General features: G+C 54.4%; 42 protein-coding genes, 12 tRNA genes and 1 riboswitch. Of the genes, 48 read left to right on the top strand and 6 right to left on the bottom strand.

Annotated elements, in window-relative coordinates:
* The first annotated feature begins 49 nt into the window (after window positions 1-49).
* The 20 genes from PUT07_RS34750 to PUT07_RS34655 all read left to right on the top strand — a co-directional run bounded on the left by PUT07_RS34750 (window position 50) and on the right by PUT07_RS34655 (window position 7396).
* A tRNA-Asn gene (locus tag PUT07_RS34750) sits at window positions 50-125 on the top strand.
* 27 nt (window positions 126-152) lie between these two features.
* Window positions 153-244, top strand: a tRNA-Ser gene (locus PUT07_RS34745).
* A 39-nt stretch (window positions 245-283) separates the two neighbouring features.
* Window positions 284-358, top strand: a tRNA-Glu gene (locus PUT07_RS34740).
* A 28-nt stretch (window positions 359-386) separates the two neighbouring features.
* A tRNA-Val gene (locus tag PUT07_RS34735) sits at window positions 387-459 on the top strand.
* 16 nt (window positions 460-475) lie between these two features.
* Window positions 476-552: transfer RNA gene (locus PUT07_RS34730), tRNA-Met, on the top strand.
* 29 nt (window positions 553-581) lie between these two features.
* A tRNA-Asp gene (locus PUT07_RS34725) sits at window positions 582-658 on the top strand.
* Between the two features lie 15 nt (window positions 659-673).
* Window positions 674-746 (top strand) — tRNA-Lys (locus PUT07_RS34720).
* Between the two features lie 12 nt (window positions 747-758).
* Window positions 759-843, top strand: a tRNA-Leu gene (locus PUT07_RS34715).
* A gap of 146 nt (window positions 844-989) precedes the next feature.
* Window positions 990-1241, top strand: coding sequence for a DUF1450 domain-containing protein (locus PUT07_RS34710; RefSeq protein WP_274473429.1), 252 nt, complete (start codon window positions 990-992; stop codon window positions 1239-1241).
* 118 nt (window positions 1242-1359) lie between these two features.
* Window positions 1360-1869, top strand: coding sequence for a ferritin (locus PUT07_RS34705; protein ID WP_274473427.1), 510 nt, complete (start codon window positions 1360-1362; stop codon window positions 1867-1869).
* Window positions 1870-2006: 137 nt separating this feature from the next.
* Window positions 2007-2636 carry a GyrI-like domain-containing protein gene (locus PUT07_RS34700; protein ID WP_274473426.1) on the top strand — a complete coding sequence of 210 codons (630 nt, stop codon included), beginning with the start codon at window positions 2007-2009 and terminating at the stop codon, window positions 2634-2636.
* A gap of 35 nt (window positions 2637-2671) precedes the next feature.
* Complete coding sequence (locus PUT07_RS34695) at window positions 2672-3124, top strand: hypothetical protein (RefSeq protein WP_274473425.1); 453 nt, start codon at window positions 2672-2674, stop codon at window positions 3122-3124.
* An 11-nt stretch (window positions 3125-3135) separates the two neighbouring features.
* Complete coding sequence (locus tag PUT07_RS34690; RefSeq protein WP_274473424.1) at window positions 3136-3834, top strand: AIM24 family protein; 699 nt, start codon at window positions 3136-3138, stop codon at window positions 3832-3834.
* Between the two features lie 103 nt (window positions 3835-3937).
* Window positions 3938-4012: transfer RNA gene (locus PUT07_RS34685), tRNA-Gly, on the top strand.
* A gap of 6 nt (window positions 4013-4018) precedes the next feature.
* Window positions 4019-4095 (top strand) — tRNA-Arg (locus PUT07_RS34680).
* Window positions 4096-4119: 24 nt separating this feature from the next.
* Window positions 4120-4193: transfer RNA gene (locus tag PUT07_RS34675), tRNA-Pro, on the top strand.
* A gap of 9 nt (window positions 4194-4202) precedes the next feature.
* Window positions 4203-4273: transfer RNA gene (locus PUT07_RS34670), tRNA-Gly, on the top strand.
* A 200-nt stretch (window positions 4274-4473) separates the two neighbouring features.
* Entirely contained in the window at window positions 4474-5406 is a 933-nt protein-coding gene (locus PUT07_RS34665) for an aldo/keto reductase (RefSeq protein WP_274473423.1), read from the top strand.
* Between the two features lie 121 nt (window positions 5407-5527).
* Window positions 5528-5675: riboswitch (cyclic di-AMP (ydaO/yuaA leader) on the top strand.
* 1 nt (window position 5676) lies between these two features.
* On the top strand, window positions 5677-6567 hold the full coding sequence (locus PUT07_RS34660; protein ID WP_274473421.1) for a C40 family peptidase: 891 nt from the start codon (window positions 5677-5679) through the stop codon (window positions 6565-6567).
* A 169-nt stretch (window positions 6568-6736) separates the two neighbouring features.
* Window positions 6737-7396, top strand: coding sequence for a hypothetical protein (locus PUT07_RS34655; protein ID WP_274473419.1), 660 nt, complete (start codon window positions 6737-6739; stop codon window positions 7394-7396).
* Between the two features lie 64 nt (window positions 7397-7460).
* On the opposite strand, the gene PUT07_RS34650 is transcribed toward PUT07_RS34655, so the two are convergent.
* The gene (locus tag PUT07_RS34650) at window positions 7461-8645 is read right to left on the bottom strand and encodes a glycosyltransferase (protein ID WP_274473418.1); all 1185 of its coding nucleotides are present in this window, start codon (window positions 8643-8645) and stop codon (window positions 7461-7463) included.
* 144 nt (window positions 8646-8789) lie between these two features.
* On the opposite strand from PUT07_RS34650, the gene yyaC reads away from it, so the two are divergent.
* The 14 genes from yyaC (at window position 8790) to PUT07_RS34580 (ending at window position 27831) form a co-directional block, all read left to right on the top strand.
* Complete coding sequence (gene yyaC, locus PUT07_RS34645) at window positions 8790-9281, top strand: spore protease YyaC (RefSeq protein WP_379241345.1); 492 nt, start codon at window positions 8790-8792, stop codon at window positions 9279-9281.
* A gap of 12 nt (window positions 9282-9293) precedes the next feature.
* Window positions 9294-11102 carry an ABC transporter ATP-binding protein gene (locus PUT07_RS34640; RefSeq protein WP_379241340.1) on the top strand — a complete coding sequence of 603 codons (1809 nt, stop codon included), beginning with the start codon at window positions 9294-9296 and terminating at the stop codon, window positions 11100-11102.
* Between the two features lie 669 nt (window positions 11103-11771).
* On the top strand, window positions 11772-12749 hold the full coding sequence (locus PUT07_RS34635) for a phosphotransferase enzyme family protein (protein WP_274473413.1): 978 nt from the start codon (window positions 11772-11774) through the stop codon (window positions 12747-12749).
* Between the two features lie 411 nt (window positions 12750-13160).
* Window positions 13161-14048 (top strand): LysR family transcriptional regulator, encoded by an 888-nt coding sequence (locus tag PUT07_RS34630; RefSeq protein WP_274473412.1) that lies wholly within the window; start codon window positions 13161-13163, stop codon window positions 14046-14048.
* Between the two features lie 107 nt (window positions 14049-14155).
* Window positions 14156-14593 carry a rhodanese-like domain-containing protein gene (locus PUT07_RS34625; RefSeq protein ID WP_274473411.1) on the top strand — a complete coding sequence of 146 codons (438 nt, stop codon included), beginning with the start codon at window positions 14156-14158 and terminating at the stop codon, window positions 14591-14593.
* Between the two features lie 428 nt (window positions 14594-15021).
* Window positions 15022-16974, top strand: a complete 1953-nt coding sequence (locus PUT07_RS34620; protein ID WP_274473409.1) for an AraC family transcriptional regulator — start codon at window positions 15022-15024, stop codon at window positions 16972-16974.
* A 33-nt stretch (window positions 16975-17007) separates the two neighbouring features.
* Entirely contained in the window at window positions 17008-17484 is a 477-nt protein-coding gene (locus PUT07_RS34615) for a helix-turn-helix transcriptional regulator (protein ID WP_274473408.1), read from the top strand.
* Window positions 17485-17625: 141 nt separating this feature from the next.
* Window positions 17626-18993 carry an aspartate aminotransferase family protein gene (locus tag PUT07_RS34610; RefSeq protein ID WP_274473407.1) on the top strand — a complete coding sequence of 456 codons (1368 nt, stop codon included), beginning with the start codon at window positions 17626-17628 and terminating at the stop codon, window positions 18991-18993.
* A 20-nt stretch (window positions 18994-19013) separates the two neighbouring features.
* Window positions 19014-20777, top strand: coding sequence for an IucA/IucC family protein (locus PUT07_RS34605; protein ID WP_274473406.1), 1764 nt, complete (start codon window positions 19014-19016; stop codon window positions 20775-20777).
* Between the two features lie 10 nt (window positions 20778-20787).
* On the top strand, window positions 20788-22026 hold the full coding sequence (locus tag PUT07_RS34600; protein ID WP_274473404.1) for an MFS transporter: 1239 nt from the start codon (window positions 20788-20790) through the stop codon (window positions 22024-22026).
* A 10-nt stretch (window positions 22027-22036) separates the two neighbouring features.
* A complete protein-coding gene (locus tag PUT07_RS34595; RefSeq protein WP_274473401.1) occupies window positions 22037-23860 on the top strand; it encodes an IucA/IucC family protein in 1824 nt (607 codons plus the stop codon).
* On the top strand, window positions 23857-25806 hold the full coding sequence (locus tag PUT07_RS34590; RefSeq protein WP_274473400.1) for an IucA/IucC family protein: 1950 nt from the start codon (window positions 23857-23859) through the stop codon (window positions 25804-25806). Before PUT07_RS34595 ends, PUT07_RS34590 begins: the two co-directional genes overlap by 4 nt.
* Before the next feature lie 45 nt (window positions 25807-25851).
* Complete coding sequence (locus tag PUT07_RS34585) at window positions 25852-26466, top strand: RraA family protein (protein ID WP_274473399.1); 615 nt, start codon at window positions 25852-25854, stop codon at window positions 26464-26466.
* Window positions 26467-26493: 27 nt separating this feature from the next.
* Entirely contained in the window at window positions 26494-27831 is a 1338-nt protein-coding gene (locus PUT07_RS34580; protein ID WP_379241334.1) for an LLM class flavin-dependent oxidoreductase, read from the top strand.
* 122 nt (window positions 27832-27953) lie between these two features.
* Here PUT07_RS34580 and PUT07_RS34575 read toward each other — a convergent pair whose 3' ends face one another.
* Together PUT07_RS34575 and PUT07_RS34570 are read right to left on the bottom strand one after the other, a co-directional pair.
* Window positions 27954-28226 (bottom strand): hypothetical protein, encoded by a 273-nt coding sequence (locus PUT07_RS34575; protein WP_274473397.1) that lies wholly within the window; start codon window positions 28224-28226, stop codon window positions 27954-27956.
* A 161-nt stretch (window positions 28227-28387) separates the two neighbouring features.
* Complete coding sequence (locus tag PUT07_RS34570; RefSeq protein WP_274473396.1) at window positions 28388-28945, bottom strand: hypothetical protein; 558 nt, start codon at window positions 28943-28945, stop codon at window positions 28388-28390.
* Window positions 28946-29107: 162 nt separating this feature from the next.
* Between PUT07_RS34570 and PUT07_RS34565 the strand changes: the two genes are divergently transcribed.
* The 4 genes from PUT07_RS34565 to PUT07_RS34550 all read left to right on the top strand — a co-directional run bounded on the left by PUT07_RS34565 (window position 29108) and on the right by PUT07_RS34550 (window position 31126).
* Window positions 29108-29404 (top strand): hypothetical protein, encoded by a 297-nt coding sequence (locus tag PUT07_RS34565; RefSeq protein ID WP_274473395.1) that lies wholly within the window; start codon window positions 29108-29110, stop codon window positions 29402-29404.
* Window positions 29398-30030, top strand: a complete 633-nt coding sequence (locus PUT07_RS34560; RefSeq protein WP_274473393.1) for an HAD hydrolase-like protein — start codon at window positions 29398-29400, stop codon at window positions 30028-30030. The genes PUT07_RS34565 and PUT07_RS34560 overlap by 7 nt, the downstream gene beginning before the upstream one ends.
* Window positions 30031-30191: 161 nt before the next feature.
* A complete protein-coding gene (lspA, locus tag PUT07_RS34555) occupies window positions 30192-30662 on the top strand; it encodes a signal peptidase II (RefSeq protein WP_274473391.1) in 471 nt (156 codons plus the stop codon).
* Window positions 30663-30766: 104 nt separating this feature from the next.
* Window positions 30767-31126, top strand: coding sequence for a hypothetical protein (locus PUT07_RS34550; RefSeq protein WP_274473390.1), 360 nt, complete (start codon window positions 30767-30769; stop codon window positions 31124-31126).
* A 684-nt stretch (window positions 31127-31810) separates the two neighbouring features.
* Here the strand turns inward: PUT07_RS34550 and PUT07_RS34545 are convergent.
* On the bottom strand, window positions 31811-33961 hold the full coding sequence (locus tag PUT07_RS34545; protein ID WP_274473389.1) for a DNA topoisomerase III: 2151 nt from the start codon (window positions 33959-33961) through the stop codon (window positions 31811-31813).
* Between the two features lie 187 nt (window positions 33962-34148).
* Here PUT07_RS34545 and PUT07_RS34540 point away from each other — a divergent pair, with 187 nt between their 5' ends.
* From PUT07_RS34540 to PUT07_RS34515, 6 genes are all read left to right on the top strand, one after another.
* Window positions 34149-35753, top strand: a complete 1605-nt coding sequence (locus tag PUT07_RS34540; protein WP_274473388.1) for a sensor domain-containing diguanylate cyclase — start codon at window positions 34149-34151, stop codon at window positions 35751-35753.
* Between the two features lie 112 nt (window positions 35754-35865).
* A complete protein-coding gene (locus PUT07_RS34535; RefSeq protein ID WP_274473386.1) occupies window positions 35866-36900 on the top strand; it encodes a hypothetical protein in 1035 nt (344 codons plus the stop codon).
* On the top strand, window positions 36893-37549 hold the full coding sequence (locus PUT07_RS34530; protein ID WP_274473385.1) for a DUF4129 domain-containing protein: 657 nt from the start codon (window positions 36893-36895) through the stop codon (window positions 37547-37549). The genes PUT07_RS34535 and PUT07_RS34530 overlap by 8 nt, the downstream gene beginning before the upstream one ends.
* Complete coding sequence (locus PUT07_RS34525) at window positions 37530-38705, top strand: DUF4350 domain-containing protein (protein ID WP_274473384.1); 1176 nt, start codon at window positions 37530-37532, stop codon at window positions 38703-38705. The genes PUT07_RS34530 and PUT07_RS34525 overlap by 20 nt, the downstream gene beginning before the upstream one ends.
* A gap of 6 nt (window positions 38706-38711) precedes the next feature.
* Window positions 38712-39635: an AAA family ATPase gene (locus tag PUT07_RS34520; RefSeq protein ID WP_274473382.1), complete on the top strand. Its 924-nt coding sequence runs from the start codon at window positions 38712-38714 to the stop codon at window positions 39633-39635.
* Window positions 39586-40965 (top strand): DUF58 domain-containing protein, encoded by a 1380-nt coding sequence (locus tag PUT07_RS34515; RefSeq protein ID WP_274473381.1) that lies wholly within the window; start codon window positions 39586-39588, stop codon window positions 40963-40965. Before PUT07_RS34520 ends, PUT07_RS34515 begins: the two co-directional genes overlap by 50 nt.
* Here the strand turns inward: PUT07_RS34515 and PUT07_RS34510 are convergent.
* Window positions 40925-41944, bottom strand: a complete 1020-nt coding sequence (locus PUT07_RS34510; protein ID WP_274473380.1) for a stage II sporulation protein M — start codon at window positions 41942-41944, stop codon at window positions 40925-40927. The genes PUT07_RS34515 and PUT07_RS34510 overlap by 41 nt on opposite strands.
* A 98-nt stretch (window positions 41945-42042) precedes the next feature.
* On the opposite strand from PUT07_RS34510, the gene PUT07_RS34505 reads away from it, so the two are divergent.
* The 3 genes from PUT07_RS34505 (at window position 42043) to PUT07_RS34495 (ending at window position 44008) form a co-directional block, all read left to right on the top strand.
* On the top strand, window positions 42043-42837 hold the full coding sequence (locus PUT07_RS34505; protein WP_274473379.1) for an RDD family protein: 795 nt from the start codon (window positions 42043-42045) through the stop codon (window positions 42835-42837).
* Window positions 42838-42857: 20 nt separating this feature from the next.
* Entirely contained in the window at window positions 42858-43538 is a 681-nt protein-coding gene (locus PUT07_RS34500) for an NAD(P)H-binding protein (protein WP_274473378.1), read from the top strand.
* A 170-nt stretch (window positions 43539-43708) separates the two neighbouring features.
* Entirely contained in the window at window positions 43709-44008 is a 300-nt protein-coding gene (locus tag PUT07_RS34495; RefSeq protein ID WP_274473377.1) for a Dabb family protein, read from the top strand.
* A gap of 92 nt (window positions 44009-44100) precedes the next feature.
* Here PUT07_RS34495 and PUT07_RS34490 read toward each other — a convergent pair whose 3' ends face one another.
* Window positions 44101-44952, bottom strand: coding sequence for an AraC family transcriptional regulator (locus tag PUT07_RS34490; protein WP_274473375.1), 852 nt, complete (start codon window positions 44950-44952; stop codon window positions 44101-44103).
* Window positions 44953-45097: 145 nt separating this feature from the next.
* Here PUT07_RS34490 and PUT07_RS34485 point away from each other — a divergent pair, with 145 nt between their 5' ends.
* The gene (locus tag PUT07_RS34485; protein ID WP_274473374.1) at window positions 45098-46396 is read left to right on the top strand and encodes an alpha-glucosidase/alpha-galactosidase; all 1299 of its coding nucleotides are present in this window, start codon (window positions 45098-45100) and stop codon (window positions 46394-46396) included.
* The last annotated feature ends 1308 nt before the right edge of the window (window positions 46397-47704 follow it).

Below are 47704 nucleotides of genomic sequence, written 5' to 3'. Positions count from 1 at the left end.
GTACTTGAACCGCAGGGTTCTGGGAGAGTAGAACGTTGCCAAGCCGTATTCCCTGATAGCTCAGTTGGTAGAGCACTCGACTGTTAATCGAGTTGTCACAGGTTCGAGTCCTGTTCGGGGAGCCATTTTTTATCCTATACCAGGCTTTTCATGGAGAGGTGTCCGAGCTGGCCGAAGGAGCACGATTGGAAATCGTGTAGGCGTCACAAGCGTCTCGAGGGTTCGAATCCCTCTCTCTCCGCCACTTAAAGTCACGTATACATAAGAAAAGCCTGTTTTTCGGGGCCCGTTGGTCAAGTGGTTAAGACACCTCCCTTTCACGGAGGTAACAGGGGTTCGAGTCCCCTACGGGTCACCATGATTACCATAGAAGTTTTTGTTCCCATGGAGGCTTAGCTCAGCTGGGAGAGCATCTGCCTTACAAGCAGAGGGTCGGCGGTTCGATCCCGTCAGCCTCCATTTTCTATTATAACGACGCGGGGTGGAGCAGCCCGGTAGCTCGTCGGGCTCATAACCCGAAGGCCGCAGGTTCAAATCCTGCCCCCGCAACCAACCTCCTTCGTTGAGGTCATACCTAGTGTGGAGCCGTGGTGTAGAGGCCTAACATGCCTGCCTGTCACGCAGGAGACCGCGGGTTCGAATCCCGTCGGCTCCGCCATTTTTTAAGCAGTGAGAGCCATTAGCTCAGTTGGTAGAGCACCTGACTTTTAATCAGGGTGTCGTAGGTTCGAGTCCTACATGGCTCACTTTTGTAATTCGCGGTCATGGCGGAATTGGCAGACGCGCACGGTTCAGGTCCGTGTGGGCTAACCCCCCGTGGAGGTTCGAGTCCTCTTGACCGCATCGCGAAGAACCTTCTCTTTTCCTTAAAGGAAGAGGGAAGGTTCTTCTTTTTTGTACATTTCTCACCATTTAACTGTTGACATTGATTATTATTATCACTAATATCAGGTGTAGCGGTAGAATTCAGCTGTGGGGGTAGAGCGAACATGAAAACGATTAAATACTGCTGTCGGAATGAGAAGTTCGGCTCCAAGCAAATATATAAATCCTTGAAGAATGAATATCCGGATTTGAAACAGAAGAAGAAGGACTGCTTAGGCAACTGCAAGCATTGCAAGAAGGAATGCATTGCCATGATCGGTAAGAAAGAGTTATTATGCGCGGCTTCGCCCGACTTACTATATGCACAGCTTAAGCAAATTATTGCTGAATCCAAGGCCGAGACGGTTATGGCCTGAACCCTTCATCCGTGAAAATTGTTGCTTTCTGTTTGTATTTGTACATGGAGTTCTGGTAATCTTGTATGTATGGGGATTGCGCAAATGATAACCATACAGAAAGGATGTGCCGATTACCATGTTGAAAGATGAACTGACAGCAGCTCTGAACGAGCAGATGAACTACGAATTTTACTCCGCGCACGTCTATTTGGCGATTGCTGGTTATTGTGCCGCAGAGAGCTTGGATGGATTCTCGAACTTTTTCATCGTGCAAGCGGAAGAAGAGAAGTTCCATGCCATGAAGATTTTCAAATTCATTAATGATCGCGGGAAGAAGGTAACTTTCGCCGGCATGGATACGCCAGTGAACGAGTACAAGTCGATCCTCGATGCCTTCGAGCATGCATATAAGCATGAGCAAGAAGTAACCAGACGGATTTACCATCTGTCAGACTTGGCTCTTAATGATCGTGAGCATGCTACGATGCAATTTCTCAAATGGTTCATCGACGAACAGGTTGAGGAAGAAGCGATGTTCGACAGCATTATCAATAAGCTGAAGCGCATTGACAAAGACAGCAACGCCTTCTTCATGTTGGATGCTGAATTTGCACAGCGCACCTTCACTCCGCCAGCAGGGGAATAATTACATACGATATTCATGAGGCAAAAGCTTACCTTTTTCGCGAAAATTAGCGATGGGTAAGTTTTTTCTATTATGCTGACGGATAGCTGTCAGGGTTTATCCGGTATACTGACAGAAAAACAAGAAGGATGTGTCTTATGGATAAATTGGATTTGGCCAAAGCGGACATAGCTTACTACGGGGCTCTAAGGAAGCCTCAGGTTATCGATTGTGAGCCTTTATGGTATGTTTCGATTACGGGCAAAGGCGATCCGGACGGAGAAACCTTCGCACGGGCCACAGAGGCGCTTTACACGGTTTCCTATGGCGTTAAGGGGATTTATAAGGCCGAGCTGAAAGACTTCACCGTAGCGAAGCTGGAAGGCTTGTGGTGGGTCCTTGGAGATATCACGCAAGCATTAAAGGCCCCAAGGGAGGAGTGGCACTGGAAGCTGCTCATCCGGATGCCCGCATTCGTGACGGAGCAGAAGGTCGCAGAGGCCCGCGCAGCGGCACTGAGGAAGAAGAAAGAGCTGAAGATCATCGCATCCGTTGAGTTCGAAAGATTGCATGAAGGCAGATGTGTACAGATGCTGCATGTCGGACCTTATGCGACGGAACCGGAGACGCTCGATGAAATGGACCGATTCATGGAAGCCAATCATCTGAAGAAGAGCGGGCTCCATCATGAAATCTATTTGTCCGATCCGAGAAAGGTAGACACGTCGAAGTTACGGACGATTTTGCGATATCCGGTAGAGGTGGTGGAAGTGGGACTTTTGCGGTAAAATAAAAGAATATTGTCGAATTGGAGGGGAAGTCTATGCGAATGCGCAGTACGATGGCGACCGGTCGAGTGCTCGTAACTCTGTTCATATGCATAGGGCTAATGAACCCTTCTTCGGCGGAAGCTTCTTGGCTGGATCGCGTGAAAGACATTTACCAGATGCCAGAGAATATCGAGCAGATTCAGAAAGAATATGAGACTACCAAACAGCAGTTAGAAGAACAGAAAGATCAGCTGGCTGAAACGATTCGCCGGTCTGAAGAAACGGAAGCCAAGCTGTTGGAGCAAAATGAGCAGCTCGTTAATGAAAATAAACAGCTGCAAGAACGATTACGAGTCATGGAGCAAGCAGCGCTCGATAAAGAGCGGCGGAATCGTAAAATCACGAACATGGCCGTTGCTGCCGCGGCGCTGGTAGTGCTTTATTTCGTGCTGGGGCGCGTGTTTCGATACATGGTATGGCGGAGGCAGAAGCGTCAGATGAAATAGGAGGCTGGGGCATGGAAGTGGCTATGGAACATGCAAACTCGCAGGCCAGAATGGCCACCTTGCGCTTGGATCAGGGGGAAGTTGTTCATGTGCTGCATCCGAATCAGATCGCAGCGTTCCAAGGGAGGTCCGAGCAGCGCGAGGATTCCTTGATGAAGCTGCCTGGCATGTACCGGAAGAAACGGTTGATTCAATCGCGGCTGCAGGGTCCCGCTCAGCTTCTGCTGGGGCTGCCTGACGGCTACAGCATGTCTGTCGTGCCGATCGGGGCGGAAGACGATTTGTTATACGAATTCCGGCATGTGTTGTTCTATACCGAAGGCGTCAGCTTCTCCTCTCACCTGCAAAATGTGAAACATACGCTCATCACGCAGGATCTGGTGAAAATGCAGTTCAAAGGTCCGGGATCATTGGGACTGTTGACGGCGGGGCCGCTGTACCAGATGGCTTTAGATCCGGAGCAGCCTTTATATGTGGACACCACCTGTCTTGTCGCATATCCGCGAAATGCGCAGCTTCGTCTGTGCGTATACGGCAACACGCTGGCGAGTCAACATATGAACTACCACTGGGAAATGACCGGGAACGGACGGGTTTTGCTGCAGCCATGCAAGCCGGACCGCAAGTTGGACGAGCATATGTGGAGCGATAGTTTGCTGCGGCGTATTGCCAAAGAGGTGATACCTTTTGGCGGTATTTTTATTAAATAAGCGTTGGGAATAAAAAACATTTGCATTTGTCTTCGATTCCTGATATATTATTCCTTGTCGCCTCTGAGATAAAGTTGCTCGGGCGAGAAGCAAGACATACCGTGCGGAAGTGGCTCAGCGGTAGAGCATCGCCTTGCCAAGGCGAGGGTCGCGGGTTCGATCCCCGTCTTCCGCTCCATTATTTGCGCCCTTAGCTCAGCTGGATAGAGTATTTGACTACGAATCAAAAGGTCGGGAGTTCGAATCTCTCAGGGCGCGCCATTTCTATCAAGCTTCACACATTATCGGGACGTAGCTCAGCTTGGTAGAGCACCTGCTTTGGGAGCAGGGGGTCGCATGTTCAAATCGTGTCGTCCCGATAAATATTCGCGGGTGTAGTTCAATGGTAGAACTTCAGCCTTCCAAGCTGGTAGCGTGGGTTCGATTCCCATCACCCGCTTCACAAGAGAAAGATCACCTTCGGGTGGTCTTTTTTCGTTTCCAGCGGAGAACGAAGTGAATGCCGCCGGGGTTCAACCACCCATGATGAGGTTTCTTGGCAAATGGTGGCCATAAGCGTTATACTAAATATGTTAACGTGTGCAAAGGCAGACATATTTTCATACCGCAAATTTATTTCAAAGAAATGAGGTCGGCAACGTGAAAGCGAAAAAGCTAGGAAATGCCGGATTTGACATCTCAACCATCACCTTCGGATGCTGGGAATTGGGCGGCGGCCCATGGGAGTTCACGAACGATCAGAACAACATAGCACTCATCCGCCAAGCGTTCGAGCTGGGAGTTACGACGTTCGATACCGCTGAAGGCTACGGGAACGGACACTCGGAAGAAATCGTCGGAGCCGCATTGGCCGATATACGCAAGGATTGTATCATCACGACTAAGGTGAGCAGAAGCAACTTGAGTCCTCAAGATGTGCGCAAATCCGCTGAGAACAGTCTCTCGCGCTTGAAAACAGACTACATAGATATTTATTACATTCACTGGCCATCTTTTGAAATCCCGGTACAGGACACGCTCTCAGAATTCGTTAAGCTGAAAGAAGAAGGCTTGATTCGCGCGATCGGAGTGTCCAATTTCTCCTTGGAGCAGCTGAAGGAAGCGGTAAGCTATGCGCAGATCGATGTGATCCAGCCGGAATACAGCTTGCTGCACAGAGCCATCGAACCGGAAATTGTACCGTTCTGCGAGGAACACAGCATCGGCATTATGAGCTACAGCTCGATCGCGAAGGGGATTCTAACCGGTGCCTTCCATCTTCAAGGCAAAACGCTCAAGGCGGATGATTTCCGTAGTACAAGACGGTTATTCTTGCCCGAGCACATGGAGGCGGAGAAGGAGCTTCTGTCCCTGATGAAAGAGCTGGCCGATGCGAAGCAGGCAACCGTATCGCAAATCGCTATCGCATGGCTGCTTCATCAAGAGGCGCTGACTTCCGCCATTATCGGCACGCAGGATGAGCATCATCTCCGTAACAATGTTGCCGCGGCAGCGCTCGAGCTATCCGCATCCGAGCTGGAGCAGCTGAGCGCAGTCAGCAACCGCGCATTATCGGTGATCGGCTATAACTAATGGCAAGGGGTTAAGCGATTCTGCTTAACTCCTTTTTGCTGTTCTGGGTGTGCTTTCCATTGGTAAAACTTACCTCGCCATAAAAGTTGTACCTCTCTAGGAAACTATGCTAGTCTAACATAGACAAAAAATGCCGAATCCTGGAGCAGCAAAAGCTCCGGTACGGGGGACTTCTTTACTTGGGGTGAATGAGCGCTGCCCATGGCGCACTAGGGAAAACCTCTTCCCGAACCCGTCAACTAACCTCGGAGGCTTCAAGGAGGCAAAGCTTTGAAATCTTTTTCATCACGTCTTATTTGTTCATGCGCTCTGCTCTGCGCCGCTGTTCCTCTGTTTGCAGCTCCAGCCGCCGAGGCTTCGCAAGCCGCTCCGTCCGACCGTACTGTCAAGGTACAGGTCAATGACGAGCTGCTGAAGTTCCCGGAAGTGCAGCCTTACATCGATGCCCAAGGCATCATGCAAGTGCCGCTCCGGGTGTTGTCCGAGAAGCTGGGCTATCAGGTAAGCTGGGAGAAGCTGGCCAATGAGATCGAAGTCACGCTGGTCAATAAGCAGCAGTCGATCATGCTGGTTACCGATCAGCAGCAGGCGATCGTGAACAGTAAGAAGATCAGCATGGAAAGCGCTCCAACCGTTTACGAAGGCAACACCTACGTTCCGCTGCGTTTCATCACCGAAACGTTCGGTTCGCCGATTGAGTGGAATGAACCTAACCAGATTGCGATTGTAGAAACGGACGGACAATCGCACAAGCCGGCCTGGATAGCGCCGCCGCCGGCTCCGAAAGCCGCGCCTGCCGCCGTACCCGTAAATGAGCAAATCATCCAAACGGCTAACGCTTATATGGGTGTGCCTTATGTATGGGGAGGAACGACGCCGAACGGATTCGATTGCTCCGGTTTCGTAAGGTTTGTATATCAAGCCAAAGGCATTGAGCTTCCGCGTACATCCGCGGAGATGCACAGTGAAGCAGGCACCCAGGTGACCGATTTGAAGGTCGGAGATTTGGTGTTTTTCGCTTCCAAAACCGTGAATCACGTAGGCATTTACTTGGGCAATGGCCGCTTCATCTCAGCGACTAGCTCCAGAGGCGTGGCCGTGGACAGCTTATCCAGTTCGTACTGGAAAGCAAGGTACGTCGGAGCGAAAAGAGTTCTATAAGGTAAGAATGACACGAACACCTGTTTTCCATGCGTCTTTCGCAAGAAAGCCATCGGGAGCAGGTGTTTCTTTTTATGCAAAAAAATGCGATTTTTATCGAAATTTTATGATTTTTAGCCTATAATGAAGAAATGTTTGGAAGTCAGAGAGAGCGGGTGAACACGCACGCATGCAACTAAGTGTCTGGAAAAGCTGGTTTCACAAAATAAGACATTCGAATAAGACCGACAGCATGTATACCGTGGATAAGGGGCCTGCCATTCCAGAGGAGATCCGGGGGGTCATTCAACAGTTTTTCCGCACGTATAACCATTTCAAGGGAGCCAGAAGCCTGCAAACGGATACGTTTATTAGAGAAGTATTTTATGCGACGAGACAGGATCCCCGGGATCAAAGAACGATCGAAGAGATGGAAGCCTATATTCAACACAAAAATGTGCAGCGGCTGCGTCTGAAATCCTACGTGATCGATGAATATTTGCGCTTGGGCGAGAAGGTTTGCATGATTGGGGTTACGCGGGAATTCAGCAACAGCTTCAAGAATCGCGTGCTTTATTTTCTAACGAAAGAAGAAGGTTCCTGGAAATTTCACCATATCGCCAGATCCCATCACGGGACGGTGCTGGATAAGTTTCAGATCAAAGAACAAACAGGCTTTGTAATAGGCAATGAGAAGGCTGCTCTCCTCTTTATGACACACACCAGTTCCGCCGATGCCTCGACCTACATGACGGGCGATTATGTCCATGTAGAAGGATATCTGGAAGTGGAGCACGAGATAGGCAGCCCTCTGTACTATCGGGTCGTTCGGATGAATCGCGTTCATTAGAAGCCGTCAAAACCGTCTAAGCCGGGTAAGCACTGATTCGTAAGCTTTGCTCATAGAGTAACGCTTATTTGGCGTTTCGTTTCAATTCGCGTAAGGCGTAGAAGGTTCCTCGCCAGTAGATGCCGCCTTGCCGCCAAGTCAGCCATACGGAGCGAACGATGGTGTACAGCAGCAGCGACGCACTGACCGGAAGCAGATAAGCTTCCTCCCCGTTACTGCTCATCAGACGGCTCATTAACTTACGGTACATCCATATCTGCAAAATGACGGTGGCCGCATAAACCGCTCCGCGCCAGTCCCACAAGAAGAGCAGGCCCAGCCACGGCCAGATGAAGAAGACGAGCTGTCCGAGGCAGGCCAGCAGGGCGATGAAGTAGCTGTAGCGAAAGCCGGAGAACAGGTTTTTCTCCAAGCCGATAACCGCCTCTCTCAAGGAGCGATACCATTCCACCTGAAGATGGTGTCTGGCGGACAGCACTCTTTGCCGGAAACCGGCTTTCTTCAGCGAAATGCCTAATTGCAGGTCGTCATCGGGTCTAAGCGCGATAGCTTGATGGGTGCCAACCGCTTCATAGGCGCTGCGGCTTACCATATTGAAGGCGCCGATGCCGATGCCCGGTTCCCGCGGGTTATCGAGATTAGCCCGCCAAGGCCGGACGAATAAGGAGAAAGAGAACAGAAAGAAATGGACGAAGCCCTTCAGCAGCCGGCCCCTGGCTATCATATGCGGGGTCAGTGTGAGATGGTGGACATCGTGTTCTTTCATATAAGCGACAGCGTCGGTAATCGTGCCGGGCGCAAACAAAATATCCGCATCGGTAAACAGCAAATACTGGCCTCTGGCCTGCAGGTAGCCTTGGTACAGGGCATGGTTCTTGCCTAACCAGCCTTCGGGCAGATGCGTGATATGGATAATTTGGAGCTTAGTGCGAATCTCGTTCTTGCCCTCCGACCACTTGCGCAGCTCTTCCAGCCGGACGCCGGTAGCATCCTGGGAGCGGTCGTTCACCGCAATGATCTCAAGACGCGGATAATGCTGCGAAAGGAGGTGCTGAACGGTTTCCTTGATCGTGCGTTCCTCCTCCTTGGCGGCAATAATGACGGAAACAAGCGGAGGCTTGTCCGGGATACTGACCGCCCGCGGCAGCGTGCGCAGGAGTTCAAGACCCCTATGCACGTCCAAAGTAACATAGAGCCAATAGAATAAGGTTAAAATGCCCATAATTCCGATAACACCGACAGTGGACACGATAGACCTCCTTGTGAAAGAATAGAAGTTGACCGCATTATATCATTCATCCTTGATGTAGAGGAAATTTTACGAAATGCTTGTAGAGGAGGTAATGATGAAGTGGAACAAAGGCAGCAAATCCAAGAGCAGTTTTGGAAAAAGATGAATGGCGACCAGCTCGCCTTATTCCTTAAAGCCGTAGGGACGGCGTCGAAGCTTGAAACAAGCAGTCTCTCCTTCGTCTGCATAGGAACGGACCGGTCGACGGGCGATGCCCTGGGACCGCTGGTAGGCAGCAAGCTGACGGAGCTTGGGTACCCGCATGTTATAGGGACGCTCGAGCTGCCCTGCGATGCCAGCAACATCATCACGCGGCTGCGGGAAATTCCGCCGGACAGCGTAGTCATTGCGATCGATGCTTGCTTAGGTCAAAAGCTTTCCGTCGGCATGTACCAGGTCTCGAACCAACCGCTGGCTCCCGGGAAGTCGGTTGGCAAAGAGCTGCCGCACGTCGGCGACTTCACGATTGCCGCTATTGTCAATGCGGACGGACCGAGACAATATAGTGTATTGCAAACGACATCGCTTTACAGGGTGATGAACATGGCGGATGAGGTCGTCAGGGCGATCCGTTATGCTTTTCCCCTCAAATAGACAGCAGGGGTGATGATAATGGGACCAGGTGGTCTAGGGCGACTCTCCGATCGGGACCGGCCCAAAGCGAAGCTGAAGGACGTATCCGTCCGCAGAATTCTGACGCTGTTCCGGGGCTATTGGAGCCAACTGCTCGGTATTATCGGGTTGGCTCTGCTTGGGGCTGTGGTCGGATTAGTCCCGCCGCTTGTCATGAAGGAAATCATTGATGTCGCGATTCCGCAAGGGAGCATGCGGCTGCTGGCCTGGATGGCGCTGCTCATGCTGCTGCTTCCCGTCATTAGCGGTGTGCTCGGCGTCTGGCAGAACCATTTGAATACGAAAGTAACCCAAGGCGTAATCCGGGATTTAGGGCTGTCGCTGTTCCAAAATTTGCAGAGACAATCGATGGCGTTCTTCACGGACGCCAGGTCGGGCGAAATCGTGCAGCGAATTACGGGCGACGTACAGGCGGTGCAGGGTGTCGTTACCTCCCTGGTCGTGTCGACGATTACCCAGCTGGTTATTGTCGTAACGACGATTGGCATTTTGTTCGCGCTGGATTGGAAGCTGGCGGTGATTTCCGTGTTAATTTTGCCGCTATTCATGGCACCGGTGAAGAAAGTATCCAAGCTGCGCAAAGCGCTGCGTATCGAAACGCAGAAGGTACGCTCGGACATTACCTCTCAGCTTAATGAGAATTTCGGCATCTCCGGTGCCCTTTTGACGCGGATATTCGGCAGAGAGAAGCAGCAGGAGGCCGATTTCAAGGCCATGAACCAGAAGGTCATGGACTTGGAGCTGCGGCTGAATTTGGTCGGGCGCTGGTTCGGCATGGCGACGAGCACGCTCGGACCGCTCGGTACGGCCATTATTTATATGTATGGCGGTTATTCGGTCATCTCCGGGACGATGTCGCTGGGGGCGATCGTGGCATTCGCCGCTTATCTCGGCCGTCTGTACATGCCGGTAGGCACGCTGCTGAACCTGCAGGTGGAGCTGGGGACGGCGCTTGGCGTGTTTCAGCGCATCTTTGAATACCAGGACATGGTGCCCGATGTCAAGGATGCACCCGATGCGCGGCCGATGGGCCAGGTCGCGGGGAAAGTGGCGTATAAGCATGTTTCGTTCGCCTATAAGCCAGGGCAATACGCGCTGCGCGACGTCAGCTTCGAGGCGCAGCCCGGCGAAATGATCGCGCTTGTCGGACCCAGCGGCGCCGGAAAATCGACGCTGATCGGCATGATCGCGCGGCTGTACGACCCGACGGAGGGCGTCGTCGAGGTCGACGATGTGAACGTCCGCGGCGTAGGGCTTGCCTCGCTGCGCGCGCAAATCGCGTACGTGACGCAGGAATCGTTCCTGTTCCACGCGACGATTGAGGACAACCTGCGCTTCGCGCGGGAGGACGCTACGCGTGAAGAGCTGGAGGCCGCTTGCCGGCAGGCTTACATCCACGACTTCATCGTGTCGCTTCCCGAAGGGTACGGCACGATGGTCGGCGAGCGCGGGCACCGGCTCTCCGGCGGCGAGCGCCAGCGGATCGCGATCGCTCGCGCGATCCTGAAGCGCCCGCGCATCCTCATCCTCGATGAGGCGACCTCGCACTTGGACTCGGAATCCGAGTCCTATGTGCAGGCGGCGCTCGAGGAGCTGATGCAGGGGCGCACGACGCTCGTGATCGCGCACCGGCTCTCCACGGTGCTCGCCGCCGATCACATTCTGGTGATCGAGGCGGGCAGCGTCGTGGAGCGGGGCTCGCACCGCGAGCTGCTGGCCCTCGACGGGCTGTACGCGCGGCTGTACAGCACGCAGTTCGCCAAGGCGGAAGGCGAAGCGTAGATGAAGGCGGTCCCCGTATTGTGCGGGGGCCGTTGTTTTGTTGGCCGGAGCCGGGCGCGGCGGTGGCGCAGGCTGCGTGCACGGTTGCGTGCCAGAGGCTGCGTACAGGTTGCGTGTATGGGCTGCGTGCCCGTAGGCTGTGCACAGGTTGCGTGCACGGATTTCGTGCCCATAGGCTGCGTGCACAAGTTACTCCCATAGGCTACATGCTCAGGTTGAGTGGCGCAGGTGCATGCATATGCCTGAGTGATACAGGCTGCTTGAATAAGCTGCGTGCATAGGCTGAGTAAATGGGATGGAATGCGTGCATTGGCTAGTGAACAGGCTGCGGAAGCTGATGGAGTGGCGGGCACAGGGATCGTCCAAGGCGGCCGGAAATATGATGCGCTATTTATGCCAAAATCACGATTTTGGCAGATGAAAGGGAAATTGAAGCCTTTATTTCGACGAATAGCCTAGTTTCAGTGGAGGACTCGTTGAGATAGCGGCCTGTATTTCCGCTTCATGGGCGAAAGTGCGCGATTTTGCACAAATAGCGGATTGTATTTCCTCCTGCGCGGGCGCTCGTATAGAAAGCGTATGCGTTCGCGCAATCAACGGGGTTATCGCGGTGTGATTTTGCCGGGCATGCCCGGTTTTGAGATGATTAGAGGGAGATGAGCCGGTAGGATGACAGCCAATCATCAAGTGCTTGAGGAAATCGCAAGCCATCTTCATGCGAATTTCGGTTTGAACGTTTATGACGCCGTAGAGCTGCATAAGGGCTGGCTGAATGTCAAATGGCAGCTGAAGACGGAGCGCGGTTTATTTTTCGTGAAATATTATCATCCGAACCGGTACAGGCTCCACCTGCCAGAGAAAAGGAAAAAAATCGAGCAAACGCTGCAGCTGCAGACACAGCTGTTTAAGGCGGGGCTGCCTTGTCCGCAGGTGTTTGGCCGGGAAGGCCGCTTCATTCAGGAGACTGCCGCAGGCCAGCAGTACGCCCTCATGGAATGGCTGGATGGATGCACAGCGGAGGTGGGAGACATCAGCGAGTTCCATATGTATGAGCTGGGACGAACGACAGGCCGGATGCACCGGCTGCTTCGGGCTGTTCGACCGGGGAAGGCTGCATGGAAGCCGGATCAAGCGGCCAGCCTGACAGGACTGCAGGCGAATCTGGAGCAGGCGCAACAGGCGGGGAACGGGCCGCTTGCGGAGCTGTTGGAGCGGGCCATCGGCAATGTCCGGGCACTTGATTGTGAACGGCTGGCCGTGAGTCCGGCAGGTTGGCTGCATTGGGACCTATGGGTGGATAATTTGCTGCTAAATGAGAAGGGTGTAGCGGGTATCGTTGACTTTGACCGCATGGATGTCGCGTATCCGGAGATCGATGCCGCTCGCGCCGTATTGTCGGGTGCTTGGACAAATAAACGGGTCCGGATCGAGGCGGTACGCGCCTTTCTTGAAGGCTACCGGCAGCATGCTGCCGCGCCTAAGGGCATGCTTCTTCGAGCATTGCGCATGTTGTACTTGATCGAATCCGTCTGGTGGTTGCGTGCGGAGATCCTGGAGGATGCCGGTGTGCCGGCGCGCTTTTACCAAGAGCTCGTGTGGCTGACGGAAGAGTGGGACCGATTGGCTGATTTGCTAGAGGGGCTGTAGCGTGAGAATCGGCTTATCGCGGCCAAACGGTTTACGCTTTCTACGGGGCGTACGGATCCTCCCGCACTCGGTTAGCCTGCAGTGGCTTGCCTCCATCGCTGAGCCCGTAGGCTCATGCAGATTGGGCCGCGAAGCGGGATAGGCATGAAGATCGAGCTTGCTCCATCGGTCATAATTAAGCATGCCTGGATATCGGGAACCGCTACTCAGTTGTTTTATTCATCAGTCCCCTAACGACGTACAGCACGAAGCCTCTGATTCCAATTGGTCACCAAGACGCTGCATTATGATATAAATCTGTCTCTACCTGCTCCTAGCTGAACATGTAAAGCCACGGATAAGCAGTAGCTATAAGGACATGCGTAGTATGCTATGATGGAGAAAAGCAAGTTGATGAAAGGAGGGATCGCGTTGGAGCTCACATATTTGAAAACCTTTCGCGAAGTCGCCAAATGGGGAAGCTATACACGCGCAGCGGAGGTGCTTGGCTATGCGCAATCGAGCATAACGACGCAGATCCAAAAGCTCGAGGAAGCTTACGGGGCGGTGCTGATCGAGCGGTTCGGCCGCAGCATGAAGCTGACGCTGGCCGGTGAGGCGCTGCTGACGTACGCCAATGACATCTATAGGCTCCATGAGGAATCCAAAGAAGTTGTCTCGCGGCAGTCCAAAGGCATCCTTTCGATTGGTACGATTGAGACGCTAGCCGCCTTCTTTCTTCCGCCCCATCTGCAGACGTACCGGCAGCGCTTCCCGGAGATCAGTGTGATGATTCAGCCGGGCAACGAGCCGCACATTATCGAAGCGGTGAAAGAGGGAGCGGTCGATGTAGGGATCATTTTAGATCCGCCTTTCACGGATCCTGAGCTGCACTGCACCATTTTGCGTGAAGAGGAGCTGGTCGTGATTGCGAGTCCCGAACACAGATATGCCGGAATGAGTGTTGTGCAAATCACCGATCTGGAGAAGGAATCTCTGATATTGACCGAGGAGGGCTGCACGTACCGGGCGATGCTGCTTGGGACGCTGAAGAGAGAGCAAGTCAGCTTCACGCTATCCTATGAATTCGGTAATCTGGAAGCGATCAAGCAATGCGTGATGTACGGGTTAGGCGTCGCTCTGCTGCCGCGAATTGTCGTTGCGGAAGAGGTTCGGAAGGGGAGGCTGGCCGCCGTGACGCTTGCTCATCCGGAGTTCAAATTCTACACGCAGCTTATTTATGCCAAGAAGAAATGGCAGTCCCACGCGTTCAAAGGCTTCCTGGACACCATCGACGCATCCAATTATCAAAAAGAATGAAGTATACTATCGATTATTATCGATAACTCCAAAGTTGGGGACTGTGTTATAGTCATCTCAAGTCATTCAGTGCTTGTAAAAAACCAACTTGATGGAGGTTATCGAATATGAATCAACAACCTGTATTTTCGCTCGTATTGGAAACACCCGCTGCATCCCCGGAAGCTGTGCATCGTCATTATATGAATAAATTGTCAGTCGAAACGGATGTCGCCGATGTGCGATACGACCTGCAGCATGGGCTGAACGATTTCGTGTTGATCGACGTTCGCAGCAGCAAAGCCTACGAGGAATGCCACATTCCGGGTGCGATCAATTTGCCGTCCAACCAGATCAATGAAGCGGCTACGGCCCACTTGTCCAAAGAGCAAGTGATTGTCGTCTACTGCTGGGGACCGGCATGTAACGGTGCTACGAAAGGTGCCGCCCGGCTGTCCGGACTTGGCTTCCGCGTGAAAGAAATGCTCGGAGGTATCGAGTATTGGCGCAAGGAAGGCAACGAAGTGGAGGGCACGTTGGGGCAGGCGGCTCCACTCGTCGGATAACGGCAAGTAACGTTTTAGAAAGATGTCTTCAAGCCATGCTTGGAATGATGACCCATAGGATAGACACTTTGGTAAAAGTGCCCCTACGTGTCGTCGTTCAGTATGGTTTGGGGCATCTTTTTTTTTGCCCTGTGCAGGAATATCGCCAGTTAAAATAACGATTGACGGCCGAGGGTGCCTTATACATGGAATTTAGCAGGAGACTCTCCAGTTATCACGTCAGAAAGAGGTTCATTCCACTGTACTAACAGGGGAAATTCCAGTTAGGCTTGATGCCCCGGATAACAGGCCGTTCCTATCGATTGGAAAAGGGTTGGAAGTTTTAATTGATATTGATTATCAGTATCAATATAATAAGGCTATTGAATTGCTTCTCATCCAACTTATGCCAGGGGGTGTACGGGAAGTTGTCTTTTCAGGAGCAAATCATGTTGTGGAATCATGCAGCGCTTAAAGTGCTGGATGTGCGCCGCACCATTCTTCAGCCTGGCGAACACGTGCATGGCTACCAGCTTCCGGCCAGCGTATTCGTATATGCATCGCGGGGGCGTGCCCAAATTCTGCTCGACAATATCGTATATGCAGCCGATAAATGCCATATTTGTCATGCAGGCAAGGGCACTTTTCTGGATATTGTGAATGTCTCGGAGACCTTCGAATACTTTATGGTGTTCTATAAAGCAGTGCTGACGCTGCCGTCCCGCAAGGAGCTGCTGCGCCTGCAGGAGAGAAGCAATCCGTTTAACCAGCAATTCGGGTTCGTACCCCGGCAGCCGCTTGCTTTGTTCTCAAGAATGGAAGACATGCACCGTCTGTGGATGCAGATGGATATGCTGGGTAAGTTCCATGTCAAAGCGATTTTCCATCAGATGATCTATGAATGGCTGGAGCAAGTGCAGGAGCAGGGCGGCGAGATGACCGGCCCGGAGCCGGTCGGCCAAGCCATCCGCTATATGCAGGAGCATTACGCCGAACAGATGACGCTGCAGGGGCTGGCGGAGCTGCTGGACTGCAATGCGCGCCAATTACAGCGGCTGTTCAAGGCCAAGGTCGGCATGGGGCCGATGGATTACTTGATTCAGCTGCGGCTCAGCAGGGCCAAATCGCTATTGCAGCACACGGATGTACCGCTGGCCCAAATCGCAGAGGATATCGGATATATGGACAGCTACTATTTTGGCCGGATATTCAAGAAGCACATCGGCGTCTCCCCTGGCCGCTTCAGGGAGCAGTTCAGCCAAGCGGAGCGCTGTCGTCATAATCCATTGCAACCGTCGCAATTGCCCATTGTTCCCAGTAAATTGCAATCGTATAGTGAGTTGAGTGAGGATGAAAATCATTTTCAAGAGCGTGGTGGAAATCCGCGCTACACCTATTCCGGCACTAGAGCTTCCATAGCGGTCAGCTTCATACTTACACTATCCCTGCTTCTTAGCGTATGCGCGCTGCCGACTTTGGCAAGCGCACGAAGCGTCTATGAGAGCCGGACTTCTCCAACGGATGCGACCTTGAAGGGAAGTGCAGTTGTGCAGGCGGAACGGAAGATTGACCACGCAAGGGGCCAATTGACGCTCGGCCAAACACCGGACCATATTATCGTCCTGGATGCGCAGTACATCGATCAACTGCTGGCACTGGGCAAGCAGCCTTGCGGGAGCGTTATCACAACTAGCGATGCTTCGACATTCCCTGCCTATGTTTCTCATATGCTGGATGATGTCAAAGTTATGGGAACGAAGGAGAAGCCGGATCTGGAGGCCATTCGCCTGGCAGCCCCCGATCTGATCGTCTGTACGGAGTTGCAAGCGGAAGTGTATGACGAGTTGGTCAAGATTGCCCCGACGCTGCAACTGGAACGGAACGCGGATTGGCGTTCTACGCTCCGTACGTTCGGTCAAATTTTGGGCAAGGAGCAGGAGGTGCCGGACGTTCTGGCAGCGTACAATGAGAAAGCTGCCTTGCTGCGGAGGGAGCTTGCCGCCAGATTAGGCAGCGAGACCGTCGCTTTAATCAGACCGCGCGACAATCAGCTTCGGCTGCACACGCAGGCGCATCGTACAGCGGATATTTTGTACGGAGATTTGGGGATGCAGCCTCCGGTTTGCGCCAGTGCCGAGATGCCATCGAGCCGATGGACGACGCTTGAGGAGCTGCAAAATGTGGATCATTTATTCCTTCTGACGGATGACTCCAACTGCGAATTGATTGGCGAATATTGCAAATCCGAAGGTTGGAAAAGGCTGAGAGCCGTACAAGCCAATCATGTCTATACCGTTAATACGACAATGTGGATCGGCTACTATGGGCCGATAGCCATCGACCTTATTGTGGATGAAATCGCTGAAAGCCTGCTGCGTCACGGGCCGCTTCAATCTAGATAACCTCTTACTACATACGGGATGGAGAGATAAGACATGACCATAACCAAAGTGCGAATGACCATTGATTCCAGTGCCACGGATGAACGGGCGCGAGCTAAGTTAGTCGATCTGCATCAAATCGTGGTCGATCAGGTGATGCGGCTCCAAATCAATGATTCGGTGAAAGTGACTATTGAATACGGAGGAGCCAGTCTGGAAGATCGGCTTGTTTCGACGGCAGCCTCCGGGGAGAGAAGCGGGCACGGGCATAGTTACGGGCTTCCGCCGGCGGGGACGAAGGATAGGCTGAGCGAGAGGCAGCGCCAAATCGCCGATATGCTGTGCAACCATTATTCAATTAAGCGAATTGCCGATGAGTTGTTCGTTAGTGTGAACACGGTCAAGAAGCATATTCAGAATATGAAAAAGGCGCTGGGCATCGAGGATTCGGGTGCGGATTTCATTTATGCCGTTAAACAAATGATGCAGAGGGGGGACATTCATGACAAGGTCGTACTCCAATCGGAGTAATGACATTATCTAATCGGAGAATTTACTATGCTAGGACTCCTTGGTATTCTTAATGCAGGTTTACTGATAATGATTATCATTATCGTGATGATAAGTCACGATGACGTTGACCTGCAGACAAGATACTAAGGAGTGAAGATCATGGTTCATCTTACTGTCACGGAACAGTCCCAAAATACACGTTATCTGGAAAGCCAATCCAAGCGGGAATCGAATGCAAGAACATACCCGAGAAGGCTGCCGATCGCGATTCAAGAAGCGGAGGGAATTTACGTAAAAGATATGGACGGCAGGGTGTACTACGATTGCCTTGCCGGTGCCGGGACGCTTGCGCTCGGTCATAATCATCCTGTCGTCGTCGAGGCGATCAAACAGATGCTGGACAGCAAGCGGCCGCTGCATACGCTGGATTTGATGACGCCGCTGAAGGAGCAGTTCGTGGATGAGGTGTTCGCCAGCCTGCCGGAGGAGTTCGCGAGAAACGCGCGCATCCAATTCTGCGGTCCCACGGGGGGCGATGCGATTGAAGCGGCGATCAAGCTGGTCAAAACCGCGACAGGCAACCGCAGCATCCTCTCCTTCCAGGGAGGGTATCACGGTTCGACGCACGCGGCGATGAGTTTGAGCGGCACGCTCGGGCAGAAGGAGAAGGTGAACGGGCTCATCCCGGATGTGCACTTCATGCCTTATCCTTATGCGTACCGCTGCCCGTTCGGCGTCGGCGGCGAGCAGACGCACCAGATCAGTTCGCGCTACATCGAGAACTTGCTCGATGATCCCGAGAGCGGCATCGTTACGCCTGCCGGGATGATTTTCGAAGTCGTGCAGGGCGAAGGCGGATCGATACCCGCACCTGTGGAATGGGTTCGCGAGATGCGCAGAATTACGCAGGAGCGGAATATTCCGCTCATCATCGATGAGGTGCAAACCGGACTTGGACGCACCGGGAAGCTGTTTGCTTTCGAACATGCCGGAATCATCCCGGACGTGTTGGTTCTCTCGAAAGCGATCGGCGGTTCTTTGCCGCTGTCGGTCGTTATTTATAATGCCAAGTTAGACGTATGGCAGCCGGGAGCGCACATCGGCACGTTCCGGGGCAATCAGATGGCGATGGCAGCCGGTCTGGCCACATTGAAATATATCAAAGAGCATAATATTCCCGCCAAGGTGGAGCAGCTAGGCCGGCATCTGCGCATGCGGCTGAACGAGCTGAAGCAGGATGTGAACTGCATTGGCGACGTGCGCGGCAGAGGGTTGATGGTCGGCGTTGAAATCGTGCATGCAAGCGGTCAGCCCGATCGATTGGGTCATTATCCGCAGCACCCTAAACTGGCCAGCCAAATTCAGAAGGAATGCCTCAAGCGCGGCGTCATTCTCGAGGTTGGCGGCAGACATTCCGCCGTCATGCGCTTCCTGCCGCCGCTCATCGTGACGCAGGAGCAATTGGATGATATTGCCGGATTGTTCAGCGAGGCTGTCCATGCCGCTTGCGCAGCTTTGGACGCGTAACGGAAAGCGAGGGAGCATAGATGCTACAACAGCAGACGGACGCAGCGGCCAAAAGTATGGAGTTAGCGGAGCGGGCTACCATTCGCGCATTGCTGAACAGCTTCTTGAGGGAAACAGGGATGAAAGATCCGCGGGCCACGCTGCCGGGACTCCGGCATTACGATTCCTTCCCGAAGAACGGTGAGTCGTTCATCCTTCATTTGCCTATGATCGACAAGACGATCACGGGCGCCATTACCTACTATTCGGCCATAGGCCAGCACGTGTACGGTGCTTTTTTCTACGAAGCCTCGCCAGCCGGATTCTTTCGTGAACTCGGGGTTGAGCGTTTGATCGCGCTGCTGCTGGAAGAACTGAGTCTCCGCGAGAAGGGAGCTGCGAGCGAAGCCAACAAGCGCATCGTCAAGACTAGAATCGAGAACAGCTTGAAGAAGATGAGCTTGTACATCGAGCATTACCTGAATCTGAATCAGCCGCAAGCGTTGGAGGTGGGGCAAGCGGAATGCGTCCGTTCGGAGCAGTCGCTCTATAACGGACATCCGTTTCATCCCTACCCGAAATGTACGGAAGGCTTCGATTTCAGCGAGCTTGCCGCATACAGCCCCGAGCTAGGGGCTTCCTTCCAGCTGCATTATTTCGCGGTGCGCAAAGCGCTCGTCTACGAGGAGTGGCTGGACGGGGAAGCCGGGGCGGTTCCGCCATCCGTTATCCTGCATGCCCGTCAGCAGTTAGGCGACGCCGCCGGCGGCTATCGTTTGCTGCCCATGCATCCGTGGCAAGCGGATTATATGATGCAGCAGCCGGAGCTCCATCCGATGTTCGCTCAAAGGAAGATCGTCTCACTGGGCTTATGTGGTCCTGTCGTATACCCCACTTCTTCAGTAAGAACCGTGTGGGAGCCATCGGGAGGATACGGTTACAAGCTGCCCTTGCACGTTCGAATCACGAATCTGCTGCGTGTGAATACGCATGAGCAGGCTGAGCGGACGATGGATGCGGCACGGGTGCTGCACCATATCAGGCACGAATGGCAACCGGGCCCCTTCCGGATCCTATCCGAGACAGGCTACAGCCGGGTAACGATGGATGGGATCGCCGAGGAATGGGCTTCCAGCCTCACGGTCATCTACAGGCCGATGGATTTGCCCAATCCATTCACGTATGTGCTGGCCTCCTTGCTGGAGAGCTTGCCCGAACAAGCCGAGCCGAAGCTGATCCAAGCGATACGGCGAAGCGGATCGGGGCAGCTGCCTGATCTGCGTGAGTGGCTGGCGGGTTATTTGCGCATTTCCATGCTGCCTCTGCTGCATATGTTGGCGGAGTACGGCATTGCATTCGAGGCGCATTTGCAGAACTCGCTGGTATCTCTCAAAGGCGGTATGCCTGACTGCTTCTATGTGCGCGATCTGGAAGGCGTCAGTATCGACCGCCGCAAGGCCGCAGAAGCCGATTGGATCCATACGCTGGTCGCAGCGGGCTCCCCGGTGTTATATGAGGAATCCGCAACGTGGATGAGGACGAAATACTATTTCTTCGTGAACCACCTGGGCTCGCTGATTCATACGCTGGCGGCTTACAACCGCGAAGAGGAGGAGCTCTATTGGCGCGTCGTTCAAACGGTGCTGCGGCAGGAGCGTTCCGCTGCCGACGCCCGGCTGACGACTTATATCGATGACTTGCTGCATGGGGAAAGCTTGCCGGCCAAGGCGAACTTGACGAGCTGCTTCTTGGCAAGAGGAGAAACACCGCTGTTTGTCGATATTCCCAATCCCATAAGAGAGTAAGGTCTTTACCTTGGATAAATGGAAACGCAACCTGTTCATTCTATATGTCGGGCAATTTCTGGCGATGGCGTCCACAAGCTCCATTACCCCTTTTTTACCGCTGTACTTGCAAGAGCTTGGGCTTACCGATCCGAAAAAAGTGCTGTTCTGGTCCGGGATGATCTATGGCGCGAACCTGCTCACGGCGTTCCTGTTTTCACCCCTGTGGGGGAGGCTGGCTGACAAGTACGGGCGCAAAATGATGCTGGTGCGCTCCGGCCTCGGGATGGCCGTCACGATCACGTTGATGGGCGTCGCCACCAGCCCCTTGCAGCTGCTCCTGCTGCGCCTTGTCAATGGCGTGCTGTCCGGATTCGGACCGGCGGCCGTCGCGCTGACCGCGACCAATACGCCCAAAGAGCGCAGCGGGTATGCGCTGGGCATCCTGCATTCGGGAGCTGTGGCCGGCACCATATGCGGGCCGCTGCTAGGCGGGCTATTGGCGGACCATTTCGGTCTGCGGGAGGTATTCTTCTATACCGGAATCAGTATTTTCGCAGCGGCGCTGATCGTCATTTTCGGCGTGAGGGAGACGTTCGAGAAGAAGGAGAAATCGGCGGAGAGGACGGATATGCTGCAGGATTTCAAGCTGATCGTAGCCAGGAAGCCGATGGCCTCGATGTTCGTCTCCTCGGCCATTCTGCGGGCGGCCATGATCGGCACGCTGCCGCTTATTCCGCTGTATGTCCAGCAATTGGCGACAGGTTCGGACAATGTGGTTGTGCTTGCCGGCATTACTTCGGCGGCGATGGGGATTGCGAATATGATCACCGCCCCGCATCTCGGCAAGCTCGGTGATCGAATCGGCTCGCACCGGGTTTTCGTCTATGCCGTATTCGGCGCGATCATTTTCGCCGTTCCGCAGGCGTTCGTCCATCAATTATGGCAGTTAATCGCCCTAAGGTTCTTTACGGGCGCTTGTATTGGCGGCATGATGCCGTCGATGAACGTGCTCGTTCGTCAATACGCGCCGGCAGGCATGGAGAGCCGGACTTACAGCTATGTCAACTGCGCTGTGCTGTTGGGCGGTTTGGCCGGCTCGCTCGGCATGGGAGCGGTAGCGTCGGGCTTCGGCCTGCCGATGATTTTCATTATGATGGCGGCTCTGCTGCTAATCTCGATTATTTGGATGCGCGTGAAAGTGTTTCCGCACATCGCGCAGCGCGAAGATCCGGCCGCCTTGGCGGGCGGTCAGGAATTAATCAAATGAGGTGTATAGGATGAACACGATACATAAAGCCCCGGTCCATTCGGCAGCCTATGAAGCCAACGTGCAGGAAAGGGTGCTCGGACAGTTAATTGAAGCTGTGATCTATGAGGAAATTGCCGTACCGCTCAGCGGTGTCCCGGGGGCTAAGTTCGACGGGGAGCTCATTCTGGGAGGCAAGACAGCCGAAGGCGAAGAGGTTTCCTACCGCTTCAAGGCCAAACGTAAATTTACGTTCGGGCGCATTCGTCTGGCCAGAGAAACGATCAGGCGCCGGCAGGGAAGCGGCGAATGGGGGCCAGCGGCTTTGGCCCAATTCGTGGCAGAAGTGCTCGGCCAAGCGCAGCGTGACCAAGAGCGGCTCGGCATGCTGCTAGAGGAGCTGCTGAGCACGCTCGCCAAGGATGTTCAGGCACAAGCGTACCGGGCGTCGCTGCCTCCGAGCGGACAGGAACGCAGCTATGACGAGCTGGAAAGCTTGTTGGACGGACATCCGTATCACCCGTGCTACAAGTCGCGAATCGGCTTCAGCATGGAGGAGAACGCCCGGTACGGCCCTGAGTTCGGCCAGCGGCTGCAGCCGGTTTGGCTTGCGGTTGCCAAAGGCCAGAGCCTGCTCTCCGTAATGGAGGGGGAGGACTACCGGGCCATTATCGCGTATGAGCTGGGCAGTGAAACCTTGCGCCAGTTTGAAGCTATTTTGACTGAGAAAGGGCTCCAGGCTGCAGATTACAGGTTTATGCCGGTGCATCCCTGGCAGTGGGAGCACGTCATTACTTCAGCCTTCCGGGAGCAGCTGGAAGACGCATCGATCGTCAAGCTCGGCAGCGGCACGGACGTTTATTATGCGCAGCAGTCTATTCGCAGTTGGGCGAATGCGTCCAATCGGGAGAAAGCCTACATGAAGATGGCGCTGAACATCACCAATACGTCAACGCGCCGCATGCTCGCGAAGCATACGGTACTGAATGCCCCGCTCGTTTCCCGCTGGCTGCTAACTTTGACGGAGAAGGATGAAACGGCCAAGAAGCTGGGATTCGTATTCTTGGCGGAATTCGCCGGCATCACCTTCGAATACGACAAGCTTCCCGCCGACTCCCAGCCGCAAGCTTATGGAAACTTAGGCGTCGTGTGGAGACAAAGCGTGCACCGCTTCCTGAAGGAAGGGGAATCGGCCATTCCATTAAGCTCGGTCACCTATCTGGACGGCGAGAAGCCGTTCATCGATCCCTGGATCTCCCGGTACGGACTTCAAGCGTGGACGCGCCAGCTGCTCGAAACGGCGATCACGCCGCTGATTCACATGTTGTTCGCGCACGGGCTGGCGATGGAATCCCATGCTCAGAATATCGTGCTCATTCATCAAGACGGCCTGCCTGTCAGACTGGCGCTGAAGGATTTCCACGACGGCCTGCGTTTCTCCAAGGCTCAGCTGCCGCAGCCGGAGGCTTGCCCGGAGCTGAACCTGGAGCCGGCCGCTCACCGGGCCATCAACCGCCATTCCTATATGCAGACCGACGATCTGGATGCGGTGAAGGATTTTCTGCACAGCGCCTTTTTCTTCGTGTGCTTAGGCGATATCGGCATCTTCATGCACGAGCGTTATGGACTGAAGGAAACGGAGTTTTGGCAAATGGTTGCGGATGTCATTCGGCAGTACGAGCAGGAGCATCCGGAGCATGCAGCTAACTTTGCGAAATACGATCTGTTCTCTGATACGATTCGGATCGAACAATTAGCAAGAAGAAGGCTGTGGAAGGACATGGAGGTCGATCCGAAGCATGTTCCGAATCCGCTGGCCCATTATCGAATGCCACAAGGAGGCCGTACGCAATGAAGAAGGACAATACCGGCTATATAGCTGAGCAGCGGATGATGGAAGATCTGGTGAACACCCTGCTGGCCGAACAATTTCTGGAGGGCCATGCAGGTGTGGAGCTGTTGACCAAGGAGCAATGGGATGCACTTGCGGCACAGGATGCGCAGATGAAGGCCGTTCAAGAGCGGCTCGAATCGGAGGGCGGGCTGGCAACGCATATGTTTCGTTGGCAGCTCCCGGATGCTGTCATCGTGTTTCCCGTAAGATCAGCCATCGTGCAGTCTTACCGTTACTCCGCCGAGGATGGCGTGTTTCAAGTGAAGCTTCACGAACAGACCATCCGCGTAGTCGAAATGGGTCCTATGAAGCTGATGGAGAATGCATATACGCTGTATGCGAACGATCCCGTAACCGTTGATCCTTACGGCGCTGTGAAACTGCTGCACATGATGGAGCAGACGCTGCTGCAAACGTCCTTCGCGCTGGAGAACGAACAGCCGGCGGCACCTATTCTGGAGCTTCCGCAGGCGGCTGCCTTGCTGGAAGCGGAACGGAAAGCAGCTTACCGTGACAGACCCTTCCACCCGGTCTCGAAGGTGAAGCAGGGCTGGGGTTATGAAGAATGCCGCAGCTATACGGCTGAATTCGGTCGTCCGATTGCGCTTAACTGGATGGCGGTGAAACAGGATTATGTCGTATCCGGTCTGGATGATCGTGTGGAGCTGGTCCCGGCCGACCTGCTGCTCTCCAAGGAAGAGCGTGCGCAGCTTAGCGATGAAATGAACCGGCGGGGTCTTGGCGATGGCGCCTATACAGCCATCCCTGTTCACCCATGGCAGATGTCGGCGATATTGCCCGAGCAGATCAAGCGAGAGCTGGAAGAGGGGATATGCATTCCGCTGGAGACGCAGACCGGGACCTTCTACGCGACCTCGTCCGTTCGATCGTTGATGCCAGAGAAGGAAGGCCCTTACCATGTCAAGCTGCCGCTGGGCATCTACTCGCTGGGTGGTCTTCGCTATTTGTCTGCCATCAAGCTGATGAACGGACAGCAGGCGGAAGGGGTCATGCGGCAAGCGTTGGAGCGCGATGCCGTGCTGAAGCACAAGCTGTTTCTATGCGACGAAACGAAATGGTGGGCGTACTTGCCGGAAGACCGCGATCTGTTCGCCGATTATCCGAGGCATCTGTCGACGATGATTCGCGAATATCCGGCTGAGCTCGTGCAGGATGCCGACGTCCGTTTGCTGCCGATGTCGGCGTTGTCGGTTCACGAATCCAAGGAGAACGGCCATCTTTATGACGAATGGCTGAGGCTGGTTGGATCGGACGTAAGCGAGGCGGCGGTCGTGCGGCTATTCCGCGAATCGCTCGCCACCTATTTCGAAATCTGCTTCCGCTTGTTCAAGCTGGGCATGATGCCGGAAGTTCACGGTCAGAACTGCGTGCTCGTGTGGAAGCATGGGCATATCGCGGGGCTGCTGCTCCGCGACCATGATGCTCTGCGCGTTCATGTGCCTTGGCTCCAAGCGAACGGTCTTGAGGATCCTGCATACACCTTGCGCAAAGGGTATCCGAATTCCCTGTATCACGACAAGCCGGAAAAGCTGCTGACGTTCTTCCAGATGCTCGGCATTCAGGTGAACGGCTACGCGATTTTGCGAAGCGTCTCCCAATATTATGGAGTTAGCGAAACGAGCTTGTGGCAGGAGCTGCAGAGCTGCCTGGAGGAAGCGATGGCTAAGGCGGAGCTGCCTGCCGAGGTTGCGGAGGTTCTGCATAACGCCTTATTTGCAGCGGCCCAATGGCCATGGAAGCAGCTTGTGCGCCCGCTGCTGAAGAAGCAGACGATGCGGGTGCCGGGCAGCATGCCTTTCGGTCAGGGCGAAGCGGCAAACCCGTTCCACTTACTGCCTGGAAAACCGGGGGCGGTGAAGGAAGCGCAGTTGACGAGCCGGAGTTAGTTAAGCCGGTTAAGTAAAGGAGAGAAGGAGAGGAGAGATCTCACTATGTTTCGTATTCAACCGAGAGTGCAAGGCGTTACTCCAGAGCTTCTGGAGTTATATCGCGATATTAGTCCGTCCACCATCGGCCACTTGACGGATTTCGGGTTCCTGCATGGCGCCCAGCCGCTGTTCCGGCCGATTCGGCTGCTGGGGAACGCGGTAACGGTACGCACACCGCATATTGACTCCAGCGCCATCACCCAAGCGATGGAGCTGGTGCAGCCCGGCGATGTGCTCGTCATCGATATGTCCGGCGACGAGCAGCGGGCGTGCTGGGGCGAATTCAGGACGTATGCGGCCATCGCCAAGAAGGTGGCGGGCGTCATTGTGTCCGGCTGCGCAGCGGATGTTCGCGCGATTACGGGGCTGGGCTTCCCCGTCTATTCCAAAGGGATCAGCGCGCTGACCACAAGGACGCTCAAGCTGGAAGGCGAAGTGAATACGCCGGTCAGTGTGTTCGGCGTCAGCGTTCAGCCCGGGGACTTGGTCGTGGGAGACGATGACGGGGTGTTCGTCATAGACCCGCAGGAAGCAACGGAGATCGGGCTCAAGGCGCTGGAGAAGCAGCAGAAAGAAGAGCGGAGAAGACAAGAGTACGGCTATATACTGCCGTCATAGATCAATGGGGGCGATGAGGTGACAGGAGTGAAAGAGGGAAAACAGCTGCACTTGAACTTATTTATTTTGAGCACCGGTCATCATGAGGCCTCGTGGCGGCATCCGGATGCGCAGCCGCAGCTTGCCACCAGCCTGAGCTACTACCAGGAGCTGGCCAAAACCGCCGAGCGCGGGAAGATGGACTCGATCTTCCTGGCGGAGAAATATCGTTTAACCCCGTTAATTAAATATCGCGTCATTCCCCAGCTGGAGGCATTCACGCTGCTGTCCGCCATCGCTTCGGTAACGAAGCATATCGGTCTGACAGCGACAGCTTCGACCACCTACAACGAGCCGTACCATATCGCCAGGAAGTTTGCCTCGCTCGATCACATTAGCGGGGGTCGTGCCGGATGGAACATTGTGACTTCGACAGGCGACGCCACAGCGCACAATTTCGGCAAAGAGCAGCATCTGGACCACAAAGTCCGCTATGATCGGGGGAAGGAGTTCGTCGAGGTGGCCAAACGGCTGTGGGCCGGCTGGGCGGAGGATGCGCTGCTCGCCGATAAGCCCTCCGGCATCTATGCGGATGTAAGCCGGATTCAGGGCGCTGAATTCAACGGCGACTTTTTCTCCGTTAAAGGAGCTCTCAACATTCCGCGTTCGCCGCAAACGCATCCTGTTCTTGTGCAGGCCGGCTCCTCGGAAGACGGGAAGCAGTTTGCCGCCGAACTCGCGGAAGTGATCTTCACGGCGCAAAATACGATGGAGGACGCCGCAGCGTTCTATACCGATGTCAAAAGCAGAATGCGCCAATTCGGACGCTCGGAGAATGAGGTTATCATTCTTCCCGGCTTCATTCCTTTTGTCGGAGACACGGAAGCGGAGGCCAGGGACAAGGAGCGGGAGCTGAATGAATTGGCCGTTTCCGAATATGGCGTGCGCAGTTTGTCGGACCTGCTCAAAGTGAACTTGTTTGACTATCCGTTGGACGGTCCTCTGCCTCTGGCGGCGCTTCCGTCTATCGATCAAATTCAAGGGCAGAAAGCACGGTTCCAGCTCTATGTGGATCTGGCACGCCGGGAGCATCTGACGATTCGCGAGCTCATTATCCGTACGGCCGGCGGGAGAGGGCATTTTACTTTCGCAGGTACTGCTGTGCAGATTGCGGATGTGATGGAGCGTTGGCTGAAGAATGGAGCAGCGGACGGATTTAATTTGATGCCGCCCCTGCTGCCGTGCGGTTTGGATGATTTCGTGGACAAGGTCATTCCCGAGCTGCAGAATAGGGGGATTTACCGGACGGAGTACAGCGGCACGACGCTTCGCGAACATCTCGGGCTGGCATCCCGCCGTGAGCTTGCAACCCCAACCGGCAGTTAGGGGAAAGAAGGTTTAAGTGAAGGCGCTCCAAGATGGGGCGTCTCTTCAGGTTCAGTACAAAAAGAATGACGCAAGGCGCGCAGCCTTCCGTCATTCTTGGTCATTCTTATGTGAAAAGCCCGTCAGCAAGCGGGCGGTTGTACAGGCTGCGGCACGTTGCGGCTGCAATCGATATACATCGGATAGACGACCTCTTTCAACCCTGCAGCAGGCACCAATTCCTCCGGTTCTTCCAATCCCTCGAATACTTCAATGACTCTCACGGCATTCTCGGTTTCAGATTGATTCTGATAGGAGAGCATCATCGTTCTATTCCTCTTGAATACGTCGATACACAGACACAACATGAGACCAACAACGAACAAGCCTAAGGCAATGAACTCCAAATCTCTCATTATGGTTGCCCTCCTATGAATCCTTTTTCATAGGTTAGCTCACTCCGGATGCAATGTCGCTCGAAAACCGTTGTCGGATTCTAGCTTATTTGCGCGAGCGGCATGCCGGGACATAAAGAGCTGTCCGCAGGGTCGCGATGGACCCTGCAGACAGCTCTCTGTTATTTGGCGGCTTGCGGACCGGCTGCTTCATCGGCGGATACGGATGCTGCGCCTGCATCCAGCTTGATTTCTTCGCGAAGCAAGTAGGTGAAGTACAGCACATAGTAAGAGACGAGGACGAAGAAGACGCCTGCAGTCAAAGGGTCCTCGGTGAATTGCATCGGATCTGCCGGGTTCATCCTGGCCGGGTCCGGGGACAGCGCGATGAAGGCCAACCGGTAAACGATGCGGCTGAGGAACAGCACGAGGACGGCGATTTCGATCCAGAGGTGCGTCCGGTAATACCAGCCGTCCGTCCGATATTCGAAGCGGGTGTGGCGGATGGCGGTCATTCCCAGACCTGCGCCGGCAGCAAGGCCGATGACATAGCCGATGAAATGACTGGGATGGACGAAGCCTAGCAGGAAAATCACGATTCCGAGCAGGCTGAACAGGGTGAGACGGAATTTGAGCCGCCGTTTGGCCAGCCTCTGAAAGCCGATCGTACGTTTCGTTCGACGATAAATGATAAAGCCGATGATAAGAAAAGGGATGGCTAGATGCATCCAATCCTGCATGAAGGATCCTCCAATCGGGTTATTCCATTTTCATATTGTAGCAAATTTAGGCAGCTTGTCATGAGAAATGTTATTCCGTTTACAAAAAACTGTCATACACTTAATAGTAGTGCGATAAACTTACTTTACACACAAAATGTGCCGCAAGGGAGTTGACTGACAATGGCTCTAATCACTCACGTTAATGTATGTAATGCAGACAATGAAATTTACTGCTGTCTCCGAAATAAAATCGTCAAGTTGGATGCCCATCAGCAAGAGCAGTTCTGTCAAGGCTGTAAAATGTATGCCGGCAATGCGGATGCTTATGGACGCGGTATAACTTGTGTTTGGGAAGATCTGCGGGACGTCAGCAATCCGCATATCGTCAAAGATCCGCTTGAGGAATTTGCCCATAATCAAATCAAAGAAGTGCCGACTGAGGGTCCGGCCTTATTTGTATATACAACCGAATGGTGAAACATATCCTCTTTGATTTCGATGGCACACTCGTCGACTCCAGAGCTTTGCTCGTCAAGCTGTATAATGAAATGGCAGAGCAGCACCAGTTTCGCAGGATTCGAGATACGGATCTGGCGCTGCTCCGGTCGCTTTCCATCGCAGAGCGGGTCGACCGGCTGGGTGTGCCGGCACTGCAGATTCCCAAGCTCATCGTCGCGGGCAGACAGCTCTATCAAGAGAATATCAAAACGCTTCATATCGTTCCGGGTATGAAAGATGTCATCGCGAAGCTTTCTTCACAGGGTGTGAAGTGCTCCATTCTTTCCTCCAATTCGGAGGCTAACATTCGTACGTTTCTGAAAAATAACAAAATGGACGGCGCCTTCAAAGAAATTATCTCGGCGAAACTGCTGTTCGGCAAGCATCACTCCATTCGCAAAGTTATGAAGCAGTGGGGGACCACGCCTTCCCGCATGATTTATGTCGGAGACGAGCTGCGAGACATCGAGGCATGCAAGAAGCTGGGCGTGCCCATTGTTGCGGTCACATGGGGGTATGACGCGCCGCGTCTGCTGCTCAGAGGGGGACCGGATTATTTGGTTCATACGCCAGGAGAGCTGCTGAGAACCTTGCTGGGAGTATGAGAACATGAAGTAGCTGCCTGGGCAGGTCCGGGGCGGCTATTTGTATTGCATTTGGATGGAGGGGGGCGGTAAGCGGCGGCGTTAGTCGCAACATTCGCAGTTCCCACGTCCTGTCATGTAGAATAGAGGAGAAGGAGCACATTGCCAATAGGGGGAGTCTTATGCTTTTCTATCTCATCATTATCGTCGTTGCAGCTATTGATCAATTATCGAAAGTCTGGGTCCGCTCCATGCTGAGTGTGGGGGAATCCATGCCGTTCTATAAAGACATCGTTTCCTTCACGTATTACCAAAATACGGGGGCGGCGGGGAGCTCGCTTCAGGGCTGGGCACCCTATCTGGGCGTTGTTTCCGTTGTCGTCGTCGCGGTGATCATTTATTACCGGCACAAGGGGCGCATGCAGAGCATCCTCCAGCAGTGCGGGGCAGCGTTCTTCGTTGGCGGGGCCATCGGGAATGGTATTGAGCGGCTGTTGTTCGGGAAGGTGACGGATTTTATCGTCTTCCGTTCAGGAGATGGCATTATGAATATTGCGGACTTGGCGATTAACCTGGGCGTGGTGCTGTATGTGGTGGATATGTTTCTCTCCATTCGGCATAGAGGCTTTGGTAAGGAAAAACCGATTCCTTAATATAGGACTTATAAACTATTTTTGTAGATCAAAGGTACTATAATGTGATATGCTTTCCATAGACGGTTACAGACCGGGTTGAAGTTAAACTGGGAGATGGTAGCATGAGTGATGGGAGCATGAGGCCGGAGAGACAGGCTTTAATCGATGAATTTTTTGTCATGATCCGCAAGTTGAACCGGACCGGCGCAGACATTATCCACGTGAGGGAGTTTTTCTGGAAAGCGTCGGAAATTCGCGGCTTCATTCCGCCGACGGTGGAATTCATGACGGTGCTCAAAGCGTATAATGCCGTTCTATTTCACGAATTTCGCAAATCACTTGTACCGAATACAAGCATGCATATACTGGCGAACGTTAATATGGAAGCAGGGGAAGCGCTGATCAGTCTCGGCATAACGAGTCTGGAGCAGCTTCAGCTTGCGGTCAAAGGAAAGATCATGGAACAGGCTGCAGAGGGATAAAAAAAGCCAAGCGAGAGCTGCCGGGGGGCAGATTTCGCTTGGTTTTTTTGTGCTCCGCCTGCATGGCGGATGAACGCGAGGGGGTGGGCCTCGCTAACGGACAGGGAAGCCCTTATTGCAAGCAATAGGGCTTCATCGGAATTGTAACGGACACGGGGGCCGTTATTTGCTCATTTGGGCGGGAAAACGCCCTGAAAATCGGCAAATATGGTCTCTGGTGTCCGTTAGCGGCGAAATGCCGCGCTATTCGCAGGAATAGCGTCCTCTGAGTCCGTTAGACTCGGCGGACGAGCACCGGGCGCAGCGTGGAGAGGCAGGTTCCGCTTATCCCGTGCGGGGCCAATGCCAATTCGCGCGGGGGGCGGGCCTCGCTAACGGACAGGGAAGCCCTTATTGCAAGCAATAGGGCTTCATCGGAAAAGTAACGGACACCGCGGCCGTTATTTGCTCATTTGGGCGGGAAAACGCCCTGAAATCGGCAAATAAGGTCTCTGGTGTCCGTAAGCGGCGAAATGCCGCGCTATTCGCAGGAATAGCGTTCGCTGAGTCCGTTAGACTCGGCGGACGAGCGCCGGGCGCATCGTGCGGAGAGGCTTATGCGGAGGTCGATGCCATCCGCGCGTGGCGGAGAGGCTAGGTCCGCTCACCCCCTGCCGGGGAGACGATATCCCCGCCTGGCGAGCGCTATTCGTCCTTCTTCTGGCCCATAGCAGCCATCAGCTTCTCGGCGAGCGAACTGCCAAGCTGGGTCTGATCGGAGTACTGCTCGATCAGTTGGCGGTTCGCCTTGGCCGAGGCGCGGCGGCCGCCTCCGCCTGAGCCGTCTTTGTCAACCTTCTCGACGACGTTGCATGGACGGCATTGGAAATACTTACCGGACTTCCCGTTATGGATTTCCATCTTCTTATGGCATTGCGGACAACGATGGTTCGTCAGCTGTCCGTCGGCCTCGCGCTTGTAGGAGCATTCGCGGCTGGAGCAGACGAGATAACGCCCGCGCTTGCCCTTGACTTCCTGCAGGAACTCCCCGCAATCCGGGCACTTGCTGCCCGTAAGGTTATGCGGCTTGTAAGCCGCGTCGCTTTTCTTCACTTCACTAACCAATTCCACCGTTTTCTTGCGAATGCCGCTCAAAAACTGCTCCATGCTGCCTTTGCCTTTGGCAATCCGCTCGAGCTCCTGCTCCCACTTGGCCGTCAGCTCCGGCGACCGCAGCTCCTCCGAGGCCAGCTCAATCAGCTGCTTGCCCTTGCCTGTCGGGATCAGCTGCGAGCCTTGGCGCTCGATCGTGTCCGAGGACACGAGCTTCTCGATAATATCCGCGCGCGTTGCCGGCGTGCCAAGCCCCCATTTCTCCATCTGCGCGAGCAAGGACGCTTCCGTATAGCGGCCCGGCGGCTTCGTCTGCCGGTTGAGCTGGCGGGCCTGCTTGACGGTGACGGCATCCTGCTCCTTCGCCTGTGGCAGCAGCTGGGACGGATCGTCATCACTGTCCGTCTCATCGCGGTCCGGATCGCTGAAGTCGCTCGCGCCGTAAACTTCTTTCCAGCCGCCGTCTTTGACGACTTTGCCTGAGGCATGCAGCTTCTCCCCGGCGACCTCGACCGTTAGCTTCGTTTCATCGTACCGGCAAGGCCCGTAGAACAAGGACAGGAAGCGGCGCACGATCAAATCGTACAGCCTGCGCTCATCCGCGCTTAAGCTCGCCAGCGCAACCGGTTCGCCGGTCGGAATAATCGCATGATGGTCGGAAACCTTGCTGTCGTCGACAATACGCTTCGTAATCGCCAGCGGCTTGCGCAGCAGCGGGGCGGCAAGCGGCGCATAAGGGCCGATGGCTGCGCCCTTGATTCTGCCGGCGAGCGTCGGCGCCATATCCGAGGTGAGATAGCGGGAATCCGTCCGCGGGTACGTGACGATCTTGTATTGTTCGTACAGCCGCTGAAGCACGTTCGACGTCTGTTTGGCCGAGAAGCCGAATTTGCGGTTGGCGTCGCGCTGCAGCTCGGTCAAGTCGTAGGCGAGCGGGTGCGGTATTTGTTTCTCCGTCTTCGCAATGCTCACGATGCGGCCGCTCTGCCCTTGCAGCTTCGCTTTCAGGCCGTCGGCGCGCTCGCGGTCGAAGATACGCGTGTCGCCGGTTTTGGGATCCCGCCACACCGCGCGGAAAGAGCCCAAATCCGCCTCGATCGACCAGTAGTCAACAGACCGGAAATCCCGGATTTCCTTCTCACGGTCGATCATCATAGCCAGCGTGGGCGTCTGTACACGCCCGGCGGACAAGGACGCGCCGAACTTGCTCGTCAGCGCGCGCGTCACATTAAGGCCGATCAGCCAATCGGCCTCGGAACGGCAGACGGCGGCCTGGTACAGCCGGTTGTAATCCGTGCCCGGCTTCAGCTGCGCGAAGCCGTCGCGAATCGCCTGATCCGTCTGCGACGAAATCCAAAGCCGTTTGAACGGCTTCTTCCAGCGGATCAGCTCCATAATCCAGCGGGCGACGAGCTCGCCTTCCCGCCCGGCATCCGTGGCGATGATCAGCTCGGCGAGATCGCCGCGGCGGCTCAATTGCTCGATGCCGCGGTATTGATGCGAGGTTTCCTTCAATACCTTGAGCTTCATTCGCTCAGGGAGGATAGGCAGATCTTCCAGATTCCACGTTTTGTATTTGGCATCGTAATCATCAGGCTCAGCAAGCGTAACCAGGTGCCCCAGCGCCCAGGTAACGACATATTTGGGGCCCTCATAATGATGCTTCTGCTTCTGCGTGCAGCCGAGGACGCGGGCAATTTCCTTGGCGACACTCGGTTTTTCGGTGAGTACAAGAGTTTTCATAGCAATAACGACCTCATTTCTAATTACAAATTAGCATAAGCCAAACCGGAGCTCTTTTCAAATGATAGAAGCAGGGCGGAAAAATGGGAATAAAAAAATTGTCGTCTTATAAGAGATAATGTCTTTTTTTGACTGGGATAAAAGGTATAATAAGAAGATAGAAGGTAGGAAAGGAGCTGATGCCGAAGTGGGACGCGTTTCCTCGTATTTCTCCAACCAAACGCTTAAAATGCGGTTTCAATTATGGGCGGGTGGCGCCATAGTGGCATTGGCCGTTTCAATTCTTGTTCCTTTTTATTACATCGAGCAAAACGACCGTGTGAATGAAGCACAGCTTCAGCTCAAACAGGTTATTACCCTGCAGGGTTTATATATAGAAAGATGGGCACAGGAAAAATTGGATGCGATCAAGCGTTTCGCACTCTCGGACAATGCCAAGTTTCACCGGATCGGCGATTTGAAGAGGGAGTTTCAAAATTACGGCAAGGTCAATTCGGAGTTCGAATCCATTCAATTCGTCGAAAAGGACGGCTATATACGGATTGCTCCTGATGTAAGCGTGTACGTCGGGGCTAAACCTTTCTTCGCGCAGGTTAAGGATCAGAAAAAAAGCTACATCTCCAGCGTGGATATTTCCCCTGAATCCGGGAAGCCGATGATTATGTTCGCCGCTCCGGTGCTCGGAGATGCCGATGATTTCCAGGGGGCTGTTCTGGGCGTCGTGACTTTGGATACGCTGAACACATTGATGAAGCAGCTCAGCTTCGGAGAGACGGGAGAAGTGTATGTGCTGGATGCGGATGGACAAATCGTGACCCGTTCCATGCGCAATCTGGACATGCGGAACGTAAACGCCGCTCTGGCGACGTCGGAGATCGTCGAGATGGCCAGGAAGGAAGTCCCGTCTAATGAGGCGTATGGCGGCTTTCACGGGGAGCAGGTATACGGGCAGTACTTATGGTCCAAAGAGAAGAACTGGATTGTTGTCGGGGAAGTCACCAAGAAAGAGGTACTGGGGAAATTGTATCAGATGAGCATCACGATCATTCTGATCTCCTTAGTTGCCCTTATATGCAGCATACTTGCTGTTTTTATGGTAGCTTCGCGAATTGAGAAGCCGGTGCGTTCGCTGCTGCGCGCTACGAAAATCATTCAAAAAGGGAGTTATGATTATCAGATCGATGCCGGCGAAATCCGAAACGCTCCCATTGAGCTCCGGCAATTGGTCAACACGTTCAATATGATGGCGGAGAAGCTGAAGAGGACGATTTCCCTATTGGAGCACTATGCCAGAATGGACCCGCTCACCGAGATTCACAACCGGCGATATATGATGTCCGTCGGCAATGACAGGCTGCATGCTTGTCTATCGGCAGGACAGACTAGTTCCGTCATCATGATGGATATCGACCATTTCAAAAAAATTAACGACACGTACGGCCATCAAGTCGGGGACAGCGTGCTCTCTCATGTCGCATCCATTCTGAAAGAGCAGGCGGATGCGAATACGATCGTCGCACGCTACGGAGGGGAAGAGTTCATCATCCTCTGCCTCCGGCAAAGTGCGCAGCAGTGTGCAAGCTTGGCAGAAACGATTCTGGAGCATATCCGGCAAACGGCTTATCGGGATGAGAAAGTGACGGTGCCCCTGACGGCGAGTATCGGCATCGCTGAATTTTCACCGAAGCTGGAATACGGCACCATGATTCTCGAGGATATGGTTTCCAGAGCGGATCATGCGCTGTACCGCGCGAAATCGGCCGGGCGCAACCGGGTGGAGCTGGACAGATAATGACTTATCGGTCCGGCTTTTTTGCTATGCCAATTTAATTGGTCAGAAATTCCAACGTTTGGTGTATAATAGTCGATGGGTATTCGAATTACCAACATTTAGGGGGTTAACCATGCAAAACACAGCTTTAAGACCGATGGGAATCGGGAGAATTCTGGATCGGAGCTTTCATTTGTACCGTAAACATTTTATGGTATTAACGACGGTTATGCTGATTCTTTACGGTCCGTTCTATCTTCTGCAGCATTTGCTTACATACCGGGAAACAGCCGTTACTTCAAATACGGTGCTTGATTATATCCGCAATGGCGGTTCATTGGAAGAGATGTTCGGACCCGGATCGCCTCTGCTGCAAAATAACCCTGAGCAGTACGATCCTGCCTACATAGGGAAAATGCTTTTGTTCGTACTGATCTTGCTGCCGATCATGCTGCTGGGTCTTATGCCGGCTTCGATCGCATCGGTCGTACATCTGGTGAAAGCCAACCTGTATGGCGAAGAGACGCCTACGCTGGGACAGCTCTTGAAGAAGTCGTTCGCTCGTTTCTGGCCGCTGGCCGGCAGTACGTTCCTGGACGGACTCATCTTGGTCGGCATTTATATGGGATTAGCTATTATTCTTATTATTTTTGCGGTTGTTTTTGCGCTTGGCAGCGGCTTTTCGAATGCGGTCGGCGGATTCGGCGGGGGCGCGCTGGTGTTCTCGATTATATTTTTTATCGCAGTAGGGTTAGGATCGCTTATCACATTCGCTTACTTCTTCATTCGCTGGTGCTACTATTTGCCTTTCGTAGCGCTCGGAGAGGATTCGATCGGCATCGGTCTCAGCTGGAACTTAACGCGGCGCAGCTTCTGGCGGTTATTCGGCATGTACGTGGTGCTTACACTCATTCTGTATGTGTTCCTGATCGTCATTCAGCTCGTTATCGGAGCTCTGCTTGGCACAGGGCTAGGCGCTCAGCTGCTGCAAAGTTTAATTACCATCCTGACGATGGCGCTGTGGTACCTGCCTTATGCGGTTAGCTTTTTCGATTTGCGGATACGCAATGAAGGTTTGGGTCTGCAATCGCTCATCGACAGCACGATTCCTGCGGGTACGGAGGATTCGGAACCGTTCCAGATCGATTTGGATAAAAAGAATGACTAAGACCGGCTTCGTACTCTCTGTGCAAGACGACAAGGAGCAGCTGCTGCAAATTTTGCAGAAGGATGAATACACGGCTTATGAAGCCAAGCAGAACGGATCGATCTGGACATGGCTGGAGCCTCTGCTCCGTAAAATAAAGAGTTGGCTGCCCGACTTCAAGATGTCCGATTCCGTGACCGATTGGCTGACCGTAGGCGTCGCGATCGTGCTGCTCGGCGTGGCCGGATTTGCGATCTATTGGTTCATGAAGCAAATCGTGCGGCAGAAGCGGATCCGTTCGCAGGCGTTCTTGCCGGAAGGCGAAATCAGCCGTTCCTACCGCTTTTACTGGGAACAATCGGCAGGGCTAAGGAACGAGGGAGCATGGAGAGAAGGCGTGCGAGCCGTCTTCTTATCCCTGCTGTTCTATATGGAAGATGCGCGTATGATTCGGGTAGAGAAATGGAAGACGAACTGGGAATATGCGGAGGAGCTGGAACGGTCGGCTTCATCGCTTGTTCCGTTATTTCAAGAGAGCTCGCTGCTCTTCGAGCGGATTTGGTATGGCCAAGAAGCGGTTAGCGAGGGGCAATTTGCATGGCTGTACGAACAGGTTGCCGGGGTGATAGGCGGAAAGGGGGGCGGCGCGGATGCGGAAGGGGCTGAATAAGCTTCATGTGGGACTTGCTCTCAGCATTGTCGTGTTTCTCTGCCTGGGCTATTGGCTGGTGAAACCCAAGCTCCCCGATCAGGCACCTTATTTGTCTTTCTCCACCGATGTCGACGGCACCAAAGCTTGGAGGGAGCTGCTTGGCACGAAGCAGCACGCCGTTAAGGAATGGCGGCTGAGTTGGAAGAATCTGCCCAGCGGTGCTTCTGCGCTGCTGGTTGTCGTTCAGCCGTCGGGCGTGACTAAGGCGGATCGCGAGCAGCTGCTTCAGTGGGTACAAGCCGGCCATGATGTCATCCTGTTCGACCGGAATCCGGCCGGCTGGGCGTCATGGGGAACGGTTCCGATTAGCGGTGCCGATGTTCACGAAGAGGGCGGAGCGGCTGCAACGCAAGGCGGTGCGGAACCGGAAGCGGAGCTCTCGGCGATACGGGTCTCGCCGGATTATGTCCCGGGCGCCGGCACACTGACGGGTGTCGTCGACACGTCCTACCGGCTCAACCCGAACGGTAACGCCGAGGTGCTGCTCGAGGATGAGCATGGCGTGCTCGCCAGCCGCATCCGGGAAGGTGCAGGCACCATCACCGTCGTGCTGGCACCGCAGTGGCTGCAGAATGAGAACGTCGATCAAGCGTCCCATTTCGAATTGATCTGGCCGCTGTTCGCGAAGTCCTGGGACGCCGTGTGGATCGATGAGACGCACCACGGCTACGGGACGAAGCCCGGACTGCTGGCCGTCTATCCGGCGTGGCTCGTCATCGCGAGCGTCCAGCTCGGCCTGGCGCTGGCGCTGTGGCTCTGGCTGCGCGGCAAGCGCTTCGGCCCCGTCCACACGCCGCGGGCGTGGACGGTCCGCCGCGGCGACGAAGGCGTACACGCCGTCGCCGCCTGGTATGAACGCCTCGGCGCAAGGCGCGAGGCGCTCGGGCACCAGCAGCTGTTCCTGCGGCAGCTGCTGCACCGGCGCTGGGGGCTCAGACCCAGCGCCGATGCTTCAGAGGCCGCGGAGGCTGCGCGCGGCCGCATGTCTTCCGCGCAAGCGGCGCAGCTGGCGCGCTTGCTGGAGGAGCCGCCGGCTGAGGGCGGCGGCGCGAAGGCGTTCGTGCAGCGAACGCGGGAGATGGGCGAAATGATCGCCTACTTGGAGAAGGAGTGAACGCAAGTGAATGAACTTATACAAGCGATGGAGCAGCACGTGTTCGGCCAGAAGCTGAACACCCGGCTGCTCGTTACCGCCCTGCTGGCGGGCGGACATGTTCTGTTGGAAGGCGTGCCGGGTCTCGGGAAGACGAAGATGGCGCGCACGCTCGCGCAGTTAACGGGCGGCGAATACCGCCGTATCCAGTTTACGCCGGATTTAATGCCGGGCGATATTACAGGCAGTGTGATCTATCAGATGCAGGACCAGACATTTGCCACTGTCAAGGGTCCCGTCTTCACTCATATTTTGCTGGCTGATGAAATTAATCGTTCCGGTCCCAAAACGCAAGCGGCTCTGCTGGAAGCGATGGAGGAGCGGCAGGTGACGATTCAGGGCCATACGTACAGACTGCCGGATCCATTTTTTGTCGTAGCTACCCAGAACCCCGTCGAATACGAAGGGACGTATCCGCTGCCGGAGGCTCAACTCGACCGGTTCATGTTCAAGCTTCAGCTGGACTACCCGGGCGAAGAGGCCGAAGTGGCGATCCTTCGGGGGCATGTGCCGTTTCATGAGCAGCAGGAGGAGCGGGCGCTTACCGCCGTGCTGACGCCCGGGCGGATCATCCAGCTGCAGCGAAAGCTGGCGGAAGTGGTGGTAGAGGATTCGCTGTACACCTACATGGCTACGATTATTCGCAAAACCCGCGAATCCAAACGGGTTCAACTGGGCGCAAGTCCGCGCGCCGGGATTGCCGTGCTCATGGCCAGCAAAGCTTGGGCTTTGCTGGATGGACGGGCATACGTCACGCCGGACGATATCAAGCTTGTCGCGCGGCCTGCGCTGCGGCACCGGCTGCTGTTGACCCCGCAAGCGGAACTGGAGGGCGGGACAAGTGACCACATCATCCAAGAAACGCTCGGCTCTATTCCGGTTCCTCGATAAATTCGTATTCCAGGAATTCATCGTACCGACACGCCGCTTCATTCTGCTCGTTGCCGTCGGCGCAGCCGTCATGGTCGCTGCCGCTTTCGCGGATGCGGTTATGCCTGTTTTCTGGAGCTGCAATGCGCTGTTAATCGTCCTCAGCGGCGTCGACTTGGCCTTGCTGCCCAAGCGCAGCGCTTGGCGGGTTCGCCGGTCACTGCCGGAGCAAGCGGATGTGAGGAGCTCTGTGGAGATTCGACTGGAGCTTGAGTATGCGGAGCGCGGGTCAGCGAATGTTGAAGTTGAGCTTATCGATCATTTGCCGGCTGCGTTTCGTACGCCGAACGGGATATTAAGCGGCACCTTTCGCGGAATGACGGCGGTTTACCGCTATACGGCGATGGCCATGGAACGAGGCAGGTACGATTTGGAACATATCGATCTGCGTTATTGGGGCGGCTTAGGCCTGTGGAAGAAGCAGGCGAGGCTCCGCTCGGCCGACGTCATCGAGATTTATCCCGACTTATCGCAGGTAAGGGGCGTGCTTGGGGCTGCCCAGGACACGTTGATTCTGGAAGGCCACCGCTTGTTCAAGAAGCAGCGGAGCGGGTCGGAGTTCCACTATATCCGCGATTATGTGCAGGGGGATGATGTCCGGCATATCAATTGGCAGGCGTCGGCGCGGACGACGAAGCTGATGACGAACCTGTACCAGCCGGAGAAAGGCAAGATTGTCACGATCGTCCTTGACTGCGGCAGACAGATGGCCATTGAGCTGGAGGGTCAGGTCAAGCTGGACCGGACGTTGGAAGCCGCCTTAACGTTAGCCGCCGTGGCACTCAAACAGGGGGACCAGGTCGCGCTCGTCGCTTACTCGAATCAGGTGAAGGTGTATGTACCACCGGGGAAAGGGCTTGCGCATCTGCAGGCAGTAACGAAGGCTGTGTTCGATCTGCGTACCGATTTCGTGGAATCGAGCCCGCAGGTCGCTTTCTCCCATGTGCTGCGCTTCCTGAGGAAGCGTTCGTTAATCGCTCTGTTCTCCGATATGGAAAGCTATCTGCACAACGAGGAAATGCTGCCTTATGTGCAGCGGCTCCGCAGAAGCCATCATGTGCTGCTCCTGTCCTTGCAGGATCCGCTGCTGCATCAATGGGCGCGCATTCGCGCCGAGGACAGTCGTCAGGCTTACCTGCAGAGCGTGGCGCAGCGGATGGCGACTGACCGCTACGGCTATGTAAGCGAAATGGCCGGCAGAGGCATCCCTGTGATGGATGTCCCCGCCGAACGGTTGACGCTGAGCGCCGTTAATGCGTATTTGGATTTGAAAGCTCGCGATCGCTTATAGGAGGGCCTGCGAATGTGTTGGCGCGGATATTCGCTCTATGACGAATGCCGTACGCATAGTAGACGGCCAGCAGCAGTAACGTGACGCCGGCTATGAGATATTTCATCTCCAGCGACAGAGTTGAGGGCGTAATGTAGCCTTCAATGATCCCCGCGATGACGAACAAGGGAATCGTGCCGATCAGCAGTTGGGCCGATTCCTTGGCTGACTCCAGGAAAAGCAGCTTGCGCGGATAAGGTCCCGGCACGAAGAAGCGATAGCCCATATACAAGCCGGCTCCGCCGGCGATGAAAATAGCCGTAAGCTCGATAATCCCATGCGGCAAAATGTAGGCCCAGAATACATAGCTCTTCCCTGCATGCATGAACACGGCGGCTAACGCACCAACGAGAAGCCCATTGCTGATCATGAGATAGACGGTTCCGATGCCAAGCGTCACGCCGCTGATGAAGGCGAGGACGGCGACCCGGATGTTATTCGTCATAATGGCGGTTGACACAAGCGGCGAATGTAAGTCGCCGCGGGGATTCGCCGTTTTGGAAGGATCGATGTTATCGGCGATCGCGCCTGGCATAATCAGGGACAGATTGAGCGGGTCGTGCCAAACGGACAGGAAGCCGAGCAGCCCTCCAAGCAGGAAAAGAACGAGCGCGAAGAGTATGAAGGCGGCCCTGGCTTGGATCAGTGAAGGAAAGTATTGCAGGAAGAATTGTTTGAGCTGGGTGCCGCTTCGGTTGCTTTCCCGGTACAAGGCATTGTGCGCCTGGGAGACGAGATGGTTCAAATATACAGTTGTTTCGCCTGCAGGCGAGTGGGTCTGCAGCGTGGCCAAGTGAACGGAGACCGCTTGGTAAAGTTTCGTGAAACGGTTCACATGGCTGGCGCTTAGACCGCGTTTCCTTCGGTTCAGCTGCAGCAGCAGCTCTTCAAGCTCTGTCCATTGCGATTTGTGCTCGCGGATGAAGCGCGTGATGTCCATGAATGCCTCCTAGGGTCAGGTACGTTGGAAAAGTTATTGTTCATTTTATCATAGGCAAGAGCGTGATTACCATAATTTTGAAATGTTAAGGAGATGCTATGACGGAGTCTCTGGATAAAGAAGTAACGATCATTACCCCCGAACAGGTGAAACTGCAGTTTCAGACGGCCGGGATCGGCAGCCGAGCGGTGGCGCACCTGTTGGATGGCCTTATTTTACTTGTGGTTAATTGCATATTGTTTCTGTTCGTATTGTTAGTGAGCAGGCTGTATTCGGGGGATTGGCTGCCGGGCGCCGCCGATTATATGATCGCCATTACCATCGTCTTATGGATTGTGTTGAACCTGGGCTACTTCGTCGGCACGGAAGCGTTCATGGGCGGACAGACGCCGGGGAAAAGATGGCGGGGACTGCGCGTGCTGCAAAATAACGGACAATCGGCTACGCTCTTATCGATTATCATCCGCAACCTGTTTCGCTTGCTGGATATGCTGCCGTCCCTATATTTCCTAGGCGCGCTAAGCATTGTGCTGAGCCCGAAGGATAAGCGGATCGGTGATATGGTTGCCGGTACGATCGTTGTGATCGAAGCCCGGTTTGAACGGATGAAGCGGCGAAAGCAGCTCGATAAAGCCATAGCCCGCAAAAAATATCCGGATCTGCTGCTGGATATCGATGAATCGCTGAGGCCGGACATCACGGCAAGCGATTGGCAGCTGCTGCAGGCATGGGTGGAGCGGGTGCCTACGATGGCCGATAGGAAGCTGGCTGAGCTGGCGGCGCCGATTGCGCACTATTTGGCCAAGAAATTAGGGCTGAAGGTTGGAGACGGAGAGGCTGCCGCTTTCCTGGCTCAGCTGTATGCGAAGCTGCGGGAAGATTGGGAAGTATAAATGCAGGGAGGCGCGGAATAGTGGGAACGACAGCGATTGTAGCGGGAGGTACGGGGTTGGTAGGGCGTGAGCTGCTCCGGCTGCTGCTGGAGGATTCGGCATATGACAAAATCATCGCATTGGTGCGCAGAGACTTCGGCGCGGGTCATCTTCGGGGACATGAGAAGCTTGTTCCATTCATGACGGACTTCAGCCGTTTAGATGCCGTCATGGAGCCTGCTGTCATGGCGGGTGCACATGTCTTCTGCACGCTGGGAACGACGATTAAGAAGGCCGGCTCCCAAGAGCAGTTCCGCCGGGTTGACTTCGACTACCCGATGCAGCTCGGGGAGATCGCCAGCCGGGGCGGGGCACAGGTGTTCGCGATTGTCACGGCGATGGGGGCGAACAGCGCCTCGTCCATCTTCTACAATCGGGTCAAAGGGGACGTCGAGCACGGACTCCGGGGGCTGAATCTGCGCTCCCTCTATATGCTGCGCCCCTCACTGATTCTGGGAGACCGGGACGAGACGCGCGTCGGCGAGCAGTTGGGCGGCTTGGCTTCGCGGGCGATCTCGCCGCTGATGATCGGCGGACTTCGCACATACCGGCCCATTCACGCCACCACGATCGCCGCCGGGTTGATAGCTTCGGCCAAGCTGGGGGAGGCCGGTGCCCATGTTATTTTATCATCCCGGATTGCCGAGCTGGCGAGGATGTAGCTTGCGGCTGAAGCTGCGCGTGTTCGGGGGCTGGACAGGTTACTGGCAGTCAGCGCGTGTGCACCGGATTAACGGCTCCTCTCCTGTCGACGGGCGTACAACTTCCTGCTATAGTTAGTAGCGTTAATGTTTAACACGCCAAATCGTAGAAGGAAAGTAGGTTGTCTTGAATGATCGATCATATTGTACTTGTGAAATTCGCCGACACAACGACGCAGGAGCAGCTGCAGGAAGTGTGCGACCGATTCAAAGCGCTGCGCGCTCATTTGACGGGCATCGTCGATATTCAGGCGGGAATTAACTTTTCCGAGAAAAACAAAGGGTATCAAGTCGTGCTGTCGGTTCGATTCGAGGATCGGGCTGCGCTAGAGGCATATGGTCCTAACCCTGAGCACCAAGCGGTTGCTGCGTATATTCGCGAAGTCGGCCGAGAGGATAGCTTGATTGTTGATATTGAGATTGAGATTTAGATTACGCTACGCTACGCACAGCATGGCTCTCTGCCCCTTGGGGCGGGGGGCTTTTTTGTTATGTGGTGTTAAGGGACGCTAGAGGCGCCGTTTCACTTCCGCTCCTTCCGGTATACCGAAGGGGCATAGCCGCTCCACTTATGAAACTGCTTGGAGAAATACAGCGCATCGTTGAAGCCGACCGAAGAGGCAACCTGGTCGATGGTCATGGGCGTCTCCAGCAATTGTTTGGCGCGTTCCATGCGGATTTTGAGCAGATACTGCATGGGGGACAGCCCTGTAGCTTGCTTGAACATTTTGCACAGATACGTGCGGTGATAGCCCAGCGTGCGAGCCAGTTGCTCTATGGAGACGGCTTGTGTGTACTGCAGCTCCAAATAGCGGACTGCCTGGCTGACCTGCCGGTCGATTTCCGTTACGGTTGAAGGCCTCGCCTTCAGCAGAGGATCGTTGGCCCGCCCTAGCTCGCGAAGCAGCAGTCGAAGCCAGCCGGCAGCCTCGATGTCTTCCAGCGCCGGATGCGGCGAATGCTGGAAGGAGGAGCGGATGCGGCGGTATAGATGCCGAATGCGGCGGGGCGAGCCGCCCGAGATGACGGCATCGTGCGGGGAAGCCCCGATCTGCGAGAGCGTCATGCCGGCGGCACGGCCTGTGAAGGCAACCCAGGAGTAATGCCAGGGGGTCTCGCTGTCGGCCGTGTACCTGAACAGCTCCCCGGGATAGATGATGAAGGTGTCGCCTGCCTTGCAGGCGTAGGTGCGGCCTCGCAGCTCGAACGTCCCGAATCCGGCATGAACGGTATGGACGAGATAGTAATCGTGCACCCCGGGACCTGTGTTATGTAAGGGGAGGGGCTTGCCCTCGCCGCTGAAGAGCACGGACAGCTCGCTGTTGCTTTCATGAGGATTGATGCCGACGGTGAAATAGGTATGATCCGGATTCATGGGAACCTCGACTGGTTTTTGTTTTAGGGTACATCAATAAACTACAAATGTCCATATAAGGGTTCGTTCAATCCATATGATTTTCAGTCGCCCTGGGCTATAGTGAAGATGTTGAAAACGATAACAAATTGGAGGGTATCCACACATGTCCAAGATTACATTTATCGGTGCCGGTAGTACGGTTTTCGCAAAGAACGTACTTGGGGACTGCCTGCAAACTCCCGCCCTGCAAGGCTTTGAGCTCGCTCTTTTTGATATCGATCATGAACGGCTGCAGGATTCGGCCAACATGCTCAATAATATCAAGAAAACGTCCGGCAGCACATCGGTCATCACAACGTATACAGACCGCAAGGAAGCTCTTAGAGGAGCGAAGTATGTGGTCAACGCGATTCAAGTAGGTGGATATGATCCATGTACGATTACGGATTTCGAGATTCCGAAAAAGTACGGCTTGCGCCAAACGATCGCCGATACGGTTGGGATCGGGGGCATTTTCCGCAATTTGCGCACGATTCCGGTTATGCTTGATTTTGCAGCCGATATTCGCGAGGTGTGTCCGGATGCCCTTTTCCTCAACTATACGAATCCAATGGCTGTGCTGACGAATGTGATGAACACGTATGGCGGCGTGAATACGGTTGGTTTGTGCCACAGCGTACAGGTTTGCGTGCCGCACATGTTCAAACACCTGGGCATTGATACGGCAGGCGTTAAGTCCAAAATCGCGGGCATCAACCACATGGCGTGGCTGCTTGAAGTGACGAAGGACGGAGTCGACCTGTACCCGGAAATCAAGAGACGCGCCGCAGAGAAGCAAAAAGAGAAGCACAATGACATGGTGCGCTACGAAATGATGCTGAAATTCGGCTATTACATTACGGAGTCCTCCGAGCATAATGCTGAATACCATCCGTATTTCATCAAACGGAACTATCCGGAGCTGATCGACCGGTTCAATATTCCGCTCGACGAGTACCCGCGCCGCTGCGTGAACCAGATCAGCAGATGGAAACAAATGCGCGAGGATCTCGTGAACGATGCGAACTTGAAGCATGAGCGCTCGCATGAGTATGCTTCCTACATTTTCGAGGCGATTGAAACGGATGTTCCGTTCAAAATCGGCGGCAATGTGATGAACACCGGCCTGATCACGAACCTGCCTCGCGAGGCGTGCGTGGAAGTGCCTTGTCTGGTTGACCGCAATGGCGTAACACCGACCTATGTGGGAGACCTGCCGCCGCAGCTTGCGGCACTTAACCGCACGAATATCAATACGCAGCTCCTGACGATCGAAGCAGCTATCACCGGCAAGCGCGAGCATATTTACCATGCTGCTATGCTGGATCCGCATACTTCGGCAGAGCTGTCGATGGACGATATCGTGGCGATGTGCGACGAGCTTATTGAAGCGCACGGAAGCTGGCTGCCTGAGTATAAGTAAGCATTAACAAAGGGGTAACCGGGAGGTTACCCCTTTGTTTTTGTGCGAGAGTGGGCGGAGCGGAAGGCCTTTGTCGGGGGCGACGCCGTTGTTGGCCGGGGGTGATGCTTGGCCACGGAGGCTGTGCAGCAGACGCCATGTTGTAGGCGTCATGTCGTAGACGCGATGCCGCAGACATCAAGTTGTAGATGTAAGTCGTAGACGCGATGCCACAGTCACCAAGTCGTAGACTGCATGCCGCAAACATCAAGTTGTAGACGAGATGCCACAGCCATCAAGTCACAGACACCATGCCATAGACACCAAGTCGTAGGCGCACTCGGCCGCAACCTCCTGATTGCTGACGCCTATGTGAATGTATACGATTTTTCGAGTAAAATCTTCGAGTTAACGGTAAAAATCAAAAATGTATTCTATTTTTCAAATAGAATTACCGATTTCCCGTCAAAATCGAAGAATGTATATGATTTTTCAAATAGAATGAATCAGGCGGGCAAGTGGAGGGCAAATTCGGCTAATGCAGACATGGTCAAAACCTAAAGAAACCACAGGTTCGCCTGGTAGTTTCTAAGACTGCTCTGTTTCCCTGATGCTTTCCACCGCTCCTTAATCGCGTTACCGTCTTTCCCGTCCATAACAGGAAAATCTCCCGCTAAATGCCCCCTTTTACAACGCCGTAGCCCTTTTAAGTGGAAAAACTACCGTTAATTAGCTTGAGTTTACTGATTTTTGTTAAAAAGTGTGCGGATTAACTGGAGAATTTCCCTCTATTCGTTCAATTGGGAATATATTCATGCGATTAGCGGGAGAAATTCCCGTTACGGTATAAGGGCCGAAGCTGCAAAGTCGCTAGGTCACAAGTTAACAGGTCTCCAAAGCTCCAAAGTTGCAAAGTCCAAGGTTACAAGTGCAGAAGTCCACAGGGTTACAAGGTACAGATCTCCAAAGTGACAAAGTCGCAGTGTCTAAGGTTACAAGTTACAGATCTCTAAAGTTACAAAGCTGCAAAGTCGCTAGGTTACTACAGTTCTCCAAAGCTCCAAAGTCGCAGTGTCCAAGGTTCCAAAGCTACACGGCCCCAAAGCTCTAAAGTTGCGCGCACCATCCCCCGGATTCACAGAACCACACAGTCACTTAACTAACCCGCCCATAAAAAATGAACGCCCCCATTGTTAAACAAGTGAACTGTGACCCGTAGGATAGACACTTTTAAAAAAAGTGTCTCCTACGGGTCTTTCTATGTTTTAATGAGGTTATAAAAGAAGCGAGGTATCGGGATGGCTAATAAATTATTTACAGAATTGGATA

It is taken from the genome of Paenibacillus sp. MAHUQ-63, assembly GCF_028765165.1.
In the GTDB taxonomy this organism is placed as follows: domain Bacteria; phylum Bacillota; class Bacilli; order Paenibacillales; family NBRC-103111; genus Paenibacillus_E.
This window is presented reverse-complemented; position numbering and strand designations above follow the sequence as displayed.

Excerpts from the sequence above, each read along its gene's own strand:
- PUT07_RS34545 (WP_274473389.1), bottom strand. The coding sequence starts at position 33,961 with ATGAAAACTCTTGTACTCACCGAAAAACCGAGTGTCGCCAAGGAAATT.
- PUT07_RS34595 (WP_274473401.1), top strand. The coding sequence starts at position 22,037 with ATGAACACGATACATAAAGCCCCGGTCCATTCGGCAGCCTATGAAGCC.
- PUT07_RS34575 (WP_274473397.1), bottom strand. The coding sequence starts at position 28,226 with ATGAGAGATTTGGAGTTCATTGCCTTAGGCTTGTTCGTTGTTGGTCTC.
- PUT07_RS34700 (WP_274473426.1), top strand. The coding sequence starts at position 2,007 with ATGGATAAATTGGATTTGGCCAAAGCGGACATAGCTTACTACGGGGCT.
- lspA (WP_274473391.1), top strand. The coding sequence starts at position 30,192 with ATGCTTTTCTATCTCATCATTATCGTCGTTGCAGCTATTGATCAATTA.
- PUT07_RS34505 (WP_274473379.1), top strand. The coding sequence starts at position 42,043 with ATGACGGAGTCTCTGGATAAAGAAGTAACGATCATTACCCCCGAACAG.
- PUT07_RS34490 (WP_274473375.1), bottom strand. The coding sequence starts at position 44,952 with ATGAATCCGGATCATACCTATTTCACCGTCGGCATCAATCCTCATGAA.
- PUT07_RS34615 (WP_274473408.1), top strand. The coding sequence starts at position 17,008 with ATGACCATAACCAAAGTGCGAATGACCATTGATTCCAGTGCCACGGAT.
- PUT07_RS34510 (WP_274473380.1), bottom strand. The coding sequence starts at position 41,944 with ATGGACATCACGCGCTTCATCCGCGAGCACAAATCGCAATGGACAGAG.
- yyaC (WP_379241345.1), top strand. The coding sequence starts at position 8,790 with ATGAATGGCGACCAGCTCGCCTTATTCCTTAAAGCCGTAGGGACGGCG.
- PUT07_RS34695 (WP_274473425.1), top strand. The coding sequence starts at position 2,672 with ATGCGAATGCGCAGTACGATGGCGACCGGTCGAGTGCTCGTAACTCTG.
- PUT07_RS34570 (WP_274473396.1), bottom strand. The coding sequence starts at position 28,945 with ATGCAGGATTGGATGCATCTAGCCATCCCTTTTCTTATCATCGGCTTT.
- PUT07_RS34625 (WP_274473411.1), top strand. The coding sequence starts at position 14,156 with ATGAATCAACAACCTGTATTTTCGCTCGTATTGGAAACACCCGCTGCA.
- PUT07_RS34610 (WP_274473407.1), top strand. The coding sequence starts at position 17,626 with ATGGTTCATCTTACTGTCACGGAACAGTCCCAAAATACACGTTATCTG.
- PUT07_RS34530 (WP_274473385.1), top strand. The coding sequence starts at position 36,893 with ATGACTAAGACCGGCTTCGTACTCTCTGTGCAAGACGACAAGGAGCAG.
- PUT07_RS34620 (WP_274473409.1), top strand. The coding sequence starts at position 15,022 with ATGTTGTGGAATCATGCAGCGCTTAAAGTGCTGGATGTGCGCCGCACC.
- PUT07_RS34485 (WP_274473374.1), top strand. The coding sequence starts at position 45,098 with ATGTCCAAGATTACATTTATCGGTGCCGGTAGTACGGTTTTCGCAAAG.
- PUT07_RS34550 (WP_274473390.1), top strand. The coding sequence starts at position 30,767 with ATGAGTGATGGGAGCATGAGGCCGGAGAGACAGGCTTTAATCGATGAA.
- PUT07_RS34560 (WP_274473393.1), top strand. The coding sequence starts at position 29,398 with ATGGTGAAACATATCCTCTTTGATTTCGATGGCACACTCGTCGACTCC.
- PUT07_RS34605 (WP_274473406.1), top strand. The coding sequence starts at position 19,014 with ATGCTACAACAGCAGACGGACGCAGCGGCCAAAAGTATGGAGTTAGCG.
- PUT07_RS34495 (WP_274473377.1), top strand. The coding sequence starts at position 43,709 with ATGATCGATCATATTGTACTTGTGAAATTCGCCGACACAACGACGCAG.
- PUT07_RS34710 (WP_274473429.1), top strand. The coding sequence starts at position 990 with ATGAAAACGATTAAATACTGCTGTCGGAATGAGAAGTTCGGCTCCAAG.
- PUT07_RS34705 (WP_274473427.1), top strand. The coding sequence starts at position 1,360 with ATGTTGAAAGATGAACTGACAGCAGCTCTGAACGAGCAGATGAACTAC.
- PUT07_RS34655 (WP_274473419.1), top strand. The coding sequence starts at position 6,737 with ATGCAACTAAGTGTCTGGAAAAGCTGGTTTCACAAAATAAGACATTCG.
- PUT07_RS34640 (WP_379241340.1), top strand. The coding sequence starts at position 9,294 with ATGATAATGGGACCAGGTGGTCTAGGGCGACTCTCCGATCGGGACCGG.
- PUT07_RS34590 (WP_274473400.1), top strand. The coding sequence starts at position 23,857 with ATGAAGAAGGACAATACCGGCTATATAGCTGAGCAGCGGATGATGGAA.
- PUT07_RS34690 (WP_274473424.1), top strand. The coding sequence starts at position 3,136 with ATGGAAGTGGCTATGGAACATGCAAACTCGCAGGCCAGAATGGCCACC.
- PUT07_RS34635 (WP_274473413.1), top strand. The coding sequence starts at position 11,772 with ATGACAGCCAATCATCAAGTGCTTGAGGAAATCGCAAGCCATCTTCAT.
- PUT07_RS34565 (WP_274473395.1), top strand. The coding sequence starts at position 29,108 with ATGGCTCTAATCACTCACGTTAATGTATGTAATGCAGACAATGAAATT.
- PUT07_RS34525 (WP_274473384.1), top strand. The coding sequence starts at position 37,530 with ATGCGGAAGGGGCTGAATAAGCTTCATGTGGGACTTGCTCTCAGCATT.
- PUT07_RS34585 (WP_274473399.1), top strand. The coding sequence starts at position 25,852 with ATGTTTCGTATTCAACCGAGAGTGCAAGGCGTTACTCCAGAGCTTCTG.
- PUT07_RS34535 (WP_274473386.1), top strand. The coding sequence starts at position 35,866 with ATGCAAAACACAGCTTTAAGACCGATGGGAATCGGGAGAATTCTGGAT.